The organism is Meiothermus sp., assembly GCF_025060375.1.
Taxonomy (GTDB): Bacteria; Deinococcota; Deinococci; order Deinococcales; family Thermaceae; genus Meiothermus.
On the sequence record NZ_JANXCG010000080.1, the window covers coordinates 1 to 49,015 of the forward strand.

At 64.8% G+C, this 49,015-nt stretch carries 56 protein-coding genes; 36 read left to right on the forward strand and 20 right to left on the reverse strand.

Annotated elements, in window-relative coordinates:
* The 3 genes from NZ849_RS09475 to NZ849_RS09485 form a co-directional block, all read left to right on the forward strand.
* The coding region (locus NZ849_RS09475; RefSeq protein WP_295406494.1) for a manganese catalase family protein at positions 1 to 425 on the forward strand (425 nt) is incomplete at its 5' end.
* Between the two features lie 69 nt (positions 426 to 494).
* On the forward strand, positions 495 to 1,409 hold the full coding sequence (gene ftsY, locus NZ849_RS09480; RefSeq protein WP_295406497.1) for a signal recognition particle-docking protein FtsY: 915 nt from the start codon (positions 495 to 497) through the stop codon (positions 1,407 to 1,409).
* Between the two features lie 51 nt (positions 1,410 to 1,460).
* Entirely contained in the window at positions 1,461 to 2,378 is a 918-nt protein-coding gene (locus NZ849_RS09485) for a 2-hydroxyacid dehydrogenase (protein ID WP_295406501.1), read from the forward strand.
* On the opposite strand, the gene uvrC is transcribed toward NZ849_RS09485, so the two are convergent.
* The gene (gene uvrC / locus NZ849_RS09490; protein WP_295406504.1) at positions 2,372 to 4,168 is read right to left on the reverse strand and encodes an excinuclease ABC subunit UvrC; all 1,797 of its coding nucleotides are present in this window, start codon (positions 4,166 to 4,168) and stop codon (positions 2,372 to 2,374) included. The genes NZ849_RS09485 and uvrC overlap by 7 nt on opposite strands.
* Positions 4,169 to 4,234: 66 nt before the next feature.
* Between uvrC and NZ849_RS09495 the strand changes: the two genes are divergently transcribed.
* Entirely contained in the window at positions 4,235 to 4,627 is a 393-nt protein-coding gene (locus NZ849_RS09495; RefSeq protein WP_295406507.1) for an NADH-quinone oxidoreductase subunit 15, read from the forward strand.
* Position 4,628: 1 nt separating this feature from the next.
* Here NZ849_RS09495 and NZ849_RS09500 read toward each other — a convergent pair whose 3' ends face one another.
* The 7 genes from NZ849_RS09500 to NZ849_RS09530 form a co-directional block, all read right to left on the reverse strand.
* Entirely contained in the window at positions 4,629 to 5,447 is an 819-nt protein-coding gene (locus NZ849_RS09500) for a cyclase family protein (protein ID WP_295406510.1), read from the reverse strand.
* A gap of 83 nt (positions 5,448 to 5,530) precedes the next feature.
* Positions 5,531 to 5,941: a disulfide bond formation protein B gene (locus NZ849_RS09505; protein ID WP_295406513.1), complete on the reverse strand. Its 411-nt coding sequence runs from the start codon at positions 5,939 to 5,941 to the stop codon at positions 5,531 to 5,533.
* 4 nt (positions 5,942 to 5,945) lie between these two features.
* Positions 5,946 to 6,590: a hypothetical protein gene (locus NZ849_RS09510; RefSeq protein WP_295406516.1), complete on the reverse strand. Its 645-nt coding sequence runs from the start codon at positions 6,588 to 6,590 to the stop codon at positions 5,946 to 5,948.
* Positions 6,591 to 6,637: 47 nt separating this feature from the next.
* Positions 6,638 to 7,411 carry an alpha/beta fold hydrolase gene (locus NZ849_RS09515; RefSeq protein WP_295406519.1) on the reverse strand — a complete coding sequence of 258 codons (774 nt, stop codon included), beginning with the start codon at positions 7,409 to 7,411 and terminating at the stop codon, positions 6,638 to 6,640.
* Positions 7,412 to 7,430: 19 nt separating this feature from the next.
* Complete coding sequence (locus tag NZ849_RS09520) at positions 7,431 to 8,126, reverse strand: hypothetical protein (RefSeq protein WP_295406522.1); 696 nt, start codon at positions 8,124 to 8,126, stop codon at positions 7,431 to 7,433.
* A gap of 111 nt (positions 8,127 to 8,237) precedes the next feature.
* Positions 8,238 to 9,098, reverse strand: a complete 861-nt coding sequence (locus NZ849_RS09525; protein WP_295406525.1) for a dihydrodipicolinate synthase family protein — start codon at positions 9,096 to 9,098, stop codon at positions 8,238 to 8,240.
* A 23-nt stretch (positions 9,099 to 9,121) separates the two neighbouring features.
* Positions 9,122 to 11,101, reverse strand: coding sequence for a hypothetical protein (locus NZ849_RS09530; protein ID WP_295406527.1), 1,980 nt, complete (start codon positions 11,099 to 11,101; stop codon positions 9,122 to 9,124).
* A 170-nt stretch (positions 11,102 to 11,271) separates the two neighbouring features.
* Here NZ849_RS09530 and NZ849_RS09535 point away from each other — a divergent pair, with 170 nt between their 5' ends.
* From NZ849_RS09535 to NZ849_RS09575, 9 genes are all read left to right on the forward strand, one after another.
* Positions 11,272 to 12,501, forward strand: coding sequence for a LeuA family protein (locus NZ849_RS09535; RefSeq protein ID WP_295406530.1), 1,230 nt, complete (start codon positions 11,272 to 11,274; stop codon positions 12,499 to 12,501).
* Positions 12,502 to 12,538: 37 nt separating this feature from the next.
* Positions 12,539 to 13,789, forward strand: coding sequence for a 3-isopropylmalate dehydratase large subunit (locus tag NZ849_RS09540; protein ID WP_295406533.1), 1,251 nt, complete (start codon positions 12,539 to 12,541; stop codon positions 13,787 to 13,789).
* Positions 13,782 to 14,285 (forward strand): homoaconitate hydratase, encoded by a 504-nt coding sequence (locus NZ849_RS09545; protein WP_295406537.1) that lies wholly within the window; start codon positions 13,782 to 13,784, stop codon positions 14,283 to 14,285. The genes NZ849_RS09540 and NZ849_RS09545 overlap by 8 nt, the downstream gene beginning before the upstream one ends.
* Positions 14,286 to 14,306: 21 nt before the next feature.
* A complete protein-coding gene (locus NZ849_RS09550) occupies positions 14,307 to 14,618 on the forward strand; it encodes a paraquat-inducible protein A (protein WP_295406540.1) in 312 nt (103 codons plus the stop codon).
* Positions 14,619 to 14,707: 89 nt separating this feature from the next.
* A complete protein-coding gene (gene lysW, locus NZ849_RS09555; RefSeq protein ID WP_295406657.1) occupies positions 14,708 to 14,872 on the forward strand; it encodes a lysine biosynthesis protein LysW in 165 nt (54 codons plus the stop codon).
* Positions 14,873 to 14,907: 35 nt separating this feature from the next.
* Positions 14,908 to 15,747 carry a lysine biosynthesis protein LysX gene (gene lysX, locus NZ849_RS09560; RefSeq protein ID WP_295406543.1) on the forward strand — a complete coding sequence of 280 codons (840 nt, stop codon included), beginning with the start codon at positions 14,908 to 14,910 and terminating at the stop codon, positions 15,745 to 15,747.
* A gap of 9 nt (positions 15,748 to 15,756) precedes the next feature.
* Positions 15,757 to 16,341, forward strand: a complete 585-nt coding sequence (locus NZ849_RS09565) for a DUF488 family protein (protein WP_295406546.1) — start codon at positions 15,757 to 15,759, stop codon at positions 16,339 to 16,341.
* Complete coding sequence (locus NZ849_RS09570; RefSeq protein WP_295406550.1) at positions 16,272 to 16,718, forward strand: DUF488 family protein; 447 nt, start codon at positions 16,272 to 16,274, stop codon at positions 16,716 to 16,718. Before NZ849_RS09565 ends, NZ849_RS09570 begins: the two co-directional genes overlap by 70 nt.
* A complete protein-coding gene (locus NZ849_RS09575; protein WP_295406552.1) occupies positions 16,715 to 17,422 on the forward strand; it encodes a hypothetical protein in 708 nt (235 codons plus the stop codon). Before NZ849_RS09570 ends, NZ849_RS09575 begins: the two co-directional genes overlap by 4 nt.
* On the opposite strand, the gene NZ849_RS09580 is transcribed toward NZ849_RS09575, so the two are convergent.
* Positions 17,419 to 17,562, reverse strand: coding sequence for a hypothetical protein (locus tag NZ849_RS09580; RefSeq protein WP_295406555.1), 144 nt, complete (start codon positions 17,560 to 17,562; stop codon positions 17,419 to 17,421). The two genes, NZ849_RS09575 and NZ849_RS09580, sit on opposite strands and share 4 nt — an antisense overlap.
* Before the next feature lie 422 nt (positions 17,563 to 17,984).
* On the opposite strand from NZ849_RS09580, the gene argC reads away from it, so the two are divergent.
* From argC to NZ849_RS09595, 3 genes are all read left to right on the forward strand, one after another.
* Entirely contained in the window at positions 17,985 to 19,025 is a 1,041-nt protein-coding gene (gene argC / locus NZ849_RS09585) for an N-acetyl-gamma-glutamyl-phosphate reductase (RefSeq protein ID WP_295406557.1), read from the forward strand.
* 69 nt (positions 19,026 to 19,094) lie between these two features.
* Entirely contained in the window at positions 19,095 to 19,649 is a 555-nt protein-coding gene (yjjX, locus tag NZ849_RS09590) for an inosine/xanthosine triphosphatase (RefSeq protein ID WP_295406560.1), read from the forward strand.
* Positions 19,646 to 20,449 (forward strand): [LysW]-aminoadipate kinase, encoded by an 804-nt coding sequence (locus NZ849_RS09595; RefSeq protein ID WP_295406563.1) that lies wholly within the window; start codon positions 19,646 to 19,648, stop codon positions 20,447 to 20,449. Before yjjX ends, NZ849_RS09595 begins: the two co-directional genes overlap by 4 nt.
* Before the next feature lie 4 nt (positions 20,450 to 20,453).
* On the opposite strand, the gene NZ849_RS09600 is transcribed toward NZ849_RS09595, so the two are convergent.
* Positions 20,454 to 21,917, reverse strand: a complete 1,464-nt coding sequence (locus tag NZ849_RS09600) for a SpoIID/LytB domain-containing protein (protein WP_295406565.1) — start codon at positions 21,915 to 21,917, stop codon at positions 20,454 to 20,456.
* Positions 21,918 to 21,921: 4 nt separating this feature from the next.
* A complete protein-coding gene (locus NZ849_RS09605; protein WP_295406568.1) occupies positions 21,922 to 22,614 on the reverse strand; it encodes a recombination protein O N-terminal domain-containing protein in 693 nt (230 codons plus the stop codon).
* Between the two features lie 35 nt (positions 22,615 to 22,649).
* Here NZ849_RS09605 and NZ849_RS09610 point away from each other — a divergent pair, with 35 nt between their 5' ends.
* Genes NZ849_RS09610 through NZ849_RS09635 form a run of 6 tightly spaced genes read left to right on the forward strand, consistent with a single transcriptional unit; the run spans position 22,650 to position 28,079 of the window.
* Positions 22,650 to 22,886: a hypothetical protein gene (locus NZ849_RS09610; RefSeq protein ID WP_295406571.1), complete on the forward strand. Its 237-nt coding sequence runs from the start codon at positions 22,650 to 22,652 to the stop codon at positions 22,884 to 22,886.
* A 44-nt stretch (positions 22,887 to 22,930) separates the two neighbouring features.
* Positions 22,931 to 23,932 (forward strand): P1 family peptidase, encoded by a 1,002-nt coding sequence (locus tag NZ849_RS09615; protein ID WP_295406574.1) that lies wholly within the window; start codon positions 22,931 to 22,933, stop codon positions 23,930 to 23,932.
* The gene (locus NZ849_RS09620; RefSeq protein ID WP_295406577.1) at positions 23,925 to 25,118 is read left to right on the forward strand and encodes a M20 family metallopeptidase; all 1,194 of its coding nucleotides are present in this window, start codon (positions 23,925 to 23,927) and stop codon (positions 25,116 to 25,118) included. Before NZ849_RS09615 ends, NZ849_RS09620 begins: the two co-directional genes overlap by 8 nt.
* Positions 25,119 to 25,128: 10 nt before the next feature.
* On the forward strand, positions 25,129 to 25,893 hold the full coding sequence (locus NZ849_RS09625; protein WP_295406580.1) for an HAD family hydrolase: 765 nt from the start codon (positions 25,129 to 25,131) through the stop codon (positions 25,891 to 25,893).
* A gap of 55 nt (positions 25,894 to 25,948) precedes the next feature.
* A complete protein-coding gene (locus NZ849_RS09630) occupies positions 25,949 to 27,037 on the forward strand; it encodes a YjgN family protein (protein ID WP_295406582.1) in 1,089 nt (362 codons plus the stop codon).
* A 13-nt stretch (positions 27,038 to 27,050) separates the two neighbouring features.
* Positions 27,051 to 28,079, forward strand: a complete 1,029-nt coding sequence (locus NZ849_RS09635) for a M48 family metallopeptidase (protein WP_295406585.1) — start codon at positions 27,051 to 27,053, stop codon at positions 28,077 to 28,079.
* A 71-nt stretch (positions 28,080 to 28,150) separates the two neighbouring features.
* Here the strand turns inward: NZ849_RS09635 and NZ849_RS09640 are convergent, their stop codons facing one another.
* Complete coding sequence (locus NZ849_RS09640; protein WP_295406587.1) at positions 28,151 to 28,780, reverse strand: hypothetical protein; 630 nt, start codon at positions 28,778 to 28,780, stop codon at positions 28,151 to 28,153.
* A 447-nt stretch (positions 28,781 to 29,227) separates the two neighbouring features.
* Here NZ849_RS09640 and NZ849_RS09645 point away from each other — a divergent pair, with 447 nt between their 5' ends.
* Both NZ849_RS09645 and NZ849_RS09650 read left to right on the forward strand, forming a co-directional pair.
* Entirely contained in the window at positions 29,228 to 30,157 is a 930-nt protein-coding gene (locus NZ849_RS09645) for a biotin--[acetyl-CoA-carboxylase] ligase (protein ID WP_295406590.1), read from the forward strand.
* Positions 30,154 to 30,750, forward strand: coding sequence for a biotin transporter BioY (locus NZ849_RS09650; RefSeq protein ID WP_295406593.1), 597 nt, complete (start codon positions 30,154 to 30,156; stop codon positions 30,748 to 30,750). The genes NZ849_RS09645 and NZ849_RS09650 overlap by 4 nt, the downstream gene beginning before the upstream one ends.
* A gap of 231 nt (positions 30,751 to 30,981) precedes the next feature.
* On the opposite strand, the gene aroQ is transcribed toward NZ849_RS09650, so the two are convergent.
* The gene (gene aroQ / locus NZ849_RS09655; RefSeq protein ID WP_295406595.1) at positions 30,982 to 31,419 is read right to left on the reverse strand and encodes a type II 3-dehydroquinate dehydratase; all 438 of its coding nucleotides are present in this window, start codon (positions 31,417 to 31,419) and stop codon (positions 30,982 to 30,984) included.
* A gap of 56 nt (positions 31,420 to 31,475) precedes the next feature.
* Entirely contained in the window at positions 31,476 to 32,249 is a 774-nt protein-coding gene (locus NZ849_RS09660; protein ID WP_295406599.1) for an IclR family transcriptional regulator, read from the reverse strand.
* Positions 32,250 to 32,385: 136 nt separating this feature from the next.
* Between NZ849_RS09660 and NZ849_RS09665 the strand changes: the two genes are divergently transcribed.
* The 8 genes from NZ849_RS09665 (at position 32,386) to NZ849_RS09700 (ending at position 40,390) form a co-directional block, all read left to right on the forward strand.
* Positions 32,386 to 33,357: a C4-dicarboxylate TRAP transporter substrate-binding protein gene (locus NZ849_RS09665; RefSeq protein WP_295406602.1), complete on the forward strand. Its 972-nt coding sequence runs from the start codon at positions 32,386 to 32,388 to the stop codon at positions 33,355 to 33,357.
* 3 nt (positions 33,358 to 33,360) lie between these two features.
* A complete protein-coding gene (locus tag NZ849_RS09670) occupies positions 33,361 to 33,834 on the forward strand; it encodes a TRAP transporter small permease subunit (RefSeq protein ID WP_295406605.1) in 474 nt (157 codons plus the stop codon).
* Positions 33,825 to 35,099 (forward strand): TRAP transporter large permease, encoded by a 1,275-nt coding sequence (locus NZ849_RS09675; protein WP_295406608.1) that lies wholly within the window; start codon positions 33,825 to 33,827, stop codon positions 35,097 to 35,099. The genes NZ849_RS09670 and NZ849_RS09675 overlap by 10 nt, the downstream gene beginning before the upstream one ends.
* 72 nt (positions 35,100 to 35,171) lie before the next feature.
* On the forward strand, positions 35,172 to 35,894 hold the full coding sequence (locus NZ849_RS09680; RefSeq protein ID WP_295406611.1) for an SDR family oxidoreductase: 723 nt from the start codon (positions 35,172 to 35,174) through the stop codon (positions 35,892 to 35,894).
* A complete protein-coding gene (locus tag NZ849_RS09685) occupies positions 35,891 to 36,931 on the forward strand; it encodes an Ldh family oxidoreductase (protein ID WP_295406614.1) in 1,041 nt (346 codons plus the stop codon). Before NZ849_RS09680 ends, NZ849_RS09685 begins: the two co-directional genes overlap by 4 nt.
* On the forward strand, positions 36,924 to 37,862 hold the full coding sequence (locus tag NZ849_RS09690) for a sugar kinase (RefSeq protein ID WP_295406617.1): 939 nt from the start codon (positions 36,924 to 36,926) through the stop codon (positions 37,860 to 37,862). The genes NZ849_RS09685 and NZ849_RS09690 overlap by 8 nt, the downstream gene beginning before the upstream one ends.
* Positions 37,863 to 38,597: an SDR family NAD(P)-dependent oxidoreductase gene (locus NZ849_RS09695; protein WP_295406619.1), complete on the forward strand. Its 735-nt coding sequence runs from the start codon at positions 37,863 to 37,865 to the stop codon at positions 38,595 to 38,597. It begins immediately after the preceding gene.
* Between the two features lie 38 nt (positions 38,598 to 38,635).
* Entirely contained in the window at positions 38,636 to 40,390 is a 1,755-nt protein-coding gene (locus NZ849_RS09700) for a WD40 repeat domain-containing protein (protein ID WP_295406622.1), read from the forward strand.
* Here NZ849_RS09700 and NZ849_RS09705 read toward each other — a convergent pair.
* The 5 genes from NZ849_RS09705 to NZ849_RS09725 form a co-directional block, all read right to left on the reverse strand.
* The gene (locus NZ849_RS09705; RefSeq protein ID WP_295406625.1) at positions 40,387 to 40,686 is read right to left on the reverse strand and encodes a hypothetical protein; all 300 of its coding nucleotides are present in this window, start codon (positions 40,684 to 40,686) and stop codon (positions 40,387 to 40,389) included. The genes NZ849_RS09700 and NZ849_RS09705 overlap by 4 nt on opposite strands.
* The gene (locus NZ849_RS09710) at positions 40,683 to 41,477 is read right to left on the reverse strand and encodes a cobalamin-binding protein (protein ID WP_295406629.1); all 795 of its coding nucleotides are present in this window, start codon (positions 41,475 to 41,477) and stop codon (positions 40,683 to 40,685) included. Before NZ849_RS09710 ends, NZ849_RS09705 begins: the two co-directional genes overlap by 4 nt.
* Positions 41,478 to 41,598: 121 nt before the next feature.
* Positions 41,599 to 42,837, reverse strand: coding sequence for a trypsin-like peptidase domain-containing protein (locus tag NZ849_RS09715; protein ID WP_295406633.1), 1,239 nt, complete (start codon positions 42,835 to 42,837; stop codon positions 41,599 to 41,601).
* A 58-nt stretch (positions 42,838 to 42,895) separates the two neighbouring features.
* On the reverse strand, positions 42,896 to 43,756 hold the full coding sequence (purU, locus tag NZ849_RS09720) for a formyltetrahydrofolate deformylase (RefSeq protein ID WP_295406636.1): 861 nt from the start codon (positions 43,754 to 43,756) through the stop codon (positions 42,896 to 42,898).
* A gap of 38 nt (positions 43,757 to 43,794) precedes the next feature.
* A complete protein-coding gene (locus tag NZ849_RS09725; protein WP_295406639.1) occupies positions 43,795 to 44,622 on the reverse strand; it encodes an alpha/beta hydrolase-fold protein in 828 nt (275 codons plus the stop codon).
* Between the two features lie 80 nt (positions 44,623 to 44,702).
* Between NZ849_RS09725 and NZ849_RS09730 the strand changes: the two genes are divergently transcribed.
* Positions 44,703 to 45,311, forward strand: a complete 609-nt coding sequence (locus tag NZ849_RS09730; protein ID WP_295406642.1) for a hypothetical protein — start codon at positions 44,703 to 44,705, stop codon at positions 45,309 to 45,311.
* On the opposite strand, the gene NZ849_RS09735 is transcribed toward NZ849_RS09730, so the two are convergent.
* The gene (locus tag NZ849_RS09735) at positions 45,308 to 45,898 is read right to left on the reverse strand and encodes a GNAT family protein (protein ID WP_295406645.1); all 591 of its coding nucleotides are present in this window, start codon (positions 45,896 to 45,898) and stop codon (positions 45,308 to 45,310) included. The genes NZ849_RS09730 and NZ849_RS09735 overlap by 4 nt on opposite strands.
* A gap of 41 nt (positions 45,899 to 45,939) precedes the next feature.
* Here NZ849_RS09735 and NZ849_RS09740 point away from each other — a divergent pair, with 41 nt between their 5' ends.
* The 3 genes from NZ849_RS09740 to NZ849_RS09750 form a co-directional block, all read left to right on the forward strand.
* On the forward strand, positions 45,940 to 46,446 hold the full coding sequence (locus NZ849_RS09740; RefSeq protein WP_295406648.1) for a MogA/MoaB family molybdenum cofactor biosynthesis protein: 507 nt from the start codon (positions 45,940 to 45,942) through the stop codon (positions 46,444 to 46,446).
* Between the two features lie 25 nt (positions 46,447 to 46,471).
* The gene (locus NZ849_RS09745; RefSeq protein WP_295406650.1) at positions 46,472 to 48,313 is read left to right on the forward strand and encodes an arginine--tRNA ligase; all 1,842 of its coding nucleotides are present in this window, start codon (positions 46,472 to 46,474) and stop codon (positions 48,311 to 48,313) included.
* Between the two features lie 108 nt (positions 48,314 to 48,421).
* On the forward strand, positions 48,422 to 49,015 hold a 594-nt coding region (locus NZ849_RS09750; RefSeq protein ID WP_295406653.1), incomplete at its 3' end, for a methylmalonyl-CoA mutase family protein.

The following is a 49,015-nucleotide window of genomic DNA, read 5'->3' on the forward strand; positions in this document are numbered from 1 at the left end:
AGCTGCGGGTTTACGAGATGACGCAAAACCCCGTGGCCCGGGAGATGATCGGCTACCTCCTGGTGCGGGGCGGGGTGCACGCCGCCGCCTACGGCAAGGCCCTGGAAAGCCTCACCGGGGTGGAGATGACCAAGCTGCTCCCCATCCCCCGGATTGACAACAGCAAGTTCCCTGAGGCCAGGAAGTACATGGAGCAGGGCTTCCACAAGAACCTCTACCGCTTCAGCCCCTCGGACTACCAGGACCTGGGCCTCATCTGGAACGGGGCCTCCCCCGAGGACGGGAGCCCCGTGGTGGTGGTGGATGGGCCTCCTCAGGGCGGCCCGGTCTTTGACCTTGGCCACGACGCCGCGGAGTTCGCCCCCGAGTTCCACCCAGGCGAGCTTTACGAGATCGCCAAGAAGCTCTACGAGAAGGCTAAGTAAGCGTGGCCTACTCACCCCAGCCGTGCAGAGGCCGGCTGGGGTGGTTCCTTGCGGTTAAACTTAGGCCGTATGAGCTGGTTGCAGCGCCTCCGCGAGGGGCTTAGCAGAACCCGCGACAACCTGGCAAAGGCCATCCCCTGGGGCAAAAACCCCGAAGAGGTGCTGGAGGAGCTGGAGTTTGCCCTGATCGCCGCCGACGTGGGGGTTGAGGCCAGCCGGGAAGTTCTGGAAGAGGTGCGGCGGTCGGGCAAGAAGGATCTCCGCGAGGCCCTGAAGCAGGCCTTGACGGTGCAGCTCGAGCCCGACGCCTTCCGGGCTAAAATCCGCAGGGCTGGTTTCAGTCCAGACGCCAAGAAAAGCGTGGTGGAGCCAAAAGGTAAGGTAATCCTGATGGTGGGGGTCAACGGGGTGGGCAAGACCACCACCATTGCTAAGCTGGGCCAGTACTACCAAAATCAGGGCAAGCGGGTGATGTTCTGCGCTGGGGACACCTTCCGCGCCGCCGGGGGAGCTCAGCTTGGGGTCTGGGGCGAGCGGCTGGGCATTCCCGTCATCCAGGGCGCTGAGGGAACCGACCCCGCTGCGCTGGCGTTTGATGCAGCCTCGGCTCGAAAGGCCCGGGGGTTTGACCTCCTGCTGGTGGACACTGCCGGGCGTCTGCACACCAAGCGCAACTTGATGGAGGAACTGGCCAAGGTCAAGCGCTCCATCGGCAAAGCTGACCCGGGTGAACCCGGCGAGGTCTGGCTGGTACTGGACGCCATCACCGGTCAAAACGGCTTGGAGCAGGCCAAGAGGTTTCACCAGGCGGTGGGGCTTACCGGGGTTGTTGTGACCAAGCTCGACGGCACCGCCAAGGGGGGTGTGTTGGTGCCCATCGTGCGCACCCTGGGGGTGCCCATCAAGTTCATCGGTGTGGGCGAAAGGGCCGAGGACCTGCAGCCCTTCGACGCGGGGGAGTTTGTGGAGGCCCTTCTTGGCTGAGCTGTGGCTGCGCGCCCAGGGATGAACGCGATGGGCTATAGTAACCGAGGGATGGTTCTGCTGGTTCCCGAGTCCACAGAGGCCGAGCACCTGGTGGGGTTGCCGGAAGGGGTGCGGCTGGCCTACTTTCCCAAGGAGGGCCCCCTGCCTGAGGAGGCCCTGGAGGCTGAGTTCGCTGTAGCCCCTTACGGCGGGGCTCGAGCCCGGCGCTTTCTCGATGAGCTGCCCAACCTAAAGCGGTTGAAGGTGGTGCAGACCCTCACGGCCGGGGTGGACTGGATTCTGCCCAGACTCCCTGCTGGTGTGGTGCTTTGCGACGCGGCCGGGGTGCACGATGCCCCGGTGGCGGAGTGGATTGTGGGGGCTATTCTTGCTGCCTACAAGCGCTTTCCCGAGTTTCGCGACGCCCAGCGGGAAGGGCGATGGGCCTACCGGTGGGTGGAGGACCTCGAGGGGGCCACGCTGCTGTTCCTGGGCTACGGCTCCATTGCCCGCGCTACCGAGGCCCGCCTGGCCCCTTTTGGGGTTTCCTTTCTGAGGGTAGCCCGCACCGCTCGGGATGGGGTGTACACCCTAGATGAGTTGCCGGGGTTGCTCCCCCAGGCCGACGTGGTGGTGAACCTGTTGCCCCTAACGCCGTTCACCGAAAGGCTCCTGGGCCGTGAGCACTTTGCTCGGATGAAGCCAGGGACCCTTTTTGTGAACGCCGGACGGGGCAAGACCGTGGACCAAGAGGCTCTGGTGGAGGCTCTTCGCTTGGGTAGGGTGCGCTTTTGCAGCGATGTAGCCGACCCTGAGCCGCTTCCCGAGGGACATCCCCTGTGGTCGCTTCCTGGGGTTTTTCTCACCCCTCACGTGGCCGGTTCTACCCCTAAGCTCTTTGAACGGGGCTTCCGCCTGGTGCGCGAACAGGTGGCCCGTTACCTGCGGGGCGAACCCCTTCTAAACGTGGTGCGGGAGGGCTACTGACCGGTTGGCGGGTTTGGGAGGTTCTCCAGGGCCTTCAGAACGGCCTGGGCGCTGCGCCTATCCATGCTGGGAAGCCGGGCTAGCTCCTCTAGGCTGGCCGCTTTGAGTTCCTCCAGGCTGGAGAAGTTTTGCAGCAGGGCCTGCTTGCGGGCTGGGCCTATACCCTGGATTCCATCAAAGATGCTCTTCAGGGCCCTTCGGCTGCGCTCCTTGCGGTGGAAAGCCAGTCCGTTGCGATGGGTTTCATCCCGGATATGGATAAGAAGCTGCAGAGCAGGGTGGGTGAGGGGAAGCGTGAGGGTGCGGCCGTCGGGCAGCACCAGGGTTTCCTCGCGCTTGGCCAGGCCCACCAGAGGGAGGCTCAGGCCGGCTTTCTGGAGGCCCCTCTGGGCAGCCCTTACCTGGCCCAGCCCCCCGTCAATCAGGATTAGGTCGGGTATGGCCATCTGTTGCGAAAGGCTGCCGCTGAAGCGCCGCCAAAGGGTCTCCTCTAGGGCCCGGTAGTCGTCTGGACCCTGCAGGCCACGGATTCTGAGCCTGCGGTACTCGCTTTTTTTGGGTCTTCCCCCCTCGAACACCACGATGGAACCCACTGGGCTCTCGTTCAGAAGGTTGGAGATGTCATAGCCCTCAATGCGGTAGGGGCGGTGGGAGAGGCCCAGTACCTCCATCAGCCCCTTGAGACCCGGGTGATCGCCCTTGCGTTCCAAAACCCTTAGCTCGCTCTCGAGCGCGGCCTGGGCGTTTTTCTGGGCCAGCTCAATGAGGCGGGTTTTCTCACCCCGCTGGGGCACGCGCACCTCTACCTTGCGCCCTTTGGCGCTTAGGAAGGCTGAAAAGGCCTGCTGAGCCTCCAGGGCGAAGGGTAGCAGCACCAGAGGGGGTAGGGGGGTGGCCTCAAGGTAGTAGTCGCGCAGGAAAGCTTCCAGAAGCTCCGCATCGCTGGCATCCCCAACCCCTTCCACAAAGCGGCTGATCCGCCCCAGCATCTGCCCTCCCCGCACCTGGTAGTGCTGCAGCATGGCATACTCGCCGGCTCGAGCAAAGCCTATGAAGTCCAGATCGCCCATCTCCGGGTCGTAGGCCTGCTGGGTTGTGCCAAAAAAGCTCCGAACAGCGGCAATCTGGTCGCGGATCTCGGCGGCCCGCTCAAAATCCTGCTGGCGGGCGGCTTCCCGCATCTGCGCCTCTAGGCCTGCATACAGAGCCGCAACCTTGCCGTCCAGCAGGTCCTCTACCTGCTGTACCGCGGCGCGGTAGCGCGCCGGGTCAGCCCTGCCCACGCAGGGGGCCATACAGCGGCCCATGGCGTGGTTGAGGCAGGGGTAGCGCCTCCTTCTGAAGGGATAGCCGGAGTTCTTCCTGAGGGGAAAGTAGCGGTCCACCAGGCGCTTGATGCGACGCACCGCACCAGCCTCGGGAAAAGGCCCCCAGTAGCGGGCCCCGTCGTCCTGTACCCGCCGCACCACCAGGAGCATGGGCCACTCCTCTTTGGTTAGCTTTAGGAAGGGGTAGTGTTTGTCGTCCTTCAACAAAACGTTGTAGTGGGGGCGGTGGTGCTTGATGAAGTTGGCCTCTAGGAGAAGGGCCTCTACCTCGTCGCGGACCAGGATGAACTCGAGGCTGGTGGCCTCTTGGGCAATGCGCAGGCCCTTGCCCTCGCTGTGGAAGTAGCTGTTTACCCGAGCCCTTAGGTTTTTGGCCTTGCCCACGTACAGGATGCGCTCTCCGTCCTTCCATAAATAGACCCCTGGGGCCTCGGGCAAGGGGGGAAGGTCTTCTGGCCGCATCGGGGTTCATCCTAAGGTCAGGGGCGCGCTTTTTGTGTGACCTGCTCCCCTGATAAACTGGGGGCCATGGGTGCCGGCCACGACGAGATGCTCTACAGGGCCTGGGTTCAGGTTATCGAGTGGATGAGGGAGTATGCCGCCGAAAGGGGCGTGGCCTTTACCAAGGAGTCCGACTTTCCCGACTTCATCTACCGCATGGAGCGGCCCTACGAGCTGCCCACTACCATGATGGCGGTCTCGCTCTCCGACGAGCGGGGGGAGCCCTTCCTCTTCGCCTCGGTTTCGCCCCGACACGCCAAGCTCAAGCACATCGCCTTTCGCGTTCCTGGAGGGCACATCCACCACCACGCCCACTGGGAGGAGGGAAAAGGGCTGGTGTTGGAGGGGAGGCTACCCTTAACCAAGGAGCGGCTTTTCCAGATGGCCGAGCGGGCTCGAGCCGCCCTGGTCCGGGCCTGAACTACCAGATGGCCATTACCCGGGTAGGTCCGCCGGAGGCTCCTTTGTGCTTGGGCCCGCCCACGATGACCATGGCCCCGCTGGGCGGCACGTTGGCTAGGTTGGCTAGGTTTTCTAGGCCGTACTTGCCCGCCCCCAGCAGGGTGATGTGGCTTTTGAAGTCCCTGGAGGCCCCAAAGTCGAGCGAAAGGGTGTCCACCCCTACCCCCACGATGTTTCGCTCCCGCACCAGAAACTCAGCGGCGGCCGGGCTGAACCCCGGGTAGTGCTGCACCCCAGCGCTGTCTTGGTTGACGTAGGCTTTGGGGTTGCTGACCCGGTTTTCCCAGCCCGAGTACATGGCTACAAAGGCCCCAGCCGGTAGGCGGCCGTGGCGGCGCTCCCAGGCCAGGAGGTCATCCACGGTGACCTCGGCGTCGGGGTTGCGGTCGGCCCTGTCCTTGATGTTGACGATTGCCAGCGGCGCAATGAGCCGGTTTACCGGAAGGTTCTCGGCGGTGAGACCATTTTCCACGAAGTGGGCTGGGGCGTCCATGTGGGTGCCGGTGTGCTCCCAGACCTCCAGGGTGTTGCCGTAGTAGCCGTCCTTTTTGACCGTGACCACCTCGGTGATCTTCATCGGCCTAGCCCCAGGGAACATGGGGAAGCTAGGCGAGACCACATGGGTCAGGTCGGCCACGTTGCTGAAGGCTTTTCCGGATACCTGGCCTTGAGCCTTGGCGCTGCCAGCCGCCAGGGCGGCCAGGCCCGCGGCCAGACCCAAAAGCTCCCGCCTGCTAAGGCTGCTCCCCACCAGGTCCATCACGTAAGGCGCGCACATACGACCTCCTAGAGGCCCAAGCCTGCTTCTCGGTAGTGGCTCGGTGCCCCCAGTTTATCGGGTTGTTTGGGCCTCAAGCAAGCTCAGCTTCGGCGGGGGCTCACCCCTAGCAGGGCTAGGCTGATGAGGGCGAAGGCCAGCCAGGCCTGCAGAGGGATGGGGAACTGGGGTAGGTACTCCACATTGCAGGGGATGGGGCCCTTACAGACGTTGGGGGCCAGTCCGGGAACCCACAGCTCCAGAAGGTGGTAACTGCTCCAGAAAAGCCCCAGCAAGGAAAGGGTGAGGGCGTAGGGCCTCACGCCCGCGTCTCCCCGCCACAGGGCGATGCCCAGCAGGAAGGCCAGCGGGTACATGGCAATGCGCTGGTACCAGCAAAGCGTGCAGGGGATAAAGTTGCGCACCTCGGAGTAGTACAGGCTGCCCAGGGTGGCTACCAGGGCCACCAGCCAGGCCAGGGCCAGCAGGAGGGTGTTTCGCTCGGGGCTCCTCACAGGGTCATTCTACGGGAAGCTCGTAGCGGACAAAGCGGCCGACCACCCGTCCGGGAAACTCGGCCTCGCTGCCCGCCAGGCGGAGGAAAGGCCTGGGATGGATGCTGCCCAGCAGGGCCCTGCCCGCTCCCTGACCTAGCCCAACCGGCAGAACCCCGACCAGAAGTCCGACCTCTCCCGTGAGGGCAGCCCCAACGGCGCGCCCTTCCGTGCGGACGATGAGGGCGGAGTGGTAGGGGTCTTTCAGGTACCGGCCCACTGCCTGTGCGAAGGCCAGCCGCCATGCTTCGGCCCCGTAGGCTTCGGTGAGGATTCGGGCCACCTTCCAGGCTTCTGACCAAGGGACCCGCTCTACCCGGTGAGGGGTGGGATGGGCCTCTGCGATGCAGAGCTCAAAGGTGGCCCTAGGTCGGTAGCCGGCGGCCAGAAGCGCGGAGGGGTCAGCCGCCTCGCAGAGGGTGAAGGCCGGAGGCGCTCCCAGGGCCAGAAAGCGGGCCTCTATCTCCCTCTGTGCGGCTGCCTTGTAGCCAAAAGCGGTGTTGGTCAGGAGTAGGGGGAATTGGGGCTGGAGCAGGTAGGGAAGGCCTTCTACCTGGCCGGAATGCCTCTTTGAGGCCAGGGATTGGTACAGCGTCCACAGCTTCAGCATTCTCCCAAGGAATTGCCTCCAAAACCCCCCTCGAGTGTAGGACCGCCTTAGGGTATTCCTTGCAGAAAACCCTTTACCGCCTCGAGCACCAGCGCCTCCTTTTCCCGGTGGGGCACGTGGCCGCAGTCGGGGAGCACCTCCATCCGCGCCGGACCCTGGACCCCGCGTGCGATGCGCTCTGGGAAGGCCACCGAGCCGTATTCGTCGCGGTCGCCGTGCAGGGCCAGCACAGGGCAGTGCACCTTCTTCAGGCAGGGCTCCAGCGTCCAGGCCCGAAACGCCGGTGCGAGCCAGACCCCCGTCCAGGCCTCCAGCACCCAGCGGGCTTTTTCGCCGTGCCAGCGTTTTAGCCGAGCGAACTGGGTGGGGTCTTGAAAGCTCTGTTGGGCGGTTTGAATGCCCTGTAGGGTGCGCTCCTCCACAAAGGCCTGGGCCGCCTCAGCAATCACCGCGCGGCACCGGTCCGGCTGGTGCGCGGCGATGCACAGGGCCATGGCGCCTCCTACGCTGTGCCCGAAAAGCGCATACTCCTGGAGCCCGAGCTGTGCGGCAATAACGGGGAAGTAGAGCTGGGCCTCCTCGAGGATGAAGTCAACCGAAGGGGGTTCTTCTCTGGGCGAAGACCGCCCGAAGCCCAGGCGGTCATAGGCCCAGACGGTTCGTCCGGTGGCCTGGGCCAGCGCGGCGGGAAACCCCCGCCAGAGCTCCACCGACCCCAAGGAGTCGTGCAGCAGGACGATGGGGGCCTTACGGGATTCCCCCACTGCCCATTGCCGGGCAAAAACCTGCCCACCGGGCACCCTCGCCCTGTGGTCGCTCACAACGGGGCCCGGCATGTTTTTACCGCAGGAAACCCTGCAGAACCTGCACCACTGAGCGGTCCAGAACCCCTGGGATGCGGGCGCTGAGGCCCAGTTCCACGCTCACCCCACCCGTGCCCGGCAGTCCCAAAAGGCTCAGGCGGACTTCCCCCCGGTTGCGTCCGCCCGGACCCAGGCCAAGGCTGAGCCCCCCCTCGGCCACGCTGCGCCCGCCCACCAAGATGCGCAGGGGGCCCTCCAGTGTGAACCCGACGGGGTTGGGGTTTTCCGCCTCCAGCAACAGCCGGATGGCTGGGCCCTCCAGGCGAACCTCAGCGAGGCGCAGGGTGGGGGGCTGAAAGGTGAACTGGACGCGCACGTCGCGCTCGACCAGGGTTAGGGGACCGATGGGCACTACCGCTGGGCCTAGCTGTACCCGCAGCTCCCCCAGCAAGCGTAGCCGAGCGCTTTGCCCTCCCAGCAGGTTGGCCAGCACCCGGGCCCCCTCCACCACTGGAACAACCAGGCGGGTTTGGACCTCGCGGCCTGCCCCGGGGAGGATTTCCAGGGCGGGCAGGGCCAGGCGGAGCTGCAGACCGCCCAGCTCCGCGGTTAGCGCGCTTTCCAGCAGGGGTAGCGTGAAGGGGTTGGGGTTGGTCAGCCGGAGCTGTAGGTCGAACTCGGCGCGGCCGCTGAAAGGGTCTACGGAGACCAGGCTGAACTGCAGGAGCTCCACCTGGGGCGGTTGTGGTTGGGTGATCCGGGGTGCGCAGGCACCGAGCAGCCCCAGGCATACCAGACACCAGGCCATTCGGTTCATGTTTAGAGCTTACCGGAGGGGGTTGGGTTATTCCACCGTCCAGCCCCTTTCCCGAAAGCCCTCCAGCAGGGGCTTGAAGGTAGGCCAGGCTGGGCTTTCGCTGGGGTAGGGGGGCCGGGGGTAGCCCCCGGGTAGGCCCAGGTAACGCAGGGCTTGTTTGAGCAGCACGAAGCCCCCTTGGGCCAGTGCTCGACCAAAGGGCTCGAGCTCGGCCTGCAGGGCCTGCGCCTCGACCACCTTACCGCTCTGCCACAGCTCGAGCAGCTGCTTGTAGGGCTTGGGGGCTAGGTTGGCAGCGGCCAGGATGCCCCCTTTAGCCCCCAGCGCCAGCGCGCCTAAGAAGCTGGGGGCGTGGCCTGTGTAGACCTCCAGGGTCAGCTTTTGCGAGGCGTAGAAGGCCAGCCGGGAGAGTTCGCCGCTGGAGTCCTTGATGCCGGTAATCCTGGGGTGCCGGGCCAGCTCGGCCACCACGGGCAGGGGAAGCTGGACTTTGGTGTTGGCTGGCACGTGGTAGAGCCAGACCTCGCTCTGACCTGCCTCAGCGAGGCCACAAAAGTAGCGCAGTAGCCCCTCGGGCCCCAGGCTGGCCTCGTAGTAGCGGGGGGGTGTGACCAGCGCCCGGGCGCCCAGGCCCTCGGCCTCCTCTAAGGCGGCCATCCCCTGGGCCAGGGTTTCCTCCATAATCCCCACCAACGTGGGCTTTTTTGGGCTTTGGACGGCCAGCCCTCGAATGCGCTCCTCGCGGCTTAGATGCACCCCTTCGCCGTTCGAGCCGTAGAAGAGCAGGCCGTCCACGTGGGGCTCGATGGCCTGGGCTAGTTCGCGGAAGGCCTGGGGGTCGAACCGCCCCCGGGCGTCGAAAGGGGTGGGCAGGGGAGGAATGATCATGGATGGATTCTAAGCCGCCGTGCTCAGCGCCGGTAGACCAGGGTCAGCCAAAGGACCAGGTGGGCACCCAGGGCCAGCAGGGTAAGGGTCAGGCCAAGGCGCGGCTCCTGGCGCCAAAGCCACACCCCTGCGCCCAGGGTCAACAGCACCAGCACGCCCCAGCCCTGGCTGTAGGTGGGGCTTCCCGGAAAGAGGAGCTGAATGGTGTGGCGCCAGGCGACCCCATCCTGGGCGTTTTTGGGCCGCGGTAGGAAGAAGCACAAGAGGTGGTATAAGGCCAGGAGCATGGCCAGCCCGGCCGCCCCCCAGGCCCAAAGAGGGGTGGGCCACAGGGGAAGGTCGCGCCAAACCTCGAGGAAGTTGGTGGTGAGGTTGCGCAGATGGCTCAGGCCGAGAGCAGCGGCAATGACCCGCGGGGTGGGCACAGCTTCGCGGGCCACCCCGGCCTCGCGGTAGACCTCGCTCCAGAGGTCCCCTCCAAGGCCCAGCGCCTCTCGCACGGAAGGGGCGCGGGGGGCTTGCCGGTAGGCCTGGGCCAAGGCTTCTGGGGTCCCACGCCCCAGCAGGACGTAGCTCCAAGCCGGGGCGGTTTCGTAGAGGCGACGGGCCTCGGTGGGGTTTTCCTGGGCCAGGGCATAGGCCAGCAACCCCCGTGCAGAGTCGGTGTTGGCCAGGTTGCGTAGGGTTTCCTGAGCGGCGTTCGAGCGCAGCGTGCCCCGGGTGAGGCTCTCTTGGGCGATAAGGGCCTCGAAGCGGCCTAAAAAACCCCAGGCCAGGAAGGCCAGGATGGTGAGCCCAAACAGCAAAAGCAGCAGGGCCCGCTCTCCTATGGTGGTGTAGGCCAGCACGCTGTGGCGCAGGCGCAGCAGGGGGTGCCGCAACCAGCCCAGAAGCCACCCTCCACTGGGGCGAACCCCTCGGAGCTGGGCAGGAAGGTAAAGCAGGCTCAGGTAGAGGACCATCAGGAGGTAAAGCCCCCCTAAAACCCCGGTGAGCTGGGCCAGGTGGGCCGAGGTCAAAGGGGGCTGCCAGCTAGCCACCTCCCGTAGGGCATCGCGATAGCGCTCGGCCAGGTCGGGGCGTCCTTGTGCCTCGAGCCAGTCGGCCTGCTCCAGGAGCACGGCCTGGGCTCCGGGGAGCTGCGGAAGGTACTTCAAAAAAAACTCTGACCAGGTCAGGCTTTTCTCCAGCCCCTCCCGTCGCGTGGCCCGAACCTGCGCCAGCCAGGGTTCCAGCCAGCGCAGCACGCCTCTTCCCCAGGCCAGTTCGGGCCGGTGGCCCCTTTGCAATAGGTCGCGCCCTATGGCCTCGAGGTCAGCGGCGCTCAGGCTGCTGGCCTCCCGGGTGAAGTAGTACCAGTACGGCCGCTGGGCTGAGGTGGGCTCGCGGTCCTTGAAGTAGTCGCGGAGAACCGAGAGGCTTTCCCAACGGCCCTCGTAGGGTTTTCCAGCCAGGGCTGCCAGGCTCAACCGCCGCCCGTCCTCCAAGAGCACGGCAGGTTCGGGTTCGGTTTCCAGGGCCCGCACCTCGGCTGGGGGAAAGTGTTCGGCCACCACCCGGGGGGTCTGCAGGTCTATCTCCAACACCAGCGGTCCTTGGGCGATGAAAGCCCGGGAACCCAAAACCTTGGGGCCAATCCAGGGGCCTGTAAGGGGTAGTTTCCAACTTCCCACCACCAGCCCATCCGCCCCTAGCTGGGGTGTGGGCAACGAGGCCTGGGCAACCACACGGGTCTGGGCTTCCACCCTCCGCCCCTGGAGCTCTACGCTGATTCTGAAAACCCCAGCCCTGGGCGGGGTCCAGGCTAGGGTGAACTGTTCACCCGCCGCTTCCAGCACCGCCTGGTTGCGGCCGGTGTCCGACTCTATGGTGAGGGTGTGGCGGCCCGGGGGGAAACCGGCACCCTGAATCTCCAGGGGCTCCCCTACCCGGCCCTCTGGGGCCACCGTGAGGCTTTGGGCCAGCGCCAGCCCCCCCAAGAGAACTCCAGCTGTCCAACGCATGGGGCCATTTTATTCCAGGGGTCTGGGTAGGTTGACAGCCTCGGTATACCGATTTTACACTTGCGGTATGCCCCTACGGGCTAAAAAACCCGGTGCCGTGGGCTAGCGCATGCTGGTTCGCCCGCTTGCGCAGCCCGGCCCGCAGAGAAAGCGGGCGATTTTTTTCGCATATGCAGACAGACCCGCGCATTGTAATCGTAGACACCACTTTCCGCGACGGCCAGCAGTCGCCGCTCCTGTTTGACACGGAGAAGTACCGCTTCACCCTAGAGGAGAAAAAACAGCTGCTGGCGGGTCTCATCGAGCTGGGGGTGACCCATTTTGAGTTCTTCTCTCCGGTGGTGGGTGAGGCCGAGGCCGAGGATGTGCGGGAGCTAATCGCCTACGCCAAGAGCCTAACACCCAAGCCGCTCCGCTTTTTAGGGCATTGCCGGACCAACCCGCTCGATATAGAGAAGGCCCTCGAGGTGGGTTGCAACGGCCTGAACCTGTACCTGGGGGTTTCGCCTTTGGCCCAGCGGCACAACGCGCAGAAGTCCTTGGACGAGGCGGTGGGGTTGGCTAAGGAAGTCCTTCGGCAGGTGCGGGCGGCCCATCCCAAAATGTACCTGCGTTTCAGCGCTGAGGACGCCTTCCGCACGCCTTTGGGAGACCTCTTCCGGCTTTACGACGCGGTTTATCCCTACGTGGACACGCTAGGCTTGCCCGACACGGTGGGTATCGCCGAGCCAGAGGACGTGACCCAGGTGGTTTCTGCGTTGCGTGCGCGCTACCCCAGGGCTGCGCTTGAGTGCCACTTTCACAACGACCGTGGCCTGGCCCTTGCCAACGTGCTGGCCGCGGTGCGGGCGGGGGTGCGGTATGTGGACGCCTCCATCTGGGGCCTGGCCGAGCGCTCGGGAATTCCCTCCATCACGGGGGTGCTGTTCAACCTCTCCAAGCGCTACCCGGAGCTCAAGGAGCAGTACAACCTGAGCCAGTGCTACCCCCTGAACGTGCTCATGGCCTCCATCCTGGGCACCTTGGTGCCCTACACCGAACCGGTTTCGCTCACCAACCGCACGCATACCGCTGGGGTTCACCAGAAGGCGGTTTTGAACGAGAAAAAGGTCTACGAGGCGCACAACCTGCACGACTTTGGGGTGGATAAGAACCAGCTTCTTCTGGGTCCTCTGTCGGGCTGGCACCTGATCTACTACTATTTGAAGGAGGTGGAGGCCTTCGAGATTACCAGGGAGCAGGCTAAGCGCATCACCCAGGAGTTCAAAAGCCGCACGGGTGAGATTGGCCGACGGAAGAAGCCCGAGGAGCTCTTGCTGGAAATCGCCCTGGCCCACGGTCTCTCCCGGCACCCCATCCCAGAGGAGGTGCCCACGGCGCGGCTGGAGAACCTGGATTGAGGACTAAGGGCGGGCCTTTGCCGGAAGAGGTAAGGAGATGGGCCTGACGTTAGCTGAAAAAATCCTTTCCCAAAGGGCTGGCCGGGAGGTGCGGGCAGGCGAGCTGGTGGTGGTGGAGGTGGATCAGGTGATGGTGGTGGACTCCATCGCCGGGAGCTTTTTCAAGCGGCTCGAGCAGCTCGGGGCTACCCCGCGCTTCCCTGAGAAGGTGGCCATCGTAATTGACCACGTGGCCCCGGCGGCCAATGTGGAGGTAGCCAAAGCCCAGAAGGAGATTCGCGAGTGGGGCAACCGCCACGGCTGCCGGGTCTTCGACGTAGGGCGGGGCATCTGCCATCAGGTCTTGGTGGAGGAGGGCCTGGCGCGGCCGGGGGGCATTGTGCTGGGCTCGGACTCGCACTCCACCACCTACGGCGGCATCGCTTGCTTTGGTACTGGGATGGGAGCCACCGACATCGCCCTGGCCGCGGCCTCGGGGCGCACCTGGCTCAGGGTGCCCGAGACGGTCAAGGTGACCTTCAAAGGGCGGCTGGCTCCCGGCACGACGGCCAAGGATGCGGCCCTGGAGATGGTGCGTGTCCTCACCGCCGACGGGGCCACCTACATGAGCGTTGAAATCCACTTGGTGGACGGGGCCGAATCCCTCACCCGCAGCCAGCGCTTGACCTTGGCCAACCTCACGGTGGAGGCCGGGGCCAAGTGTGGGCTGGTGGTGCCCAGCGGCGAGATTCTGGAGCTCTACGAGATACCCGACTGGCTCTACCCCGACCCGGATGCCACCTACGCTAAGGAGGTCGAAATTGACCTTGCAGCCCTCACCCCCCGGATCTCGGTGCCCTTCTACGTGGACAACGTGGAGGAGGTGGCCAGGGTTAAGGGCAAGCGGGTGGACCAGGTGTTTGTGGGCACCTGTACCAACGGGCGCCTGGACGACCTGCACGAGGTCGCGGCCATCCTCAAAGGCCGTAAGGTGGCGCCGGGGGTGCGGATGCTGGTCATTCCGGCCTCCTCGCAGGTGCTCGAGGCTGCCGCTGCCGACGGCACCCTGCTCACCCTGCTGCAGGCTGGGGCCACCATCGGCACCCCTGGCTGTGGGCCCTGCATGGGGCGGCACCAAGGGGTGCTGGCCCCGGGCGAGGTTTGCGTGAGCACCTCCAACCGCAACTTCAGGGGGCGCATGGGGGCGGCGGATGCCGAGATTTACCTGGCTTCGCCCAGGGTGGCTGCAGCCAGTGCGGTGGCGGGGTACATCACCACCCCGGAGGAGCTGGAGGTGGGCCGTGCCTAGGGTCTGGAAGTTTGGCGACGCCATCAACACCGACGACATCCTGCCCGGCAAGTATGCCCCCTTCATGGTGGGGGAGGACAGGTTCCACACCTACGCTTTTGCCCACCTACGGCCCGAGTTTGCCTCAGGGTTTCGCCCGGGCGACATCCTGGTCTGTGGCCGGAACACCGGGCTGGGCTCTTCCCGCGAGTACGCTCCAGAGGCCCTGCGCAAGCTGGGCCTGAGGGCCATCATTGCCAAGAGTTACGCCCGCATCTTCTACCGCAACTTGGTGAACCTGGGTATTGTGCCCTTTGAGGCGCCGGAGGTGGTAGACGCGCTGGAGGACGGCGACGAGGTGGAGCTGGATTTGGAGAGGGGCGTTTTGCGGCACGGGCCGGATACCTTCCAGCTTACCCCCCCGCCGGATTTTCTGCTGGAGGCCTTGAAAGAGGGGAGCATACTGGACTACTACCGCAAGTACGGCCGGTTTCCCGGAGAGGGCAGGGGAGGGTAGACTGGGGGGGTTGAGGTCTGTATGGAAGACCTAGAGGTAATTTGCCCGGTATGCCGCGAACCCAACTTCGTCCCTCCCGAAGACCTGGAGGAGCTTACGCCCGAGGACTACCTTGAGTGCGAGTCCTGTGGGGCTTATCTGCAAATTCTCTCCACCGACCCCTTGGAGGTGGCGGTCATTGAGGACGGCGAGGAAGGGCTTTTCGTGGACTGCCCGGAATGTGGCCTGACCTTTGAGCTGGACAGCGAAGAGGAGGAAGCGGTCTGCCCGGAGTGCGGCCACCGCTTCGAGCCGGACTGGGCGGGGTTGGAGGAGGAAGAAGAGGACTACTGAGTGGGGTTTTTGTGGGGAGGAGCGCCTGGGAGGCGAAATTTTCCGCTGTGGATGGGCGCCAGCCCTTAAGCGAATAGGAGGAAATGGAGATGACAGCCGAGTGTGTGGAGTGTGGGAGTGAGGTAGAGCTGAACGACCCTGAGCTGGGGGAGCTGGTGGTTTGCGAGACCTGTGGGGCAGAGCTTGAGGTGGTGGGTCTGGAGCCCCTCAGGCTTCAGGCGGCCCCCGAGGAGGCAGAGGACTGGGGAGAGTAGCCTAGGTCTTGCTGGCTTCTCCCCGCTTTTTGCCTATGTTGGCCATCCTTTACGACCGCATCCGTCCCGACGAGGAGCTGCTCTTTAGGGCTGCCGAGGGTCTGGGCATCCCTTTTAGGAAAATTTACGCCAAGCAGTTGCCCATGAGGCTGGGGGAGCGGCCCCCAGAGCTGGAGGGTGTGACCTGTGCGGTGGAGCGGCTGGTATCGCAGAGCAAGGGCCTGGCGGTCGCGCGCTATCTGAAAAGCCTGGGGATTCCCGTGGTAAACGCGCCAGAGGTAATTGAGGTTTGTGGCGATAAGTGGGCCACGAGCTGTGCTCTGGCGGCCCACGGGGTGCCCCAGCCCCGGACGGTCTTGGCTACCGAGGCCGAGGGGGCCCTGAAGCTTGTGGAGGAGCTGGGTTACCCGGTGGTGATGAAGCCGGTGGTGGGGAGCTGGGGCCGCCTTCTGGCCAGGGTGAACGACCGCGACGCGGCCGAGGCCCTGCTGGAGCACAAGGAGGTGCTGGGGGGCTACCAGCACCAGCTCTACTACATCCAGGAGTTCGTCCGGAAGCCGGGGCGCGACATCCGGGCCTTTGTGGTGGGGGATGCCTGCATTGCGGCCATCTACCGCAGCTCCGAGCACTGGATTACCAATACTGCCCGCGGGGGCAAGGCCTCCAACTGCCCCGTTACCCCCGAATTGGCCGATCTGGCCGTGCGGGCAGCCAAGGCTGTGGGGGGTGGGGTGGTGGCCATTGATCTATTTGAGTCCGAGCAGGGGCTTTTGGTGAACGAGGTAAACCACACCATGGAGTTCAAAAACTCCGTGCACACCACGGGGGTGGACATCCCAAGGAAAATCCTGGAGTACGCTTGGGGTCTGAGGTAGATTGGGGGTATGCTCTATACCATCGGTCACTCCAGCCACAGCCCGGAGCGGTTTTTGGGGCTTTTGCAGGCCCACGGAGTAGAGGCGCTGGCCGATGTGCGCTCGAGGCCTTTTTCCCGGCAGTTCCCTCACTTCAACGCCCCCGAGCTGAGGGCTTTGCTAAAGGCTGTGGGCATCCTCTATGTGCCCATGGGCCGGGAGCTTGGGGGCCAGCCCCAAAGCGCGGAACTCTACGATTCTGAGGGGCACGCCGACTACGCCAAGATGTCCAGGACGGAAGCTTTCCGTAGCGGGCTGGAGAGGCTCCGGTGGGGAATGGAGCAGTACCGGATTGCCCTCATGTGCAGTGAGGAAAACCCCAGTGAGTGCCACCGCCGCCTGCTGGTGGTGCGGGTGTTGTGCGACGAAGACCCCGGGTTGTGCGCGCAGGTGTTCCACATACGGGGCAACGGCGAGCTGCAAAGCGAGCAGGAGCTTCGCCAAAAGGAGGCGTTGGAACAGCCCCTGTTCGGGGAGGTGCGGCCTTGGCGCTCACCAAAATCTATACGATCGGTTTCACCCGCAAGACTGCCGAGCAGTTCTTCGAGCTTCTGAAGCGGAATGGCATTCGCCGGCTCCTGGATGTGCGCCTGAACAACACCTCGCAGCTTGCGGGGTTCAGCAAAAGGGCCGACCTGGCCTATTTTCTGAAGCAGATTCTGGGGGCCGACTACCGGCACGAGCCGTTGCTGGCACCCAAAGGGAACCTTCTCAAGGCCTACCGGAAGGGGCAGATAGGCTGGCCTGAATACGAGGCCGGTTTTCTCTCCCTAATGCGGGAACGGCAGGTAGAGCAGCGGCTCGACCGGGGTTTGTTCGCCCAGCCTACCGTGCTGCTGTGTAGTGAACCAACGGCGGAGCGGTGCCACCGCCGGTTGGCGGCGGAGTACCTGGCCCAGAGGTGGGGTGATGTGGAGGTGATTCACCTTTGAAGCTGGTTATCACTCACCTGACCCGCATGGGTTATCCGAGGGTGTGCGTTGCGGGCATTGAACCCGTGTCCGGAAGGTATATCCGACCGGTGACGGGGAGAGAGGAGCCGCTAACCCTAGATGCGGTGCACTCGGGCCTGCTCCGGTTGGGGCAGGTGATTGAGCTGGGGCCTTGCAGGGTAGGGGGAAGGCCGCCGGAAGTAGAGGATTGCTGGTTTAGCCTGGGGAAGGCTCAAGTCGTGGAGCAGCTAAGCCCCAAGGCCTTCTGGTCAAGGCTGGAAGCCTCGGCCCAAGGGAGCCTTGCTGAGGTGTTCGGGGAGGGGCTTCGTCCCCACCGGACCACCCTAGCCTTGCCCGCGGGTACCGGGAGGGCTTCACTGGGCGACCTGAGGGTGGAGGGTCTTCGTCTTAGGGTGGAGGTGCACCAAAACCAGGCCAGTTTACGGGCGCACTTTAGGGTTTCGGACTGCCCGGATGAGCTTAGCGTTGCTGTGGTCGACCTTCGCTTTTATAAGGCGTGGGGTAGCTGTGGGTATCGCTTGGATGTGGGAAAGGTTAACTGGGTCAACCGCGCCCTGCGGAGCTCGCGGGCGATTCTGAGCGTGGGGCTGAGCCGGGCCAAAGCTTTGGGGGGTCAGGAGCCCTTGCACTGGCTTCAGGTCAACGGGGTGCACCTGGAATCGGACCCTCTTTGGGCACACTAAGGCCGGGCCCGGCTCTGTCCGATGGCGATGCCGCCAGCAATCGAGTGGGCCGCCCGCAGGGGCTCGGGAATGTGGGAGTGTACCGCCGGGTGCTGGAGGGCTTGCTCGGCCTGCCCCAGGGTTAGCCCGGCGCGCTGCACATAAACGCCGGCCCTGGCTTTTTGAATCAGGGGTCATTTCCGCTGGCCGCCGCGCACCTTGCGGAGGGCGGCTTTGGTGGAGGCAAGATTGGGCTTGTGCCTCGGAGGCCGCGGCCCATAGTCCGAGAGCGCTCGGATGTCCACCATGCTGAACCTGCCTAGGGCAGTGCCTTGTAGCAGAGTTGCAGACTGGGGTAGAACTTGGAGTGCCGGATCAGCTCGCTCAAAAACGGGTGTTGTTGCGCCCGTTCTGCCGAACCTGACCGCCAGCACGCCTTTCAGCCGCAGCCCGTTGTGCACCACCCCCACCACCCGCACGTTGCCCCGGTGATGGCGCTCGAAAATTCGTCAAAGCCGATTGCGCAGGAGAATCGGCCGATTTTCATAGGGGTGCTTATCGGGTATTCTAGTGCGTTGGTTGTATGAGCGAGAAGAAGACCGTTTCGATTGTGGGGGGCTCCGGCTACGCGGGGGGGGAGTTTTTGCGGCTGGCCTTGGGGCACCCTTACCTCGAGGTCAAGCAGGTGACCAGCCGCCGCTACTTGGGCGACCCCGTGAGCCTGGTCCACCCCAACCTGCGGGGCCGCACCCACCTGAAATTCGTAGACCCCGCCCAACTGGAGCCCTGCGACATCCTGGTGCTCTCTATGCCCCACGGGGTTGCCGCTAGGGAGTTTGAGAAGTATCGGGGTCTGGCGCCCGTCATTTTGGACCTCTCGGCGGATTTCCGGTTGAAGAACCTGGACCTGTACAGAAAGTACTACGGCGAGGACCACCCCCGCCCCGACCTTCTGGGCCAGTGGGTTTACGGCAACCCTGAGCTCTACCGGGAAGCCCTAAAGACTGCCGACCGCATCGCCTGCTGCGGCTGCAATGCTACTGCGGTTATCCTGGGCCTCTACCCGCTCCTGCGGGAGGGCCTGCTGGCCCCTGGGCCCATCTTCGCTACGGTGATGATCTCCACCAGTGCTGCTGGGGCCGAGCCCAGCCTTGCCTCGCACCACCCTGAGCGTGCGGGCAGCATCCGGGCCTACAAGCCTACCGGCCACCGCCACACCGCCGAGATCCGCGAGCACCTGCCGGGAAACCCCGAAGTTCACCTCACTGCAGTGGCCACCGACCGGGTGCGGGGCATCCTGATGACTGCCCAGACCTTTTTGCGCGAGGGCCTTACCGAAAAGGACGTGTGGGCCGCCTATCGCAAGGTGTACGGCGCGGAGCCCTTTATTCGCATCGTAAAACTCAAAAAGGGCGTCCACCGCTACCCTGACCCGGCGGTGGTGGAGGGGACCAACTACTGCGATGTGGGCTTTGAGCTGGAGGAGGACACCGGGCGGCTGGTGGTCATCTCGGCCATCGACAACCTGGTCAAAGGTACGGCAGGCCACGCCATCCAGAGCCTGAACCTGCGGATGGGCTGGCCTGAGACCACCGGCCTGGAGTTTCCCGGCTTGCACCCCTAGGTACCCTGAAGCCTCCTGTTGAGCCTGGCAGTTCGCGATGTGCGCCTCTTTCGGGGATAAGGGTGGGCCATGATTGTGGTGGGTAGCACCAATCCGGCCAAGCTGGAGCCCGTGCGCTTGGTGTTTTCGGAGCTTTTTCCGGGGCTGGAGGTTTGCGGGGTGGAGGTGCCGAGCGGGGTATCCGAGCAGCCTATTGGCTACGAAGAGACCCTGCTGGGGGCACGGAATCGGGCCAAGGCGGCCCTGGCCCAGCCGGGAGCCACCTGGGGGCTCGGCCTCGAGGCGGGGGTGGAGTTCAACGCCCAGGGGGCCTGGCTCTTCAACGTGGCGGTGATTCTCCGAGCGGATGGACGGTGGGGGATGGCCCGGGGCGGTTCGGTGTTGTTGCCGCCGCGGGTGGCCGAACGGGTGCGCGCAGGAGAGGAGCTCGGGCAGGTAATGGACGACCTGGTGGGCCGAAGGGGCACCAAACGGGGCGTGGGGGCGGTGGGCATCCTGACCCTTTCCCGCATCGAGCGGGTGGAGTTCTGGAGGCACACCCTCGAGCTGGCCTTGCCCCCCTTTTTGCGCCCGGAGCTGTACCCCCAGGCTGGGTATGATGGGGCTTTAGGGGTTGACCGATGATTGTGGTGAAAGTTGGGGGTTCGGAAGGCATCAACTACGAGGCCGTGGCTAAGGACGCAGCCCAGCTTTGGAAAGCGGGTCAGAGGCTGATTCTTGTCCACGGCGGCAGCAGCGAGACCAACAGGATAGCCGAGGCGCTGGGCCACCCCCCGCAGTTTCTCACCCACCCCGGCGGCCTGACCAGCCGCCTCACCGACCGCAAGACCCTGGAAATCTTCGAAATGGTCTACTGCGGCCTGGTGAACAAGCGCATCGTGGAGTTGTTGCAGCGGGAGGGGGTGAACGCGGTGGGCCTCTCGGGCCTCGACGGGCGCGTCTTCGAGGGCCGCCGCAAGGAAGCCGTAAAGTACGTAGAGAACGGCAAAATCAAGATTCACCGGGGGGACTACACGGGTTCGGTGGAGAGGGTGAACACCACTTTGCTGACCCTGCTTTTGGAGGCAGGTTACCTGCCGGTGCTCACCCCTCCGGCCATCTCCTACCAGGGCGAGGCCATCAACACCGACGGCGACACCGCGGCGGCCATGCTGGCGACGGCCTTCAAGGCCGAGGCTCTGCTGCTTTTGTCCAACGTGCCGGGCCTGCTGGCCAACTTCCCGGATGAGTCGAGCCTTATCCACGAGATTCCGGCAGACCGGGTGAGCGAGTACATGGGCGTGGCCCAGGGGCGCATGAAGAAAAAGGTGCTGGGCGCGGTGGAAGCGGTGCAGGGGGGGGTGGGCCGGGTGGTCTTCGGCGACGCCCGAACCCCAAACCCCATCTCGGCGGCGCTGGCGGGGAGGGGAACGGTGGTGCGCTGAAGCCCTAGCGGATGGCCTCGAGCCGGCTTCCGGGGTAGAAGTGCTCCAGGATTTGCCGGTAGCTGTAGCCTCGCTGGGCCAGGCCAAGAGCGCCGTACTGGCTCATTCCCACCCCATGCCCCAGGCCCCCGCCCCACAGCGTGAGGTAGAGCAGGTTTCCCTGGGGGTCCCGCTCCTCCACCAGGGCGAAGGCCGCGCTGGGCAGGAGGGGAAAGTTGAGGCGGGGTGGCCCTTGCCAGAGCTCGAGCAGCACATCCTGCCCCCCAGTGAATTCCTTGTTGGGGCGCAACAGGGCGCGGATGTGGGACTCCCGCCACACCACGTAGCGCCCGGTGCTGGTGGTGATCTGAAGCGCGCTCACATAGCCCCCCCGGCCCCGCCTCAACACCGCCATTTCCCGGAGTTGGCCCAGGGTGAACCCAGGTGCATCGGGTGGGGGGGAGCCCTCCAGGGTTTCCACGTGCTCGGGCGCGACCCGGGCGCGCTCGGGTAGGGTGCGGGCCAGCAGGCGCTCCAGGTCCAGCCGCGAGAAGCGCACCCTCCAACGCCAGAAGGGCGAGCCGGCGTCGAGGAAGCCTGCCGGATTCCAGTTTTGGAAAAAGGCCTGGGCCTCCGCCTCATGCTCGAGCCGCCCGGCGGATGGGAGTCCCTGAGGGCGGGGCCTCAGGTAGGGCAGGGGAGCGCGCTCAGGCCAGACTTCCTCAATCCCAGCGGTGCTCCCGGGGCTGGTGGAGAAGTAGAAGGCCTGAATGGGCGCCCCAGAAAAGGTCAGCACCTGGCCTCGGGTTTCCTCCACCGCCCTGTCGCTGGCGGGCCTGGGTGGGGCTGCGTTGTAGGCTTGTTCGCTCACCGAGTCGCTCATGTCAGCCCCAAACCGCTTCCAGAACCCCTCGGCCTGGCGCCGGGTGTGGGCGTAGGTGCGGGCCGCAACGGCCTGTGCTTTGAGGGCTTCGGGGGGGAAGGAGGGGGGCATCTCGCTGGGAAGGACCCGCTTCAAGTAGCTTTCAAGGCCCACCTGGTTAACCAGCAAGAACCCTTCGGCTCGAGCCTCAATCCAGAGTTCCCCAGGGTAGGCCGGGCGCGAGGAATTGGGGAGGAGCAGCTGAAAGCTCACCGGCTGGGCCGGGTCAGCAGGGCGTAGCCGCACGAAGGGTGCCAGGTCGAATTGCAGCCCCTCAAAGTAGGCCGTCACCATCCCCTGACGCTTGCGGATGAGAAGGGGCCGTTCTGAGTGAAGGGTAACCACCGGCCGTAGCTGGCTTCGGCTGGGGCCGCTTAGAACCTGCAGGGGCCCTCCCACCGCTGCTACGCCCAGCTCGGGGAACAGGTAGCGATCGAACCCCTCCCTCTCCCCGTAGGAGAGGAGCACCCGCACCTCCGGTTCGGGAGGGGGAGGCTGGGGCCGCGGTGGGACCAGGGTAGCCCACAGCGCCAGCAACGCCCCGCCCACGACCATCCAGGCGCCCATCGGCTTACCCACCTCGGGGGCCTTCCTGCGGCGCTAGGAGGGCTGCAGTCCTCAGCCCACCCACCGCGTAGTGCACGTGGGCCAGCAGGGCCCGCTGCAGCGGCTCCAGGGGTCCTGCCTCCAGTGCCCGAACCGCCTCCGCCCCAGGTTTCCTGAGCACAGCCTCCAGCATTGCCATTCCCTCGCGCCCCAGGTATACCCCCTTTCCCTCACAGCGCCCGCCTTCCCAAAGGCAAAGCCCTGCTCCCCCCAGGTTGGGGGCCAGCCCCACCGCCTTGAGCATCCGCCAGGCCGACCACAGGAAGGCTACCTGGGGCCTGGGATGTTTGGCGATGCCCCTGAGTCCGGCGATGAGGAGGGGCCAGACCCGTGGGCCGGCCTCGGGAGAGGCGGTCTGGTAGGCCAGCTCGGCCAAAAAGCAGGCCAGCGGAAACCGCTCCGGCGCCTCCAGGCCCATGAGCCGCCCCACCAGCTCCACCTGGGTCAGGGTGGGCAGCTCGTTGCCGGGTTTCTGGTAGACCTGGTAGCGCAGGTGGTGGAAGAGCGAAAGCCGCCCACTGCGCCCTGTGGGCCGCTGGGCCTTGCGTGCGACAGCCTGGGCAGCCCCCTGGGGGCCGACCAAAAGGAGGATGAGGTCCCCCCCGGGCAGGGGTTTCCGGCCCACCACCAGGCCCTCGGCCATGCGGTAGCGCTCCACAGGTTACATGCTAAACCTTGTGCTATCCTGAAGCCATGAACGAGCGCACGCTGCAAGACATCCTTGAGTGGGTTGTGCTGGGCCTGCTCATCGCGGTGGCGGTGCTGGTGGTGCTGTGGGTGGGGGGCTGGCTCTTCACCTTTCTGGGCTCCCTTCTCAAAGGCCTCGCTGGGCTGGTTTGGGCCCTCTTGCGCGTGCTGGTTCCGGTTCTGATTGTGGCCGCAGCGGTCTACTTTGTGGTGCGCTTCCTCCAAAAACCCAAAACGGCCTAGAAGGTGCCCCCGGGGGCCGCTCCGCGGTATGCTAGGCCTCGGCCATGCATCCCGGTCCCTACAACGCCATCACCGATGTGCCCGGCATTCAGGTAGGCCACCACACCGACCTCGAGCACCTCACCGGGGTTACGGTGGTCTGTCCCCAAGGGGGCGCGGTGGCGGGGGTGGACGTGCGCGGGGGTGCGCCCGGTACCCGGGAGACCGACCTTCTAGACCCGGCCAACCTGGTGGAACGGGTGCATGCCGTGGTGCTGGCTGGGGGAAGCGCTTTTGGCCTAGAGGCCGCTGCCGGGGTGGTGCGCTACCTGGAGGAGCGCGGGGTGGGCTATCCGGTGGGCGAGGCTGGGGTAGTGGCCCGGGTGCCCATCGTGCCCGCAGCGGTCATCTTTGACCTGATGGTGGGTAGCCCCAAGGTGCGCCCCACCGCGGAGGATGGCTACCGTGCGGCGGAGAACCTGAAGGGCGGCGCGGTGGCCCAAGGGACGGTGGGGGCCGGTGCCGGTGCCCGCACCGGCGGCCTCAAGGGAGGGGTGGGCACAGCCAGCCTGATGTTGCCCGGGGGCAGGGTGGTGGGGGCCCTGGTGGTGGTCAACGCCTACGGGCGGGTCCACGACCCGAAGACCGGGGAGTTATACGCGCGCTACCTCGAGGTCGCAGGCGAATTCCGGCTAAAGCGCCCCCCACAGCCCCTTACCCCTCCCGACCATACCGAAGCGCCGCTTTCCCCCTTTCCGAGGCAGACCGTAATTGGCTGTGTGGCGGTCAACGCCCGGCTGAACAAGGCCCAGGCCCAGCGAATTGCCCAGATGGCCCACGACGGGATTGCCCGAGCCATCCAGCCGGCCCATACCCTTTTCGACGGGGATACCCTCTTCTGTTTGGGCACCGGTGGCGATCCCGTGGACAGCCCCGCCGAGCTTAGCCTTTTGGGGGCGGTGGCCGCCGATGTGGTGGCCCGGGCCATCGTACACGGCGTGCTGCACGCCCGCTCAGCAGGGGGGCTGCTCTCCTACCGTGCGCTCTACGAGGGAGCCGATGGGTAGGCGAGAGCTGGCCCTGGAAGCTGCCAGGGCGGTGGACGCGGAGGAGCTGATCCGGCTTACCCAGGCCCTGGTGCGCATCGAGAGCTACTACCCAGGTCCCGGGGAGGCCCCGGTGGTGGCCTACCTGGAGCCCTACCTGCGGGCTCGAGGTTTCCGGACCACCGTCCAGGAGGTGGCCCCGGGAAGGCTCAACCTCATCGCCGACCTTGGCGAGGGGCCAGGGGGGCTGATCCTGGAGGGCCACGCCGATGTGGTGACCCACGGCGAGCTATCCCAGTGGAGCGTTCCACCCTACGAGGGCCGCATCGTGGGGGGGCGTATCTACGGGCGGGGGGCCTGCGACATGAAAGGGGGGTTGGCGGCCGCGGTTGTGGCTGCCCAAGCTGTGCGGCGGGCCCTGGGGGAGCCTGGGCGAACCCTTCGTCTTTGCATCGCCTGCGATGAAGAAGGGTTGATGAGCGGGATCAAGGCCTTTATTCGGGCGGGCTACGCTCAGGGCTTCAGAGGGGCTATTGTGTGTGAGCCTGAGGAGAACCGGGTTTGCCTGTGGCAGAAGGGGGCCATGCGGGTCTGGGTGGAGTTTTGGGGGAAGATGGCCCATGGGGCCATGCCCTACGCAGGGGCAAACCCGATTCCCTCAGCCTCGAGGTTCGTGCTGGCCCTGCAGGGGTTGCAGAGGGCTTTGCAGGCTGAAAGCCAGCACCCCTACCTGGGCCTGCCCTGGATTACCCCCACGGTCTTCGAGGCCCGGGCCGGGGAGGACCAGTTCAATGTCATACCGGGCCAGCTCCGGCTGGGGCTGGACGTTCGCACCAACCCCGACCAGGCCCACCTAGAGCTTCGCAGGCGCATGGAGGGGCTGTTGCAGGAGAGCCTCGAGCCAGGGATTCGGGCGACCCTCGAGGTTTTTGAGGACCGGCCGGCCACGGAGACCCCCCGGGAGGCCGAGGTGGTGCGGGCTGTGGAGGAAGGCCTTGGGCTCTTGGGCCTGCCCCTGCGCTATGGGGGGGTTCCAGGGGCCACCGACGGGACATTCCTCGCGGCCTGGGCCGGGCTGCCCGTGGTGGTCCTGGGCCCTGGAGGCCAGACCGTTCCCCATCAGGCCGACGAATTTATTGAGATTGAAGAGCTGATTGCAGCGGCCCGAATTTACGCGGCCGCAAGTGCCCTGATGCTTTGGCCGTAGACTGGAGCAGATGGGCTGGCTCAGCTTTGACCTGGATGGCACCCTGGCCGACTGGCCCTTTCGCCGGGTTGTCCGGCCCTGGTTGGAGCCCTTCCTGGCCCAGCCGGAGGTTCGCCGGGCCCTGCGCGAGGAGTACCTGCGAAGGCTTGCCCAGGGCAGCCCGGCGGCTTTTGACTGGGGCGACATCCAGCGCACCGTGGCCCAGAGGCTGGACCTGAAGCAGCCCTTTCCAGACCTGGAGAGGCTTTTGGGTGAGGTGGAGCTCCACCCCAGCCTCCTCTACCCCGAGGTGCTTTCCGCAGTTCGCGCCTTGCGGGCCTTGGGCTACCGCATTGCCGTTGCTACCAACGGCCTGGCCCGCTACCAGCGGGTTTTGCTGGATCGGCTCGGCCTGCCCTACGACCGATTGCTGGCCCCCGACCTCACCCAGACCATCAAGCCCAACCCATCGTTCTGGTCTTCCCTGGACGGGGCGGCTGCGCAGCTGGTTCACGTAGGCGACCTGCTCAGCCAGGATGTCTGGGGAGCTCAACAAGCTGGGATTCTGGCGGTCTGGGTGTGGCGGGAGATGCCGCCGGACTGGCGGAGGACCCCCCCTGCGGAACGTGCTAGGAGGCCCGATGTGGAGGAGGTGGTCGCAGCCCAGCTACGGATCGAACTGGAGGAACACGGCCTCGCCCCTCACTTGAGGCCCCAGGGCTTGCCCCGGCCCGACTACGTGGTGGCCGATCTGGGGGAGCTGGTTGGGTTGCTGGAGATGGGGGTGGGGGCTTGATGGGCAGATGAACCTACGCCCTCCTAGGCTTTGGCTTAGACTGGAACGGGCGCCTATGGACCCCCATCCGCAAACCGATTGGAACGTTGTGCCTCCGCAGGAGCCCCGGCCGGTCCAGCCCTCCGGGCCCCAGACCTACCGGCTGGAGTTTCGGGGGAGTGCGGAGGAGTTCTTCCGCATCTGGATTGTCAACATCGTGTTGAGTGTGCTCACCCTGGGGGTCTATTACGCCTGGGCCAAGGTGCGGGCCCGGCGCTACCTCTACGCCAACACCTACCTGGCAGGCCACCCCTTTGAGTACCTGGCCGAACCCCTGCCCATCCTGCGGGGTAACCTGGTGGTGGCGGCGGGCTTAGGGCTTTACTACCTCGTCAACAGCCTCTACCCAGAGCTTGGCCTTTTGGTGCTGGCTGGAGGGTTTGCCCTGCTCCCTTGGGTTGTTTACCAGACCCTGCGCTTTACCGCCCACAACTCGGCCTACCGAGGCATTCGCTTTGGTTTTTGGGGTGGCCTTCGGGAGGCCTATTCCCGCTACTTCTGGCTGGGCCTTCTTGCCCTCCTCACCCTGGGTCTGGCCACCCCCTACGTGCGCTTTCGCCAACGTCAGTACATCTACGGCCACATCGCTTATGGAACCACCCGCTCCCGTTTTTCAGGCCAGTTGGGGTTCTTCTGGGCGGTCTATCTGAAGGCGGTGGGCTTGGCGCTGCTCCTTTACTTTGGGGCTGGCCTGCTGGTTGGGCTGGGGGTGGAGCTGGCCCCACCCGCTGCTGTAGACCTCCTTTCCATCCCAGCCCTGGGCCTGCTCGCCTTTCTGGTCTTGGTGGTCGTTCAGCAGTATGTCTATGCCAGGCTGGCCAATCACACCTGGAGCCACACCGCTTTAGGGCCGGTGCGCCTCCAGGCCCGTTTGCGGGCCCGTGACCTGGTTTGGATCAGCCTCACCAACCTGCTGTTCATTGCCCTTACCCTCGGACTGGCCATTCCCTGGGCTAAGGTGCGCTACCTGCGGTATGTGCTAGAACACCTGGAGGTGCGGAGCGAGGCTGACCTAGACGGCTTCGTAAGTGCTGAGGGGTCAGGCCGGGTGGCTGGCCTAGGCGAGGCCGCTACGGATATTCTGGGCTTGGAGATGGGTCTTTAGGGAGCCCAGTCCTATGGAAGTTCCCTTTAGGGCTACCTACTTCGACGGGAAAAGTGCCCGGGCCTGCCCAGTAGAGGTGCTTTACGATGGGCGGCGGCTTCGGGTGAAGGGGGAGGGGGTTGCCCTGGAACTCTACCTGGAGGAGTGCCGTATTGCCCCGCCCTTGGGGAGAACCCGGCGGGTGGTGGTGCTTCCAGGTGGAGGCCGGCTGGAAACCGACGACCAGGAGGCCATCCGCCGGCTAGAAAAAGAGACCGGACAGAACCTGGGCCAGCGCCTGGTGGACGCCCTCGAGCGCCGCTGGCCGTGGGTGCTGGCCTTGCTGGTGGTCCTGCTGTTGTTTGGCTGGGCCTTTTTACGCTGGGGCCTGCCTGCTGCGGCCCGGCAGGCGGCCCTCCTTACCCCTATGGGTGTGGTCGAGTCCATAAGTGAGCAGGCCCTGAGGCTTTTGGACGACCAGTTCCTAGCCCCCTCCCAGCTTGGCCCCGGGCAGCGCCAGGAGCTGGAGGCCCTTTTCCGGGAGGTGGTGGTCTGGATGGGAGGAGGGTACCCCTACCGCTTGGAATTCCGGGCCAGCCCCCAGCTTGGTCCCAACGCCCTGGCCCTGCCCTCGGGGGTGGTGGTGCTGACCGACGAGCTGGTGGCCTTGGCAAAAGACCACCGGGAACTGGAGGGGGTGTTGGCCCATGAGGTGGCCCACGTACTGCACCGCCACAGCCTGCGCCAGCTTTATCAGGGTGCGGGGCTTTATGTGGTGATCGCGCTGGCCTTGGGGGATGTGGTCTCTGCCACCTCGCTGGCGGCCAGCCTACCCCTACTCCTCCTGCAGAGTGGCTACAGCCGGGCCTACGAGCTCGAGGCCGATGCTACCGCTGGCGCTTACCTGATGAGGCGCCACGGCACCACCGCGCCCCTTCAGACCATTTTGTTGCGCCTGGAGGCCTCCTCTGGCAAGGTTGCTCTGCCTGGCTACCTCTCTACCCATCCATCCACCCCCGAGCGGGTGGAGCGTTTGCGGCGTCTTGAGCAGGGCAGGCCCTGAGTACCCCGAAGGGAGCTTTTGCTCTGGTAGCCGAATCTTGGGTTAGCGCGGCGCAGTGCGTTTTCGGGTGCTCAGTAGCCCAGCCCAAAAAGGGCGTGCAGGGTTTTGAAAAACCCCTCGGCGTAGCCTTCTGCAATCTGCAGGCGGCTGTGGCTCAGGGTAAGCTTGGCCTCGAGCAGGGCGGTGGGTTGGCTGGGGATCTCCACCCCCAGGGCGAGCTGCCCCCCGATTCCTCCCAGGTGGTAGAAGCGAGGGTCGCCGTCCACGCCCCAGGCTTGGTTTCGTACCACCGATTCGGGATGGGGAATCACCACCCCCAGCCCCAGCCGCGGGACGAGCCGAAGGCCTTCCAGCCCGGACCCGTAGGCCAGGTTGAGGAGGAGGTAGTTGAAGCCGTCGGTCGCGTTGAGCTGTTGCACGACCCCGCTGCCATCCCCTACCCAGTAGAGTTTTTGGTGAATGAGCTCCAGCTCGTAGCGCAGGCCGGCGGGGTTGCCCACCCACAGCCGGGCAGCGTAGTAGGGGAAGGGCTCAAAATCCCGCCCCTCAAAATGGGCCTCCTCCACATGTACTGGGTAGCCTTGCTGGACCACCCGCAGCTCTACCGGCGCATTGAGGGTGAGCCCAAGGGCTACCTGAAAGCCCCAGCTTTGGGCTGCCGCTGTTCCCATTCCTGCCAGGAGGGCCAGGAGCGCGCGCATGCCTTACGCTAGAACCAGGCTGTGAGAGGAGGCTTAAAATAAAAGCTGCGGCTTTTGCCGCTGATGCTTTTAACCTACCACGATATGCGCTATACGTCAAGCCTATGCGCCGCTGGGCGGTTGTAAGAAGGGGGAAAGCGTGTGCCCTGGATTCTACCCCGGTGAGAGCCCTCGGATTGCCAGCCGGATTGCGGGGCGCTCAGCAAGGGGGCTTTGGCCGGCATCGCGGATGGTGGGTTCCCACATGGCGAATTGGTTTTTGCGAACGTTTTGGGTATTGGGCGAGCAGCCTCAGCAGGCTCTTTGAACCCGGGCGGCATTCTTTAGGGGCTGGTGGGCGCGGGGCTGCTCATCTTGGTCTGGTGAGCCCCGGGCCTTCCCCGGTGAGGGCGTGTCAGCCCAGGCAGGAGCTTGCCTTGTTAACCTGTAAAGGGTAATTTGGTTGACATGCTGCCCCTGCTGGACCACCTGAGTGGGCGCTACCAGAGCGGCCAGGCCCTAGCCCAAAGGCTGGGCGTGAGCCGGACAGCTGTCTGGAAGCAGGCCCTAGCGCTGCGGGCACAGGGCTACCCAGTAGAAACCCAGCGGGGCTGGGGGTATCGCCTGGCCCCAGGTAGCCCCACCCCGCAGGCCCTGGAAGCCCTCCGCGAGGGCCGCTTTGGGGCCTTCTATGCCTACTTGGGCACGGTGGAGAGCACCCAAGAGGTGCTTAAAGGCTGGGCCCTGGATGGGGCTGAAGAGGGGGCGGTGGTCCTGGCCGAGCGCCAGCTCAAGGGGCGGGGCCGGCGGGGCCGGACCTGGATCAGCGGGTCTGGGAAGAGCCTTACCTTCTCCGTATTGCTGCGCCCCACCCTACCCCTTTCGGCCCTGGCCCTCATCCCGCTGGTAGCGGGTCTGGCCCTGCGCGAGGCGGTGGGCGTGGGGGGGCTGAAGTGGCCCAACGACTTGCTCGCCCCTGATGGGAGAAAGCTGGCAGGTATCTTGCTGGAGGCCCAGGTAAGCGGGGAGGAGGTGGCCTATGTCCTCTTGGGGGTAGGCCTCAACGTGCACCAAGCCCCGGGCCTGCCTCCTGAGGCCGCCGCCTTGGCGGAGTTCGTGGAGGTTTCCCGGGTGGAGGTGCTGGCCCGCTTCCTCAGCCGGCTCGAGGCTCGCTACGCCGAACTCCACCGGAATCCTCAGGGCTTCCTACTGGACTACAAAGCCCTAAGCTGTACCCTAGGGCGGCCAGTAAGGGTGCAAACCCCCCAGGGCGAGGTGCGCGGGGTGGCCACCGATCTGTCCCCAGACGGCTCGCTGGTGGTGGAGGGTCAGGGGCAGACCTGCCAAATTGGCGCAGGTGATGTGGAGCTTATTGGTTATGCAGGAGGAGTACCGTGAATCCAACCCAGAGTCTGCCATACCTACCCTTGTCCAAGTCGCTTTTCCCGGTCCGTAGCCTCACCCGCGACGGGCTTTTGGTCCTTGGGGGAAGCCTCTTCCTGGCCCTTTTATCCCAGGCGGTCATCCCTTTGCAGCCGGTGCCCATCACCCTACAAACCCTGGGGGTGCTCCTGGTAGGAGCGGCCTTGGGCAGCCGACTGGGATTTTTAGCGGTGGTGGCTTACCTTTTGGAGGGCTTGATCCTTCCGGTTTTCGCGGGGGGGGCCACCTGGTTTCACCCACGAATCCCCTTTACTGCTGGGTACCTGCTGGCTTTTCCCTTCGCCGCCTACCTGGTGGGCTATCTGGTGGAGCGCTATGGCGCGGACCGGAGCGTGCTCAAGACCTTCCTGTCCATGCTGTTGGCCAACCTGCTTATCTACGCGGTGGGCGTGACCTGGCTGGGCTTTGCCCTCTCGGGGGTGGGGCGCTACGCGGGGGTCTGGGGGGTTTTGCAGGCTGGGATGTTCCCCTTCCTGGTGGGTGACCTGCTCAAGGCTGCCCTGGCCGCGGCGCTGCTCCCTATTGCTTGGCGGCTGGTCCGTCGTTAGGTGGGCCCTTCTGCCTCCCCCCACCCGGGGGGAGGTCCTCCTTTTGGAAGGACCCCTTTGCAGCCCAGCGCAGCACCCAGGGCATCAGCAGGCCATAGGCTCCCCCGACTAAAAGCGCTATCGGTAGCCCCAACAGGAGTGCCCCAAAAAAGCCTACCTTTGGAATCTGGACCACCAGGGTAAGGACCCAGGCGATAGCCCCAACCATGGCGATTTCTTGGGGGTGTATCCTCATCTCGCCTCGAGCTGCTCTGCCAGGTAGACCAGGGCCATCTTGTAGGAAAGAGGGCCAAACCCCGAGATAATCCCCCTGGCCGCTGCGGCGGTAACCGAGTGCTGGCGGTAGGCCTCGCGGGCGTGCAGGTTGGAAAGATGCACCTCCACCACCGGCAGCCGCTGGCCCCGGATGGCGTCTAGAAGGGCAATGGAATAGTGGGTGAGGGCCCCCGGATTCAGGACGATGGCCTGGAAGCCCTCTTCGGCGGCTTGCTGAACCCACTCTACAAGCTGCCCTTCAAAGTTGGATTGGCGGCAGACCACCCCCAGGCCCAGCTCTGCCCCCCAGGCCGCGCAGAACTCCTCCAGCTCTTCTAAGGTGGTGCTACCGTAGATTTCGGGTTCGCGCCTGCCCAGCAGGTTTAGGTTGGGACCATTCAGAACCAGGATCATCCGGCCTCCATGGTAGCGAAGGGCGGCTCGAGAAAGCAACGACGGACGGGCCAGGCTCAAGCGCCGAGTTCCCGGCTCACGCCTTCGGCGGTCTCCACCACCCACCGCGCTACCTCAGGAATGCGCTCCTCCGGTAGGTATACAGCGGCGGTGGAAATGCTCACCGCAGCCACTGCTTCGCCATTACCGTTGAAGATGGGTGCGGCGATACAGCGCACCCCTGTTTCGTTCTCTTCTAGGTCAAGGGCGTAGCCCCGTTTCCGGGTCTGCTCAAGCTCGGCCTCGAGCGTGGCCCAATCGGCAATACTACGTTCAGTTCGACGCAGACCGGGCATGAAAGCTGCTTTTTGGCGTTCCCTGGCTTGCCAGGCCAGCAGGGCCTTGCCCAAGGCGGTGGACTGGGCGGGAAAGCGTGCGCCTATCTGAGAGGCTAGCTGAAGCTCCCGATGTCCGGGAAGTTTATCGATGTAGACCACTTCTTGCCCATCCAGCACGGCTAGGTGTACGGTTTCACGGGTGGCGTTGCGTAGGCGCTCGAGGTGGGGCCGGGCCAACGTAGGCAGGTGGAGCTGGCCGTAGGCCCGGAAACCCAACCGGATGAGCTTGGGTCCCAGGTGGTAACCCTTGCGCGGTTCGTGCCGCAGGTAGCCTGCTGCGACCAGGGTGCTGAGGATGCGATGGGCGGTGCTTTTGTGAAGCCCCAAAGCCCTTGCCAGCCCTTCCAGGTCGTGGACTCCCTCAGCAACTTTCTCCAAGAGCCAGAGCCCCCGTAACAGCGTCTGCGCCCCTCCTGCCTCGGAGCTTTTGGACAATGGCCGCGCTTTTTGCATGATGGTTACCCCTTCCTTGCCCAGCGACTGGTCCCATTATATGGGATTTCAAAAGTTCCTTATCCAGCGATAATTTAGCCAGAGTTGACAATATTTGAAACTTAATGTTATTTTTTGAGACAAAAGGAGGCACAATATGCTCAAGTTTTTGGCTGGTTTGGCAGTTCTGTCCTTGGGGCTGGTTTGGGGTGCGCCCACCTACACTTTGCGCTACAACCACGTGCTGGGACCCAACCACCCCTATCACGCGGCCTTGCAGCAGTGGGCGCAGCGGGTTTCTGAGCGAACTAACGGGGACTTGCAGATCCTCGTTTTCCATAGCGCTCAGCTGGGGGTGGAGGAAGATATCATTGAGCAGCTCCGCCAGGGGGTGCCGGTTGGGCAGAATACCGATGGGGCCCGCCTGGGCAACTACGTGCGAGAGTTTGGGGTTTTCAACGGCCCTTACTTTGTGGACAGCTACCAGACGGTAGAAAGGCTGGTGCGTCTCCCCGTTGTCCAGACTTGGACCGACCGGCTGGCTAACCAGTACGGCATTCGGGTTCTGTGCTTTAACTGGGTACAAGGCTACCGCCATTTCATGACCAACAAGCCTATACGAACCCCTCAGGACCTCCAGGGTCTGCGGATCCGTACCCCACCGGCACCGGTCTGGCAAGAGTCGGTACGAGCTTTGGGTGCTACTCCGGTGGCCCTTCCCTTCGGAGAGATTTACAGCGCCTTGCAACAGCGGGCCATTGACGGAGTTGAATTGGTCTACGCCAACATCCCGGACATGAGCCTATGGGAGGTAGTGCGCTACGTGAACGAGACCAAACACTTTCTGCTCATCAACTTCCAGGTGGTGGGCGAGGCTTGGTTCCGTCGCCTTCCCGCCAACTACCGAAACATCCTCACCGAGGAGTGCCGAAGGGCGGGTCAGGCGGTTTCCCGGCAGATAGAGGAGAACGAGGCCCGCATCAAGCAGGATATCCAGCGTCGCGGGATGACCATCGTGAGTGACATCAACCTGACCCTGTTCCAACAGGCGGGACTGGCCGCCTACCAGCGGTTGGGCATCTTTGATGTGCGTCGGCTGATTTACAGCCAGCTTGGGCTGGAGCGCTAAGTGATGGGACAACGGCTCTTGCGGCTTGAAGAGGGTCTGGCGCAGCTTTTTCTGGCCCTCACGGTAGCAGTGGTCTTTGCGGGTGGGGTGGCCCGGTTCCTAGGCCAGCCGTTGGACTGGGCCATGGACCTGGCCACCTTTGCCTTTGCCTGGTGTGTTTTTCTCAGCGCCGATGTGGCTTTGAAGCAGGATCGGCACTTGGCGGTGGAGTTCTTTACCAACCGGCTTCCGCCTCGTTGGCGGTTGGGCTTGCGGCTCTTTAGCCTTTTGCTGATGGCCCTCTTTATGGCCTTACTCTTTGGCTACAGCCTTCAGATGGCCTATCTGACTCGTTTTAGGTCTTTCCAGGGCATCCCCGGTTTCAGCTACACCTGGGTTACCCTGAGCGTAAGCGCTGGCAGTCTGCTTTTACTGCTCACCACCCTAGGGCGCATCCGGCAGGCTTGGCGGGCCTGGCGGGAGGGGTTATGCTCCTGAGCCTTGGGGTTTTTATCCTCCTCCTGGTGTTGGGGATGCCGGTGGTGTTTGCCATCGCCATCGGAGGGCTGGTCTTCTTCTTGCAGCAGCCCACCCTCCCCCTTACCATGCCGGTGCAGCTTCTGCTTTCGGAAACTCAGAACTTCTCCCTGCTGGCCATCCCCACTTTTATTCTGGCAGGCAACCTGATGAACGAGCTGGGGGTGACCCGGCGCCTTTTGCAGGTGGCTCGAGTCCTCACCGGCCACCTGCGAGGGGGGTTGGCCCAAGTCAGCGTGGTGCTGAGCCTGCTGATGGGAGGGGTCTCGGGTTCAGCCATCGCCGACGCCACCATGCAGGCCCGTGTTCTGGGGCCGGAGATGGTGCGGCGGGGCTACTCCGCGGCCTTCGTAGCTGCCTTGCAGGGGTTTAGCGGTCTGATTGTGGTGGCTATTCCCCCCAGTATTGGGCTTATCCTCTATGGGAGTATCGGGCAGGTTTCCATCGGTCAGCTCTTTGCTGGAGGAATTGGGGTGGGGCTGTTGCTGGCCTTCACCTATATGGTGGTGGTGGCGTTGCTGGCTCGAGCCCGCGGCTACCAGCCCGAGCTCACCGAGCGGCCCTCCGCCCGGGAGACCCTTGCGGCTTTGTGGGGCGGTCTTTGGGCGGTGTTGTTTCCTGTACTGCTCTTGTTCTCGCTCCGCACAGGGGTCTTCGTGCCCTCAGAAGTGGGGGCGGCAGCGGTGGTTTACGCTCTGCTGGTAGGGGCTATCTATAGGGAGCTTCGCTGGGAGCGGGTGGTTCGAGCTTTTCGCAACTCGGTGGCGGATATCGGCATGGTGGCCTTTCTGATAGCGGCCTCTGCCCTGATTGGTTACGGGATGAAGTGGGAGATGATTCCCCAAAGCCTCTCCCAGTTCCTGGTGGGCGTTGCCGAGGACCCTCGCATCGCCCTGGCGCTCATCCTGATAGGGCTCTTGCTCCTGGGTACCATTCTAGACTCCACGGTGATGATCATCCTGCTCACTCCTATCCTGGTGCCTACTGCAAAAGCCCTAGGTTTGGACCTGGTGCACTTTGGGGTGTTGATGGTGATGACCAGCGCCTTGGGTCTACTCACCCCCCCTGTGGGGCTTTCCATGTACTCAGTCTGCTCGGTTATGCGCTGCTCCGTAGGGGAGTACCTTCGGGAGGGCTGGCCGTTCTTCTTGGCGGTCTGCTGGGTGCTCTTGCTGGTTTACCTGTTTCCAGGAATTGTGAGCTTTTTGCCCAGGCTTCTGTTCTGAGCAGAGGTATCGGGGACAGGCTGATGAGGAGGCTCGAGTTAGCCCCTTTCCTGCTTGGGGTTTGAGCGGTTGGTGGTGAAGAAGATGGAGGGAAGGCTAAGAGGGAAAAAGGCCCTGATCATCGCAGCCGGTCAGGGAATTGGGCGGGCTGTTGCCGAGGCTTTCCAAAGGGAAGGGGCGGATGTGCTGGCGGCCACGTTGCATCCTGAGAAGCTGCAGGGCGTCTGTCCTGCGGTGATGCTGGACGCGCGGGACCGGGCGGCCATCTTCGAGCTCATCGGTAGCTTGGAAGGGCTTGACTGTCTTGTTAACGCCCAGGGGATGGTTCCTACTGGGGGGCTTCTGGAGGCTACCGACCAGGACTGGAAGGAAGCCTTTTTGCTCAATGCCCAAAGCGTTTTTTGGGCCATGCAGGCTGCTGTGCCCGGGATGAAGGCCCGTCGTTCAGGGTGCATCCTGAACATCGCTTCGGTGGCGGCCTTCAAGATGGTGCCTGGCCGGTTGGTCTACGCGGCTACCAAGGCCGCCCTGGTGGCCCTGAGTCGGGCTGCGGCTTTGGAGCTGGCCCCCTATGGGATTCGGGTTAACGCCATCTGCCCTGGCACAGTGGATACCCCCTCGCTCAGAGAACGGGCTGGAGGCGAAGAAGGGATGACCGCCTTTGCTAACCGGCAGCCCCTGGGTCGGTTGGGCCGACCTGAGGAAATTGCAGCGCTGGCAGTTTATCTGGCCTCCGACGAAGGGAGCTTTGCGACAGGGGGGGCTTTCGTGGTGGACGGGGGGATGAGTCTATGAGGTTTTCCTATGTTGAGCTGAAGCACTGGGCAGAGTCGGTCTTGCTGGCTGCGGGAGCTGATCAGCCCTCAGCTCAGGCCACCGCCGAGGTGCTTTTAGAGGCTGATCTCAAGGGAATTGCCAGCCATGGCCTGGTGCGGTTGCCCATCTACGTGCGGCGGCTCGAGGCGGGGCTGGTCAATCCCAAGCCCAACCCTAGGCTCCTGCGGGACGAGGGACCTTTGGGTCTGCTGGATGGCGATCTTGGCTTGGGGCCAAGGGTGGGGCTTTGGGCGGTGGAGGAGGCCTTGGCTAAGGCCCGGAGTTGCGGCGTGGGGGTGGTAGGTGTACAGCGAAGCACCCACTTCGGCATGGCCGGGTTCTACGCTGAGCGGATAGCCGAGGCTGGCTACCTGGGGCTGGTGCTGAGCAATGTAGAGCCTGATGTGGTGCCCTACGGGGGTCGCAGGGCGGCGCTGGGTACCAACCCCTTGGCCTTTGCTGCTCCGGCCCCGCAGGGGCCCCTGGTGGCCGACCTGGCAACATCTCAGGCTGCCATGGGTAAGGTTTTCCTGGCTAGAGCCCGGGGCGAGAGGGTTCCCCCCGACTGGGGCGTGGACGAGCTAGGACAGCCCACGCAAGACCCGCACCGGGTGCGCGCTCTTCTCCCCTTGGGGGGAGCCAAGGGCTATGCCCTGGCGCTTATGGTGGAGGTGTTGGCGGGGGTGCTGACCGGAGCAGGGGTTGCTCACGGGGTAGGCCGAATGTACGACGACTGGTCGCGCCCTCAGAATGTGGGGCACCTGTTTTTGGCCCTTGATCCAGCCCGTTTCCTTTCCAAGGAAACCTTTTTAGAGCGAGTAGGGCAGCTTTGGGAGGGCATAAAGGCTACCCCACCGGCACCTGGTTTTGAGGAGGTCTTTCTGCCGGGTGAGCGGGAGCGGGCCCTGAAGGTGGCCCGTCTTAGGGATGGGGTACCCCTGGAGGCGGCTACCCTCGAGGCCTTGCAGGAATTGGGCCGCCGCTACGACCAACCGCTGGAGGTTGGGCATGCCTGAGGTGATTGCCGCGGGGGAGGCCATGGCCCTCTTGTTGGCCCCCAAGCCTGGTTATTTACGGCATCAGACCTACCTCGAGCTGCGCGTGGGTGGGGCCGAGGCCAACCTAGCCATTGCTCTGGCCCGGTTGGGGTTTAGGGCTGGATTCGTAGGCTGGCTGGGGCAGGATGAGCTGGGCGAGTTGGTACTCCAAAGACTGCGGGCCGAGGGGGTTGAGATAAGCCAGGTGCGTCGGCTTGAGGCCCCCACCGGCCTCTACATTCGCGAGCGTCTGCCAGGTGGCCGGAGCCGGGTGCATTACCGACGCTCAGGCTCAGCTGCTGCACAGATGGCTCCCGGTGCCTTCGATCCGGGTTACTTAGAGGGGTGCGAGGTCTTCCACCTGAGCGGTATCACCCCGGCGCTGTCCCCCAGCGCTGCTGCGTTTGCCCGCTGGGCCATGACCGAGGCCCGGCGTCGGGGCGTGCTGGTGAGCCTGGATGTCAACTACCGGGCCAAGTTATGGGAGCCTAGGTTGGCGCGGGCTTGGTTGGAGGAAGCTCTTCCCCAGGTGGACTGCCTTTTTCTGAGCCAGGAGGACGCCCGGCTTTGGGAAGTGGATGGAACGGAGCTACTGAAAACCCTGGCCGCCCGGGGGCCTCGGCAGGTGGTGCTGAAGCGGGGACGCCTTGGCGCTTTGGCGTTGGTGGAGGGCTGTTGCTTTGAGGCCCCTGCCTTCTCCGTAGAAGAAGTGGACCCGGTAGGGGCGGGAGATGCTTTCTCGGCAGGCTACTTAGCCGGCCTTTTGTGGGGCAAGCCTCCTGCCGAGCGGCTTAGGATAGCCAATGCCTTAGGGGCGCTGGTGGTTTCGGTACTGGGCGATTATGAAGGGGCCCCTTCCGCCTTGGAACTGGCGGATTTCCTTCAGCAGCAAACCTTCGTGGAGCGCTAGATGGAGCGAGTAGCCTTGGTCACCGGCGGTAGCCGCGGCATTGGCCGGGCGATTGCCGAAGAGCTTTTGCGCAGGGGTTTCCGGGTGGGGGTGGCTGCCCGCCAGCCCCACGAGGCAGTGGAGGAGTTGCGGGATCGGGGTCTGCCGGCTTTCGGAGTACCTACCGACCTGGCCCAAGACCCCCCACAGGAGGTGGTGCGGCGAACCATTGCCCAGGCTGGAAGCCTGCATGTCTTGGTCCACGCCGCGGGGGTAAACGTGCGTAAACCAGCCCTGGAGCTTTCCTACGAGGAGTGGAGGCGGGTTTTGTACCTTCACCTGGACGTAGCTTTTTTGCTGGCTCAGGCCGCAGCCCCTTCCATGGTCCAGGTGGGCTGGGGGCGGGTGTTGTTCATCGGTTCGGTGACCACATTTAGCGGCGGAGGGCCGGTACGGATTCCAGCCTACACCACCGCAAAGACGGCACTGCTCGGTCTAACCCGGGCCTTGGCTAAGGAATGGGCTCCCCTGGGTATCCGGGTGAACCTGCTCTGCCCTGGCTACGTCAAAACGGAGTTCACCAGCGCGGTTTGGGAGAATCCCGAGCTCTACGGGCCGATTACCTCCCGGATTCCCCTAGGCCGCTGGGCTACCCCGGAGGAGATTGCCCGGGTGGGAGGGTTTTTGTGCAGCGAGGAGGCCGACTACCTCACGGGCCAGGCGGTAGTGGCAGACGGGGGTTTTCTGGCCTACTGAGAGGGCTGGGTTCCGACGGGGTGGGGTATGGTGAAGGGGTGCGAGGGGGGCTTGTCTGCTGCTTGCTGGGTTTGTCGCTGGCTGGAGCCCAACCGTCCCTTCAGCTTCTCAGTGGGCACCGGGCCCCGGTCGGCGCCGTGGCCTTTGGCCCGGACGGGGTGCTGGCCCTTGGGGCTGACGCCTACATCCAGCTTTACCGCTCCGACGGCCGCTTGGAGCGCACCCTGAGCGGCCACACCGACACGGTGTACGCGCTGGACTTCTCCTCAACAGGCCTTCTGCTGAGCGCCTCCGCTGATACCACCCTCTGGCTTTGGGATGCCCGCAGCGGTGAGGTCCGGGGGTCTCTTCGAGGGCACCGCCAGCCGGTCTGGACGGCCCGGTTCAGTCCAGATGGCCAGCTTGTGCTGAGCGGTGCGGGCGATGGCGAGTTGCGGCTTTGGAGCCTGAGGGGCGGAAGCCGCTCCTTGCAGATGGGACGGGGCTGGGTGTATGGGGTGGGGTTCTCCCCCGATGGTGGCCGGGCTGCGGGAGGTGGTCAGGATGGGGTGGTGTTGTGGAACCTAACCGGCGGCCGCCCCTTTCCCCTTCTGGCAGGGAGTTCGGTAAGGGCGCTGGCCTGGGGTCCTCAAGGCCTGATTACGGGCGATCGGGAAGGCCAGGTTCAGTTTTGGAGCGAGGAGGGGGGCTTCGTTCGGCAGGCCTCTGCGCATCGCCTTGCGGTGAGTGCTCTGGTCTGGGGTCCGGATGGACCCGTCAGCGGGGGCCAGGAGGGGAGAATTCTGCGCTGGAAGGACGGCCGACCCCAAAACGGCTGGGAGACCGCGCCGGTGTTGAGCCTGGCCCTTCGGGAGCGCTGGCTTCTGAGCGGGCATGACGATGGGCGGGCCCGGCTTTGGAGCCTAGATGGGGGGTTAGTGCGCGTTCTCGAGCCCCCTGCAGCCTCTGTGGCGGCGCTGGCTTTCAGCCCCGATGGCCGCCTTTTGGCCAGCGGCGGCTGGGATGGGGAAGTCTGGCTTTGGGAGCAGGGCCGTCCCATCCATCGGTTCAACGAGGCGAGCCTGGAGGTCGCTGCCCTGGCCTTCAGTCCCGACGGTGGCTACCTGGCCGCGGGTGGGCGCGATGGCCTGACCCGCATCTACCATCTGGGAGAAAAGCGCCTGCTCCGAGCGTTGGAGGCCCACGACAATGGGGTAAGCGCCCTGGCCTTCAGCCCCGATGGGCAGCGCCTGGCCACCGGGGGACGCGACCGGTTGGTGCGGGTTTGGGACTGGCGGAGCGGCCGAAGGGGGCTGGAGTTCCGCGCCCATGAGTCCCACGTGACCGGCCTGGCCTTCACCCTGAAGGGTCGGGGCCTGGTTAGTGCCAGCAGCGACGAGAGTTTGGCCTGGTGGCTCCTAGAGCCTGACGGGGTGCGGCTTCTGCGCCGGGTGAGCCATTCGGGGAGCGTCTACAGTCTGGCCCAAAGCCCCGATGGGCAGGTCTTGGCTACCGGTGGCCGCGACCCTCGTGTGCGGATCTGGGACGGGAGGACCGGGGCCCTTTTGGCTGTTTTGGAAGGCCATCTGGAGGCTGTGGGGGCCCTGGCCTTCTCGCCCGATGGGAAAAGGCTGGCCAGCGTGGGCTGGGACAAGGCCCTTCGGGTGTGGAACCTCGAGGGGCGGACCCTGTTCAGCCTTTCGGGCTTCGTCCGGCCCCTGTATGCTGTGGCCTGGAGCCCGAAGGGCGACCTGGCGGTGGGGGCTGGAAGGCTGGGGCAGGGCGGAACGATTGGCCTCCTCAGGCCGCGCTAGGGCCGCTCGAGCCAGACCCTGCCGTAGGCCCGCACCTCGCCCTGGGGAAAGGCCCCTTGCAAAAGCCGGTGGAGAAACTGCCCTGCCCCAGGCAGTAAGCCGCTGCAGTCCCGGTCCACGTAGACAAAGATGTGGTGGGGTGGCCGGGGTGCCTGGCTGAAGGCCAGGGCGCCAGTGTACTCGGGGAAGGCCTGGTAGAAAGAGCCTATCAGGGATTCTAGGGCGGCTCGAGCCTCCGGTAGGGGCGCCTCTTCAGGCGGGCGCACCCAGAAGGCGGTTACCTTAAGCGCCTTCATTCTGTCCGCCCCCAGCCGGCTTGGGCGAAGACCAGAACCCCGCGCAGAGCCTCGGCTAGCCTCCTGGCGCCCTCGGCCAGCCGCGGACCAGGTCGGCCCAGGTAGGCCTCCTCAACGGCGAAAACCTGCCGGTGCTGCAGGGCCGGGACGTCCAGCTCCCGGCGCAGCACCAGCTCTGGGCGGAGCTTTCTGGCCCCACACCAGGAGACCACAATCGCGTCGGGCTGGGCCTCCTCCACCTCAGCGGGGGTGAGGGGCTTGGAGCGCACCGGCAGGTGGTCAAAGGCGTTTTTTGCCCCTAGGGCCTCGAGCAGCCCTGTAACCCAGCTCTGCCTCCCTGCCGCGATCATGGGCCGGGGCCACCACTCCACCATTACCCGAGGGGGCCTGACCCAGCGGGGTAGGGAACCCCGGGCCTGGGCCAGCATCTGTTGCATGGCCTGCACCACCATGGAACCCCGCTGGGTCACCCCGAGCGCCTGGGCTACCCGCAGTATATCGTCGTAGACTTCCTGAAGGCTTTGCGGGTCGAGGACCAGGTGGGGAATCCGCCGGGCCTGCAGGCCCTCCACCACCCGCTCCATGCCGGGGACGCTCAGGCTGGCCAGCACCAGGTCGGGCTTGAGGGCCTCCACCCTGTCCAGGTCCACCTGCAGGTCTGGCCCTACCCTGGGCAGCCGGGCGACCTCTGGAGGGTAGTCGGAGTGGTCGTCCACCCCCACCAGCCAGTCCAGGCAGCCCAGAGCCCAGACGATCTCGGTGTTGGAGCAGGTCAGGCTGACCAGGCGCATGGAGCCCCCCGAGGTCCAGCCCCAATTCTAAGCCCCCCGCGGTTTTCCTTCACCCGGGTCCGGCGCCAGCAACGGACCGCCTAAGCTCCCAGAGCCCTTCCGTAGGGCTGGGTGTCGGGGTCTAACGGATCACCTGAGGCACCACCCGCACCTCGCGGGTCTGCCCTTCCCGCCAGACCTTTAGGGTTACGGCCTCCCCCTGCTTTTTGGAGAGGAGCACCGCCCTCAGGTCGTTGATGTTGACGATGGGGTTGCCGTCGGCCTCCAGGATGATGTCCCCGTTCAACCCCAGCTCAATGACCTGGCCGGTGCGAAGCTGGAGCTGCACGGTGCGGGTAGCCGGCCGTAGCCCTGCCCGTTCGGCAGGGCTGCCCCGTTCAACCTGTTGGATCATGAGCCCGGTGTCGGGCAGGCGGTTCTGACGGCGGATGTTTTCTGGGTACTCGGCCATTGAGAGCAGGGAGAGCGTAACCCCCAGGCGGGGCCGGGAGCGCACGATTTCCTCGGCGGTGATGTTCTTGCCGGCCTTCAGGTCGGCCAGATACTGCTTGGCCAGGTTGATGGGGATGGCGAAGCCGATGCCTGCTGACTGGGCGGTTCCAAGCGCCCCGGTGGAGCTGTAGATGAAGGTGTTGATGCCGATGACCTCGCCCCTCGAGTTGAGCAAGGGTCCCCCCGAGTTGCCCGGGTTGATGGCCGCGTCGGTTTGAATCACGGTGGGAACAAAGGCTCCCTTGCCGCTCCCGCTGCCGTCGTTGGGGTTGCGCCGGATGGCCGAGACGATCCCCTCGGTCACGGTGAACTCCAGGCCGAAGGGGTTGCCCATCGCGATGGCTTTTTGGCCTACCCGCACCTGGTCAGAGTCGCCCAGCCGCATGGGCTTGAGCCGGTCGCGGGGGGCCTGTACCCGGATGAGGGCCAGGTCCAGCGGCTCAGCGGTACCCACCACGCGGGCCGGGTAGCTTTTGGGGTCGTTGTGGAAGCGGACCGTGATCTGGTCGGCGCCCTCAATCACATGATAGTTGGTGAGGATTAGGCCGTCTTGATCGAGCACGAAGCCCGAGCCCGAGCCTTCCTGGGGCTGCGGTTGAAGGAAGGGCGCGAAGAAGCCCAGGTCGCGGCTCACCTGCGGGGTGCTGCGCACGGCTACGAAGACCACCCCATCCCCGCTGCGCTGGACCACCTCGATGGTGTTGCGCTCGTTTTCCAAAAAGGCCCGGCTTTGCTCAAAGGGCTGTGCCTGGGCCTGCACTGCAGCCTCGGGAGAGGGGTTTTGGCTCTTGCTCAGGTTGAACCAGGCTACCCCGCCTCCCACCACCAGGAGCAACCCCAGGAACAGCGAAGCGCTTCTCATAGACATCTCAAAAACCTCCTCCCTTCAGTGTAGCCAAGCTCGGTGAAGACGGCGTGAACCCCAATTATGAAAAGACGACCGTCTTGTTGCCGTGGACGATGATGCGGTCCTCCAGGTGCCACTGCACGGCTCGAGCCAGCACGGTGCGTTCCAGGTCCCGTCCCAGCCGTACCAGGTCGGCCACGTCGTGCCGGTGGGAGACCCGGACCACGTCCTGCTCGATGATGGGCCCCTGATCGAGCTCTTCGGTCACGTAGTGCGCGGTGGCCCCTATGATCTTGACCCCCCGCTGGTAGGCCTGCCTGTAGGGGTTGGCCCCCACGAAGGCGGGGAGGAAGGAGTGGTGGATGTTGATGATGCGGTTGGGGTAGTGGGCCACAAAGCTGGGGGAGAGTATCTGCATGTAGCGGGCCAGCACCAGAAGGTCGTTGCCTGCAAGAATCTCCAGCATTCGGGCCTCGGCTTCCTCCTTCCTGCCCTTCTCCACCGGGACGTGGTGGAAGGGAATGCCGAAGCGCTCTACCTCGGCCCTGAGGTCGGGGTGGTTGGAGACCACCTGGGTGATCTCGCAGGGCAGCTCCCGGTTGCTGTGGCGCCAGAGTAGCTCGAGCAGGGCGTGGTCGTACCTGGAGACCAGGATGGCCACCTTCTTCAGGTCGGTGGCGTAGGCGATGCGCCAGTCCATCTGGAAGCGAGCCGCCACGGTCTCGGCGAAGGCTTTTTCCAGAACCTCGCGGGGCACGTCCAGGTGGGGGGTTTGAAACTCCAGCCGCATGAAGAAGAGCCCCCCCTCGGGGTCGGTGGAGTGCTGGTCCAGGGCGGTGATGTTGGCCCCGTGGTGGAAGAGGAAGCTCGAGACTGCCGCCACAATGCCGGGCCGGTCCGGGCAGGTGATGAGCAGCCGGGCGGTCGTATCGGCGCGCATACCGGCTAAAGGGTATCGGCTTTGGGCGTGGAGCTCAACTACTGGCCGAGCAGGAAGCGCACCATTCCGGGGAAGCGCCGGGCCCAGTGGGCTTCGTGGTGCGCGCCTCCCTCGTCCTCCAGGTAGAGGTAGTCTACCCCTGGCCGCCAGCCCTTTCGCAGGAGCAGGCGGTGCATGCGCCGGACGTCTTCCAGGTAGCGGCGGGCGTCGCCCCCAAAGGGGGTCTGCTCGAGGTGGCCCACATCCATGTACAGCCGTCCGGGGGCCTGGGGTGCGCTTTCCACCAAGCCGTAGATGGCCCCTTCAGCGAACCAGAAGGACGGGCTCATCACCCCGGCCCGACCGAAGACCTGGGGGTAGAGGTAGTAGGCGCACAGGCTGATGAACCCCCCCATCGAGGAGCCCGCGATAGCGGTGTGCTCACGGGCGGGCAGGGTACGAAACTCCCTGTCGATAAAGGGTTTTAGGGTCTCCACCACAAAGCGCAGGTACCGGTCTCCCCGCCCTCCCCCGTGCTGGGGGTCGCGGAAGGGGCTGTACTCGCCCAGCCGCTCCAGGCCCATGTTGGGAATGCCCACCACGATGGCTTCCAGGGACTCCTGGGCCAAGGCCTCCATGCTCTCGTCCACCCGCCACTCCCCTACGTAGCTGGTGGCCTGGTCAAAGAGGTTTTGCCCATCGTGCATGTAGAGAACCGGGTAGCGCCTTGCGCCGTGGGGGTAGGAGGGGGGTAGGTAGACCAGGATGTCGCGCCGATTGCCCAGCTCGGGGCTGTAGAACCCTTCGTAAACCCAGACCTCGCCCACCACGCTGTGGCCGGGGCCGGTTGGGTGGGGCTTCCAGCTTCGCACCTCGGGCGCACGCACTGGGCCATTCTACGGCCTTTGGCGCGGTTTTGTTGGTCGGTTCCACATCTCCTCGGGAATTCTCGGCCAGACTGATACGGATGCGGCTTCTGGCCCTCGGTGCGGCAGCTTTCAGCCTGGCCCTGGCCTGCTCCACGAGCTTCTACCCCACGGACCCAGGGTTGCGCTGGCGCTACCGCATCCTGGGGGAGAACCAGGTCTATCTGCAGAGCTTTACCCCCACAGGGCCCAACACCTTTCTGGAGCGGCGGGAGTTTCCCGACCGCATCGAGACCACCCCTTGGACCTGCACCCCCCAGGGGCTGCGCACCCTGCCGGAGGGGGAGCGGCCCATCCCCGGGGGGAGCCTCCGGTTTACCGAGCTCAAGGGGGTGGTGCTCCCCAGTGGTGAGCGCTGGCGGGTGGGGGAGAGCTGGACCTACCGCTATGAGCTGAGGGGAAGGGTGGCCTTCGTTGAGCTGCGGGGTTTTCTTGAGGTCGAGAACCGGATTGTGGCCAAGGAAAACATTACCGTTCCAGCAGGTCGCTTTGAGGCCCTGCGGGTTGAGGCCAGCTTCCGGGGGGAGTTTGGTATCGGCTTCGGGGGCAGGGCCACCTACTGGTTTGCGGAGGGGGTGGGGGTGGTCAAGCAGGTGAGCGAGGGCAGCTTCGGGGGTTTGAGCAGCGAGCTGGTAGAGTTCAGGCGCTAAACCGCCCAGCCCTCCCCGTAGAGCCGGGCCTCGAGCCCTGCCTTCACCCGGGGCCACTCCTCGTCGAGAATGGAGTAGACGGCGGTATCCCGCACCGTTCCGTTGGGGTATATCTGGTCTTTGCGCAAGATACCCTCGAAGGTGGCCCCCAGTTTCTCTATTGCCCGGCGGCTTTGCAGGTTGCGGGCGTCGGCGCGAAACTGCACCCGTATGGCCCCCAGGGTTTCAAAGGCGCGCTTGAGGAGCAGGTACTTGCTCTCGGGGTTGGCGTGCCCTCCTTGGAAGGGAGCAAATATCCAGGTGGTGGTCTCCACGGAGCGGTAGGCCGGGTTGACCCGCACGTAGCCGGTACGCCCGGCCACGCGCCCGCTGCCCTTGTCCACGATGGCCCAGTTGACCCGGTCGGGGGCCGAGAGGAGCGAGTGGATGTAGGCTTGCATGGCCTCCAGGGTGGCCTCTTGGGGGGCGTTGCTCAGGTACTGGACCATCCGGGGGTCAAAATGCTCGAGCAACGCCGGGGCGTGCTCCAGGCGCAGGGGCTCTAGGAGAATGTATCGCCCTTCCAGGGGGACGCTCTCGTGCCACATATAACCCAAACCTACCACCCTTGTTGGGCTAGACTGGAGGGGTGATTCGGGTGGGCGTGCTGACCATTTCTGACCGCGAGGCGCGGGGTGAGGTGGAGGACCTGGCCTACGCCGCCATTCGCGAGGCCCTGTCCTTGGGCCCCTACGAGATTACCCACTACGAGATTGTTCCTGACGAACCTGCTCAGATTAAGCGGGTGCTGCGCTTGTGGACAGACCGGGAGGGCTTGGACGTCATCCTCACCAGCGGCAGCATCCGTCTCAGCCGCCGCGACCACGCCCCTGAGGCCACCCGCGAGATGCTGGAGAAGGAAGCCCCAGGCATCGCCGAGCTTATCCGGCGGGAGGCCTACAAGAAAAGCCCGTTGGCTGCCCTTTCGCGGGGGGTGGCGGGGGTGCGGGGCAAGACCCTGATCGTCAACCTGCCCGGGGGCCCTCAGGCCTGCCGGGACTCCCTCGAGGTGCTCCTTCCCCTCTTACCTGAGGCAGTGGAGCGGATCACCGGTCGGCCCGTAGGCCAGCTCGCCCAGTCCTTCTGGTTTGAGTGAGGCGCAACTCTGCTATTCTATTGCGGTGTTGGCGGCTCGTCAGGACATCAAAGCCCAGCTCAAGGCGTCTTTGAAGGAAGCCCTCTTTGCCCTTGGCCTTGCCGAGGTGCCCGAGGTGGTGGTCCAGGAGACCCCTCCGGACAAGGGCGGCGACTACGGCACACCGGTGGCCATGAGCCTAGCCCGGACCCTGCGCAAGGCCCCGCCCCAGATTGCGGCTGAGCTTTTGCAGCACATCGTGCTGCCCCCCTGGGTGCGGCGGGCCTTTGTGGTGGGGGGCTACCTGAACTTTGAGCTCGAGCCTGCCTTCCTTCTGGAGAATGCCCTTGCTCCTCTCCCTCCCTTTTCCCCTAAAGAGGGGAAGGTTCTCTTGGAGCACACCTCGGTCAACCCCAACAAGGAGCTGCACGTGGGGCACCTGCGCAACATCTGCTTGGGCGACGCGCTGGCCCGGATCCTGCGCTTTGTGGGGTACCAGGTGGAGGTGATGAACTACATCGACGATACCGGGCGGCAGGCTGCGGAAAGCCTATTTGCGCTGGAGTACTTCGGCCTCAAGAGCCCGGACCCCTCGGTCAAGTACGACCACTGGGTGGGCGAGGCCTATGTGCGCCTCCACCGGGCTATGGCCGATTCCGAGCAAAGAGCCCAGATTGAGGCCGGGGTGCAAGCCACCCTACACCGCCTGGAGGCCGGGGAGCTCAGGGATCAGGTGGACCGGATTCTGCGGGCCCAGCTCCTCACCATGTACCGCCTTGGGGCTGAGTACGACGCCTTGGTCTGGGAGTCGGACATCGTGCGGGAGGGCCTGCTGCAGGAGGCTATGCGGGCCCTGGAGGCGACCCCTTACGTCTTTCGCCCCAGTGAGGGCAAGTATGCGGGGGCCTTGGTAATGGACACCAGCCCTTTCATCCCAGGGCTGGAAGACCCCTACCTGGTGCTCATCCGCTCCAACGGCACCTCCACCTATACTGCCAAAGACATTGCGCTGCAGTTCTGGAAGATGGGGCTCCTAGAGGGGCTCAGATTCCACCGGTACGACACCCAACCCAGCGGCGCCCCTCTCTACAGCACCTGCCCTGAGGGGGAGCCCATGCCCTTCGGCGGGGCTCAGGAGACCATCAACGTGGTGGATGCTCGCCAGAGCCATGCCCTGAGGGTGGTGCAGGCTTCCCTTGAGGTTAGGGGACGGCGTGATTTGGCCGAGCGCTGCTTCCACTTGGCCTATGAGACGGTCCTTTTGGAGGGCCAGCAGATGTCCGGTCGGAAGGGCATCACCGTCTCTGTGGATGAGGTGTTGGATGAGGCGGTGCGCCGGGTGCGGGCGGTGATAGCCGAGAAAAACCCCGATCACCCCAGCCCCGAGGAGGCCGCCGAGCAGATTGGGGTGGGGGCGGTGCGCTTCGCCATGCTCAAGACCGAGGCCAGAAAGCAGATCGACTTTCGCTATGAGCAGGCCCTGAGCCTGGAAGGGGATACCGGCCCTTACATTCAGTATGCCTACGCGCGGGCCGGCTCCATCCTGCGCAAGGCCGAGGAAATGGGCCTGCTGGGGGAGAGGCCCGACCTCACCCAGGCCACCCCGTACGAGGTTGCTCTGGCCAAGGTCCTGCTGCGTTTTGGGGAGGTGGTACAGGAGGCGGCCCGCGCTAGGGCCCCCCACATCCTGGCCCAGTATCTGCTGGACCTAGCAGCGGCCTGGAACGGTTTTTACAACGCCAAGACCCCCGAGGGAAAGCCGGCCACTCCGGTCCTCACTGCGCCGCCGGGGCTCCGGGGGGTGCGGCTCGAGCTGGTCTCCGCCCTGCGCCAGACCCTGAGGCAGGGCCTGGGGCTCCTGGGTTTGAAGGCCCCCGAGGTCATGTAGGCCTCCTCGCTCCTCCCTGCGGGAGCGGAGGGGCTGGTCCTGGCTTTTGGATGCGCTTATCTAACGAAATAACATACTTCTGTGCTAAATGCGTTATATAATCTGGGCATGGCACAGCCCAGACCCAAGCACGCTTGGATGCGGGAGACCTACCGCAAGTCGGTGGAGAAGATGCCCGAAAGGCCCGTGGCCCACCGCACCCTCTCGGACATCGCTCCTGAGCCCCTCTACACCCCCGAGGACCTGAAGGATTTCTGCTACGAGGAGAAGCTCGGCTACCCAGGGGAGTACCCTTACACCCGGGGGGTCTACGGCTCCATGTACCGGTCCAAGCTCTGGACCATGCGCATGTTCGCCGGCTTCGGCACCGCCGAACAGACCAACGAGCGCTTCAAGAAGCTTTTAGCAGCCGGCCAAACGGGCCTCTCCACCGCTTTTGACCTTCCCACCCTCATGGGCTACGACTCCGACCACCCCCTTTCCAAGGGGGAGGTGGGCAAGTGCGGGGTGGCCATCTCCAGCCTGGCGGACATGGAGATCCTCTTTGACGGGATTGACCTAGAAGAGGTCACCACCTCCATGACCATCAATAGCCCCGCCAACGCCATCTGGGCCATGTACCTGGCGGTGGCTAAGAAACGGGGCTACGACTGGAAGAAACTGGGGGGCACCATCCAAAACGATATCCTCAAGGAGTTCATC

Coding starts and splice junctions, on each gene's coding strand:
- NZ849_RS09685 (WP_295406614.1), top strand. CDS start 35,891: ATGAGGTTTTCCTATGTTGAGCTGAAGCACTGGGCAGAGTCGGTCTTG.
- NZ849_RS09500 (WP_295406510.1), bottom strand. CDS start 5,447: ATGTGCGCGCCTTACGTGATGGACCTGGTGGGGAGCAGCCTTAGCAGG.
- yjjX (WP_295406560.1), top strand. CDS start 19,095: ATGATTGTGGTGGGTAGCACCAATCCGGCCAAGCTGGAGCCCGTGCGC.
- NZ849_RS09615 (WP_295406574.1), top strand. CDS start 22,931: ATGCATCCCGGTCCCTACAACGCCATCACCGATGTGCCCGGCATTCAG.
- NZ849_RS09735 (WP_295406645.1), bottom strand. CDS start 45,898: ATGTGGCACGAGAGCGTCCCCCTGGAAGGGCGATACATTCTCCTAGAG.
- NZ849_RS09730 (WP_295406642.1), top strand. CDS start 44,703: ATGCGGCTTCTGGCCCTCGGTGCGGCAGCTTTCAGCCTGGCCCTGGCC.
- NZ849_RS09695 (WP_295406619.1), top strand. CDS start 37,863: ATGGAGCGAGTAGCCTTGGTCACCGGCGGTAGCCGCGGCATTGGCCGG.
- NZ849_RS09660 (WP_295406599.1), bottom strand. CDS start 32,249: ATGCAAAAAGCGCGGCCATTGTCCAAAAGCTCCGAGGCAGGAGGGGCG.
- NZ849_RS09645 (WP_295406590.1), top strand. CDS start 29,228: ATGCTGCCCCTGCTGGACCACCTGAGTGGGCGCTACCAGAGCGGCCAG.
- NZ849_RS09630 (WP_295406582.1), top strand. CDS start 25,949: ATGGACCCCCATCCGCAAACCGATTGGAACGTTGTGCCTCCGCAGGAG.
- NZ849_RS09525 (WP_295406525.1), bottom strand. CDS start 9,098: ATGATCATTCCTCCCCTGCCCACCCCTTTCGACGCCCGGGGGCGGTTC.
- NZ849_RS09710 (WP_295406629.1), bottom strand. CDS start 41,477: ATGCGCCTGGTCAGCCTGACCTGCTCCAACACCGAGATCGTCTGGGCT.
- lysX (WP_295406543.1), top strand. CDS start 14,908: ATGTTGGCCATCCTTTACGACCGCATCCGTCCCGACGAGGAGCTGCTC.
- NZ849_RS09550 (WP_295406540.1), top strand. CDS start 14,307: ATGGAAGACCTAGAGGTAATTTGCCCGGTATGCCGCGAACCCAACTTC.
- NZ849_RS09495 (WP_295406507.1), top strand. CDS start 4,235: ATGGGTGCCGGCCACGACGAGATGCTCTACAGGGCCTGGGTTCAGGTT.
- ftsY (WP_295406497.1), top strand. CDS start 495: ATGAGCTGGTTGCAGCGCCTCCGCGAGGGGCTTAGCAGAACCCGCGAC.
- NZ849_RS09675 (WP_295406608.1), top strand. CDS start 33,825: ATGCTCCTGAGCCTTGGGGTTTTTATCCTCCTCCTGGTGTTGGGGATG.
- NZ849_RS09715 (WP_295406633.1), bottom strand. CDS start 42,837: ATGTCTATGAGAAGCGCTTCGCTGTTCCTGGGGTTGCTCCTGGTGGTG.
- NZ849_RS09705 (WP_295406625.1), bottom strand. CDS start 40,686: ATGAAGGCGCTTAAGGTAACCGCCTTCTGGGTGCGCCCGCCTGAAGAG.
- NZ849_RS09635 (WP_295406585.1), top strand. CDS start 27,051: ATGGAAGTTCCCTTTAGGGCTACCTACTTCGACGGGAAAAGTGCCCGG.
- NZ849_RS09620 (WP_295406577.1), top strand. CDS start 23,925: ATGGGTAGGCGAGAGCTGGCCCTGGAAGCTGCCAGGGCGGTGGACGCG.
- NZ849_RS09625 (WP_295406580.1), top strand. CDS start 25,129: ATGGGCTGGCTCAGCTTTGACCTGGATGGCACCCTGGCCGACTGGCCC.
- aroQ (WP_295406595.1), bottom strand. CDS start 31,419: ATGATCCTGGTTCTGAATGGTCCCAACCTAAACCTGCTGGGCAGGCGC.
- NZ849_RS09565 (WP_295406546.1), top strand. CDS start 15,757: ATGCTCTATACCATCGGTCACTCCAGCCACAGCCCGGAGCGGTTTTTG.
- NZ849_RS09540 (WP_295406533.1), top strand. CDS start 12,539: ATGGGCCTGACGTTAGCTGAAAAAATCCTTTCCCAAAGGGCTGGCCGG.
- NZ849_RS09600 (WP_295406565.1), bottom strand. CDS start 21,917: ATGGGCGCCTGGATGGTCGTGGGCGGGGCGTTGCTGGCGCTGTGGGCT.
- NZ849_RS09690 (WP_295406617.1), top strand. CDS start 36,924: ATGCCTGAGGTGATTGCCGCGGGGGAGGCCATGGCCCTCTTGTTGGCC.
- purU (WP_295406636.1), bottom strand. CDS start 43,756: ATGCGCGCCGATACGACCGCCCGGCTGCTCATCACCTGCCCGGACCGG.
- NZ849_RS09510 (WP_295406516.1), bottom strand. CDS start 6,590: ATGCTGAAGCTGTGGACGCTGTACCAATCCCTGGCCTCAAAGAGGCAT.
- NZ849_RS09485 (WP_295406501.1), top strand. CDS start 1,461: ATGGTTCTGCTGGTTCCCGAGTCCACAGAGGCCGAGCACCTGGTGGGG.
- NZ849_RS09530 (WP_295406527.1), bottom strand. CDS start 11,101: ATGCGTTGGACAGCTGGAGTTCTCTTGGGGGGGCTGGCGCTGGCCCAA.
- NZ849_RS09595 (WP_295406563.1), top strand. CDS start 19,646: ATGATTGTGGTGAAAGTTGGGGGTTCGGAAGGCATCAACTACGAGGCC.
- NZ849_RS09670 (WP_295406605.1), top strand. CDS start 33,361: ATGGGACAACGGCTCTTGCGGCTTGAAGAGGGTCTGGCGCAGCTTTTT.
- uvrC (WP_295406504.1), bottom strand. CDS start 4,168: ATGCGGCCAGAAGACCTTCCCCCCTTGCCCGAGGCCCCAGGGGTCTAT.
- NZ849_RS09665 (WP_295406602.1), top strand. CDS start 32,386: ATGCTCAAGTTTTTGGCTGGTTTGGCAGTTCTGTCCTTGGGGCTGGTT.
- NZ849_RS09535 (WP_295406530.1), top strand. CDS start 11,272: ATGCAGACAGACCCGCGCATTGTAATCGTAGACACCACTTTCCGCGAC.
- lysW (WP_295406657.1), top strand. CDS start 14,708: ATGACAGCCGAGTGTGTGGAGTGTGGGAGTGAGGTAGAGCTGAACGAC.
- argC (WP_295406557.1), top strand. CDS start 17,985: ATGAGCGAGAAGAAGACCGTTTCGATTGTGGGGGGCTCCGGCTACGCG.
- NZ849_RS09640 (WP_295406587.1), bottom strand. CDS start 28,780: ATGCGCGCGCTCCTGGCCCTCCTGGCAGGAATGGGAACAGCGGCAGCC.
- NZ849_RS09610 (WP_295406571.1), top strand. CDS start 22,650: ATGAACGAGCGCACGCTGCAAGACATCCTTGAGTGGGTTGTGCTGGGC.